The organism is Motiliproteus sediminis (genome assembly GCF_017912535.1).
In the GTDB taxonomy this organism is placed as follows: domain Bacteria; phylum Pseudomonadota; class Gammaproteobacteria; order Pseudomonadales; family Balneatricaceae; genus Motiliproteus; species Motiliproteus sediminis.
Genome location: NZ_JAERQK010000005.1, coordinates 166,370 through 208,919, shown reverse-complemented (window position 1 = coordinate 208,919; position 42,550 = coordinate 166,370). Strand labels below are relative to the sequence as shown.

Below are 42,550 nucleotides of genomic sequence, written 5' to 3'. Positions count from 1 at the left end.
TACGGCATGAGCGTATCCGGCAACCGCAGCTGGGGACTCGCAAGCTACTGCATCTGCTGACGATGGAAACGGAGTTTAGAATCGGCAGGGACAAGCTGTTTGAACTGCTCAAGACCCATCGACTACTAGTTCGGCGGCTGAGGGCCTATCACAAGACGACGCAGAGTCATCATCGTTTTTGGTGCCATCCTAACTTGCTCAAGCCCGGCGCGGCGCAGGAGCAGGCAACACAACCGGAACAGATCTGGGTCGCGGATATCACCTATTTACCGGTAAGGAATGGAGAGGCGTACCTGAGCCTGGTTACCGATGCGTATTCACGCAAGATCGTTGGGTACCATATACACAGTGACTTGCGAGCAGAGTCTGTAGTAACGGCTTATAAAAAGGCGCTCAAGGACTATCGAGGTAGAACCGGGTTAATTCACCACTCCGATCGAGGCATACAGTACTGTTCGAAACGTTACCAAGCCGTGCACGAAAAGTACGGCGTACGTTGTTCAATGACGGACGGCTATGACTGTTATCAAAATGCGTTGGCGGAAAGAGTCAACGGTATACTGAAAGGAGAGTATTTGCTGAGAAAGCCTGACAATCTGGAGCAGGCAGCGGTCATGGTTGATGAATCAGTACGTCTCTACAATACAAGACGGCCGCACATGGCCTTAAAATACAGAACGCCCGATGAAGTGCATCGGGCGTTTTTAAGCTGAAATAGTGTCAACCTATATCAGGACAAGACATGGGCAGCTTAGAACTTCCCTATCTCCGCATTCGCTACTGAACGCGCAAAGAGCGAGCTGGCAACCACAGCATCCGTTGCCCTCAGGCGCCGGCTCAACTCGCGAGCCAGGTTCATCAACATCAGCGTATAAAGCTCGGGGTCAGTTCGGTGAAGCTCGCTAAGGGCCGCGCAGGACAGCGACAACACAGTCACGGATTCCAATGCTCTGACTGAAGCTGAGCGATTCTGCTGGTCGATAATCGCCATCTCTCCGATAGAATCACCTTCCTGACGCTTGGCCAGCGGCACCAGCGTATCGTCTGACAAGCGGTTTAACACCTCGACCTGCCCCTGCTGAATGAAAAACAGCCGGTCGGCCTTATCCCCCTGATGGAACAGAAAGGCCCCCTCGGGGAATGTTTCCGCCTTGAGCAACCGTGACAACACAATCAACTGCTGATCGCTGACGCCACCGAACATGGCGTAAGACTGCAGATTTCCAATACTGGCCATAATACGCTTCCTTACCGACAATCCCGAACAGGGTGCAATGCTTTCACTATAGAGCCATTTCAATGCTGATAGTTGCCACTGTTCAGCGGTAATAGCGCCGCGTATTATGTCCTGCCCGTTATCAACCTATATTCTGCATGCCTGCTGTGCTTTCTCTCCGCGACCGCTTCATTGCCCTTGACCGACTGCTGACCCAGCTGCGTCCCTTCTGGCAACTGCGTCCATTCGCCTTGAAAGAGTTGCCCTGGCACCAGCACCAGAGCCTGCACCACTGGCTGCAAACGCTAGACCTGAGCGCCTGCGAAGCGCTGGAGCGTGACGATCAGCTGCGCGCCGAGAATCTGGCTTCCTTTATCGACGCTGCACTGCCACTCCATGCGCATAGTCAGCTACCTGAAGCCCCCACGCAGGAGATGGCCGCGTACTCTGCGTCAACGGATACCTTACCTGCTCGGCTCAGCTATCACGTCCCTGGGCGCAAGTGGGAGCAGATTCGCGCGTTTGACCAGGCGCTCCGTCCGGCGGGTGAGCAGTGGCTGGAATGGTGTGCAGGTAAAGGGCATCTGGGAAGATTGCTGGCTTTTCGCCACCAGCGTCCGGTGCTGTCGCTGGAGTGGCAACATACTCTTTGCAACCAGGGCCAGCATCTCGCCGACGCCCTAAAACTCGACTGCCGAATGCAGCCCCAGGATGTGATGGCACCAGCAACCACGGCCCGGCTGCACCCCCGACAGCACGCGGTAGCCTTGCACGCCTGTGGCAAGCTGCATCTGCGCCTGCTCCGCCTGGCTAGTGAGCAGAGACTTGCCGGAGTAACCCTATCACCCTGCTGCTACCACCTTATAGATGAAGAGCACTATCATCCCCTCAGCGATAGCGCCCGCATCAGCAGGCTGCAGCTATCACGGCAGGACCTCAAGCTGGCGCTGCAGGACACCGTCACCGCGGGAGCCCGCGAGCGTCGTCTGCGCCAGCGCGAGCTGGCATGGCGGCTCGGATTTGATCTGCTGCAACGCCAACTGCGCGGAGAAGACAGCTACCTGCCCTGCCCCTCCGCTCCCAAGAGTCAGTTGAGCGGTGGCTTCGAAGATTACTGTCGCTGGATGGCCGCGCGCAAACAGCTGAGGCTCCCCGACGCCATCGACTACGCAGAATTCGAACAACAAGGCCGACAACGAGTACTGACCGTTACCCGCATCGAGCTGGTGCGCAACCTGTTCCGCCGCCCGCTGGAACTATGGCTGGCACTGGATCGCGCGCTCTATCTGCAAGAACGCGGTTATCAGGTCACGCTGAGCGAGTTCTGCGACTACCAACTCACCCCGCGCAACCTGCTGATCCAAGCTATCAGGCGGGACGAACCGGCCCCTCCTCGCGCAGCCGGGCAATAATCGCCGCCCGCCTCTGTTCTCGCTGACGGTCTTCGCTGGCCTTATCCACCTGCGTCAACGGATCCTGCTGCAACTGCCGCTCCAGCGCTTCCTCCGCCTGCTCCTGGAAATCCTGCTCATCACCGCGCTGACGTATCCGGCCCAACGACAGCTGCAGTGCCGAACGCGCGCTCTGCAGCTCACCCTGCCCGGCCGCAGTGCGGCCCTGAATCAGCGCGTCTCGTTGCCGAGACTTGAACAACCGTAACTCGCGCCGGTAACCATCAAGCTCCCGCACCGAGACTCGTAGCGATTCGCTACGCCGCTGCTCCTCCACCGCCAACGCATCACGCATCTTACGCTGGCTGAGGATCTCCCGTTCATAGTCGGCAATGCGATCTGCCAACGGCTCGACCTCGCTATCACGACCAGCCGATAGTGCCTCAGCCAACTGGGCTTCACGCTCGAACTGACGCTGTTGAAGCAAGCCCAACTCGCGCTCCACTCTCATCCGCTCCGCTACCAGCTGGGTTAGTTGGCGCTTGGCACCAAGCAGCGCCTGCTCGTAGTCAATCACCTCCTGCTCCAGAATCCGCAACGCGTTGCCGTCCACCACACCTTCGAGGGTTTCGCGGGCCCCGCCTCGCAGCAGGGTGCCGATCTTTCTGACAAGTTGCATGCTCATGACTACCTCCTTAATCGCTCAATTCGCGAATCATTTTCTCTGCCTTGGCGTCAGAGATGCGGTTAACCAAACGCTGCCCCTCGTGCTGGTCACGCAGGGTTTTGGCCAGATTAATGGTGGCGCTGACCAGAAACAGCGCACAGAGAGCAAAATAGCCCTGCACCATCAGGTCACCGGGCATAAACAGAATGCCGCCGGCCATCGCAGCCAACGCGGCTGCAAAAGAGGCTTTGACGAAGAACAACCATCCGCTTGAATGGCTCTGGATATCATAAGGGTCCATAGACTCACTCCCGAGTTATCGCCGACGACGGTGCCGGCGCGCCAAGCAATACGTCAGCGGAATGGAGTCCTCAAAGATCACCACCAAAGTGGCGTAGAACGCACCTGAAGGTCGCACTATTCGCAACCAGCGACGCTAAATCGCAGGACAACGGAAGAGGGCAAACTCGCGCTTATGCTGAGGCAAACGTGGTGGACAAAATGACCGTTTTGCACCAACCAGATGTTAGCTCGATAGAATCAGCGCCCGCCGTCTCTGCTTCACGAAAGACATTACGAAGAAACCAAACAAGCTGGCAGCCCTAGCTGTTTGCGCGACAGATAACCGGCTTATGAAGTAGCACGATGTAGTGACTGATGTCGGAAGGGGTAAGAAATACAGGGCACTGATACCATCAGCTCATTCGATTAATGGTTGCTGTGTCAGGCAGCAGTGATTTTCATCAAAGAATCACGGTTCGCTAATGTGCTACCGTTCCCTCGACTTCGGTTTGGTGCAATGAGGCTGGATGCCCATATCGTGGCAATAACCCGGCGTAAGAGTCGCCTTAAAGACGTTTTTCAGACACAGGGAGCCTGTCGTGAAGAAACTCTCCATATACAAGCTGCTGATGATATTTGCTATGGCGGTATTCATCGGACTGCCCCTCATCGTCACACCGTTGTCCATCTCACTGAACAACCTGAGAGACAGCTATTCACGTTATGTCATTCTTGTTGAGTCCAATCTGGCGCTGAAGGATGCTCGATTTCATATCGTCCAGATCCAGCAATTCCTGACCGATGTCGGGGCAACCGCAGACAGGGCGGTATTTGCCGAAGCCGATAAAAGCCTCGAAAGAGCGGAGTCCAATCTCAATCAGTTTATTGCATTGGTGCCGGAAAAAGCGACTGAGGGTCGACGCCTAATCAAGGAAGCCCGAGCCCTTCATGAGGTCGGCGTGGTGATGGCAAATGCCTACATTGACCAGGGCCGAGAGGCGGGTAATGCGATTATGCAGCGCCCGGAAACCGGGCTTGATGACGTATCGCTGCGATTATCTCTAGAGGTAGAGTCGCTGGTGAACAGCTCCAACGAAGAATTGAGGGACTTTCATTCGGTGGTGGATAAAACTCTCTCAAACAGCCTTTCTGTCGTCAGCCTGGGGCTGGGCTGCATTATTCTCATGGTCCTTGCAGCAATCGCGATCATCTACTTCAAGGTGCTGCCCCCTATTCTTAAACTGCGGGAATCCATGCAAGCAATTGCGGCGGGAAAGGCCGACCTGACAGCCCAACTGCCCATCCAGTCAGAGGATGAGATCGGTGACATCTGCAGGCACTTTAACGAATTCGTGCGTGAACTTCGTGGCATGGTGACCGAGGTTGTAGGCACCTCCCGGCGTATCTTTGTAACCAGTGAACAGCTCGGCCACTCCACAGAGATGACCCTTAAAGCGGTGCGCGAACTGGGCCTGGACACCCAGAGTCTGACCAGTGATGCTCAGCAAGCGGTAGCGGCCAGTCACCGTATCGACATTATGGCTAATGCGCTGCAGCGGCAAATGGACGGGTTTGAGATAGGCAGCGCGGCGATTGCAGACGCCTCCGTTGAAACCGTAGTCTGGAGTAAAGGCCTGGCCACCCAGATAGACGATATTGACGATCAGCATAAGCGGCTGATCAGTATATACAATCAGCTACACGAAGCACTGCGCACCGGACAGGGCCCGGAGGTGATGGGACACATTCTTGAAAGTCTGGTGGAATATACTGCGACCCATTTCCAGTTCGAAGAGGCGCTTTTCAGCCACTCGGACTATCCAGACACTGAACAGCATAAAGATCAACACGCAAAACTGCTTGCGCAGTTAGACACACTGAGAAAGCGCCATGCCGGCGGTAATCCTGAGGTCATGGCAGATATCCTAGCCTTTCTGCGTAATTGGCTGCTGAACCATATTATGGGGTCCGATATGGACTATGTTCCCCATGTAAAAGATGCACAAGCATCGGCATCCGCATAAATTCAGGGTTTACTGTAAAGCAGCCTTCTTGCTCGTTCGGGATCGGTCCGGTCACATCAAGTGGCCGAACAATCCTTGGCTGCATTGATTATTAGATTTCTGAACTGAAGCGCGTCAGCAGAAAAGCCTTCACCGGTATCCCGTTGCTCTTGACGCTCCCTTGGGGCCAACGCCAGATGCCGGACTGCGTGCATACCGGTGTCAGTACGAACCGATTTAATAAGGCACCCTTACCAACGAATAAGACAACATGAAAAGCGCTCACCGCCTGAGCGCGTCGAACAGGCCGTACTTCCAGGGCCGCATCGCTAGTACCAGCGTACAACCGTGGCGCTGCTCAAACGGCAGACTGCGATCGTCGGCGGCCAGTGCGTCAAACTCGCGCACCAGTTGTTCCAGCCGCCGCTGGAACAGTGCATTGGTGCTTTTCGACAGCATAGCGTTGGCCACCAGCAACTTCTCTTCGGCCTTGTCAAAACGGGAGTTGAAGAACTCCTGTTCCAACTTTTCCTGAAAGAAACGCTGGATCGGGCCATTCTCATGCCATGCAAAATTTGGCGCGATCCGCAACCGGATCCGGTTGCCCGGTTGCAGCTCAATCAGCTGCAAGCGATCCAGCTGCGCCAGGTAACGAATACAGTCAGTCTCGGAGAGATGGAAATAGTCAAGGAGCTGGCGAAAGGTCCAGTGATTGAGCACACAAACCGTCACCAGCAGCAGCTTGAGGTCGGCGGCGATCTCGCGTTCCTGGTCCAGGCTTAAGCCGCTGATCGGAGCCCGCTGCTGATTGGCCATCTGCTGCACCAGGTCACTGATCTCCATTCCTAGAAGTTGGCATACCTGATCCAATCGCGCCAGCGAGAAGCTCTGCTCCGAGAACAACCGCTTGACGCTGGCTTCCGATAGCTGAAGATGATCGGCCACATCGGCGTAGGTTTTGCCGTTGGCCTTTAACGCCTGCTTTAAGGTGAGGATCAGTTGTGATGTTTGAGCCATAGCCGTTGCCTGTATTACCAGTGCTGAATAATGCCAAAAAGTACTATTATTCGATACCATATGCGCAGCATAGCGCAACCATACCTATTAACGTCGCTTGATTAAATACTACACCCTACCGTCGGCCTGAACTTTCAGCCACCCAATGCAAAGGACACCGCAATGCGCGAACTGATACGACTGGCCGGCTTCGTCCCCTTTATCCTGATGGTGTTTCTCAACGCCTTTGTCGATCTGGGTCACAAGATCGTGGTGCAGAACACCGTCTTCAAGATCTACGATGGACAGGAGCAGATTCTGCTGACCGCTCTGGTCAACGCGCTGATCCTGATTCCCTTTATCGCTCTGCTGAGTCCGGCTGGTTACCTGTCGGACCGTTTTGCCAAACCCAAAGTGATGCGAGCCGCCGCCGCACTCGCGGTGGTGCTGACCACCCTGATCACCCTGTGTTACTACCAGGGCTGGTTCCAGACCGCCTTCGCCATGACCCTGCTGCTGGCGGTCCAGAGTGCCATCTACTCGCCGGCCAAGTTCGGTTATCTGCGTGAATGGGCTGGTAAAACCCTGCTCGCCAGCGCCAACGGCTTGGTACAAGCGGTCAGTATCGTCGCGATTCTTTCCGGAATCTTCGCTTTCTCCATCCTCTTTGAGGGTGCGTTGGGCGGTGTTACCTACCGCAACGAAGCGGATATCCTGCGCGCCATCGCCCCACTGGGATGGGCGTTGGTCGGTTGCTCGCTGCTGGAGCTGTTGCTCGCATTTCGGATTGCACCGGTAGAGGAACCCCAGGCTGCGGAGCCCTTCACCCGCACCGACTACCTGCGCGGCACCTACCTCAAGCGTAACCTGGCGGCACTGGTCGGTAATCGCGCGATCTGGCTGTCAATCATCGGCCTGTCGATCTTCTGGGGTATCTCCCAAGTCATGCTGGCCAGCTTTCCGGCGTACGCCAAGGAGCAGTTGGCTATCACTAACACGGTGGTCATTCAGGGGCTGCTGGCCTGTTCCGGTATCGGCATTATGCTCGGCTCGCTGGCCGCGGGGCGCGCATCCCGTAACCATATAGAAACCGGTCTGGTGCCTCTGGGTGCTCTCGGTGTGGTGCTGAGCCTGTGGTTGCTGCCGATGGCCGGCAGCGCGTCGCTGATCGCGTTCTGTTTTATCGGCGTTGGTTTCTTTGGGGGCCTGTTTATCGTGCCGCTCAACAGTCTGATCCAGTACCATGCCCCAGAAGCACAGTTGGGACGAATTTTGGCCGGTAACAACTGGATCCAGAACATCGTCATGCTGGGCTTTCTGGGCTGCACCTTGCTGTTCGCCCACTGGGGATTGAGCAGCTTTGGGTTGATGCAGTTGCTGATCCTGGTGGCTATCGCCGGGGCCTTTTATACCGTCTATCAGCTCCCCCACTCGCTGGTACGGCTGGTGGTCGCCAAGCTGTTCGCCGGTCGCTATCGGGTCGAAGTACTGGGGTTCAAGAACCTGCCCCCCAGCGGTGCGGTCTTGTTGCTCGGCAATCACATCAGCTGGCTCGATTGGGCGCTGATCCAGATCGCCTGCCCGCGCCCGGTTCGTTTTGTCATGCATCGTGGCATCTATAACCGTTGGTACTGGCGCTGGTTGCTGGACCTGTTTGGTGTCATTCCGATCGCAGGCGGACAAAGCAAACAGGCGCTGGAAACCGTCAACCAGTTGCTGAAGAACGGCGAGGTGGTGTGCCTGTTCCCTGAAGGTGCTATCAGTCGCAACGGTCAACTGGGCGAATTCAAGAAAGGCTTTGAACGCACCGTCACCGATGTGGACGGCGTGATCATACCTTTCTACCTGCGTGGCCTCTGGGGCAGCCGCTTCTCCCGCGCCAGCGAAGGGTTGCAGGCGCTGCGTGCCACCGCCCTGCGCCGCGACGTCATTGTCGCTTTTGGTCAACCGCTGGCGATTGAAAGCAGTGCCAGCGCGGTAAAACAGCAGGTAACCGAACTCTCGATCAGTGCGTGGGAAGAACATACCCGCCACCTGCCTACTCTGGCGGAAGCCTGGATTCGCAGCGCCAAGGCCCGCCCCATGCAGCTGGCACTGGCCGATATTCAAGGCGATACCGAACTCAGCAATCGCCGTGCACTGACCGCCAGCCTGCTGTTCGCCCGCCGCATCAAACGCCTTAATCGTGGCCAGAATGTCGGCCTGCTGCTGCCCACCAGCAGCGCAGGGGTGTTAGCTAATCTGGGCGCGCTGCTAGCCGGCAAAACCCTGGTCAACCTCAATTACACCGCCAGTCTGGCAGCGCTCAAGGCCGCCTGCAGCAAGGCCGAGCTGGGCACTGTTTTTACCGCCCGCCGATTCATCACCAAGCTGGAGCAGCGCGGCATCGACCTGACACCCCTTGGCGACCAGGTTAGCTTTGTCTACCTCGAAGATGTCGCCGCCGAAATCAGCCCGCTTGAAAAAGCGCTAACGCTGGCCACCACTCTGCTGCCCGCCAGCTGGCTGGTACGCCTAACCGGGGGCCGCCAGGACAGTCACAGCGCCGCCGCAATCCTGTTCTCCAGCGGCAGTGAAGGCGAACCCAAGGGCGTGGTACTTAGCCATCGCAACATCATGGCCAACATCCAGCAAGTCTCCGATGTACTCGACACCCTGCCAGAAGACCGCATGATGGCCACTCTCCCCCTGTTCCACGCCTTCGGTCTTACCGTCAACGGGCTGATGCCGATGATCGAAGGGATTCCGGCGATCTGTCATCCCGACCCTACCGACGCGCTAAACATCGCCAAGGGGATTGCGCGCTACAAGGGATCGATCTTTTGCGGAACCTCGACCTTTCTGCGCCTGTTTAACCGCAACAGCAAGATTCACCCGTTGATGCTGGACAGTTTGCGCATCGTGGTCGCCGGGGCCGAACGACTGAACCCTGATGTGCGCGACGGATTCGAAAAACGCTTCAACAAATCGATTCTGGAAGGCTACGGCACCACCGAAACCACTCCCGTCGCCAGCGTCAACGTACCGGACCGGATCGATACCGGCGACTGGCATATCCAGCGTGGCAGCAAACCCGGCACCGTCGGGCTGCCCCTTCCCGGCAGCAGCTTCCGCATCGTTGATCCGGACACCCTGGCGACCCTGCCGACAGGTGAAGACGGGCTGATTCTGATCGGCGGCACTCAAGTGATGCAGGGCTACCTCAAGGACCCCGAGCGCACCGCCGAGGTGATTCTGGAACTGGACGGTCAACGCTGGTACAGCTCCGGCGACAAGGGACATCTGGACGATGACGGTTTCCTGACCATCGTGGATCGCTACTCCCGCTTTGCCAAACTGGGCGGCGAAATGGTCAGCCTGGGCGCAGTTGAAAGCGCCATAACCAAGCAGCTGCCGGAGGAGGTCGAGGTACTGGCCACCGCCATTCCCGATTCACGCAAGGGCGAAAAAGTAGTGCTGCTCTACAGCGGCGACATTGATGATGATCAGCTGGCGGCGGCCATCGAACAGAGTACGCTCAACCCGCTGATGCGTCCGGCTGAGCGAATCAAAGTCGAGGGGATCCCCAAACTGGGCAGCGGCAAAAGCGACTTCAAAGCGGCACGCGAACTGGCGTTGGCGAACAGCGGTGGTTGAGGTCTGGCGATAACCGCTGGCGGCGTGAATTGTGACCACGCGCCACCGGCTATACTGTGACGAACAGTATATTGCGATGCAGCATTTGTGTTTGTGTAACGGTCTGAGATGGCCGGTATCGGACGAAGTGGCACCCGATTGATCGTGCCGCGACGACGGACTAAGGAGTAACAATGGACGATCTTCAGGCCCCCCTGCGCGACAACGTGCGCCTTCTGGGACAACTGCTCGGCAACACCATCAGCCGTGACCGTGGTCCCGAGTTTCTCGACAAAGTGGAATTGATCCGCAAGCTGTCGAAAGATGCCCGCAGCGGCAAGGCGCGCACCGAAGACCTGATTCGTGCGCTGAAGGCGCTTAAGGAAGAGGAGCTGGTCCCCATGGCTCGCGCCTTCAGCCAGTTTCTCAACCTCGCCAATCTGGCCGAGGAACATCACCGCGTGCGTCGCCGCAGCAGTCTGGTGGTCACCAAACCGGACCCCCATGCACTGGCGCAGGTACTGGATCACACTCTGGCCCAGGGCATAGATGCCGAGACTCTGGTTACCAAGGCCGCCGAGCTGGAGGTGGAACTGGTGCTCACCGCCCACCCCACCGAGGTTAACCGCCGCACCTTTATCCAGAAGTATGAGTCGATGGCCGATAACCTGGCCCGCCTGGACCGGGAACATCCTTTGAGTCATCGCTACCGTGATATCGAGGGCCGGTTGCAGCAGCTGATCAGTGAGGCCTGGTATACCAATGAGATCCGCAGCGAACGTCCCACCCCGGTAGACGAGGCCAAATGGGGCTTCGCGGTGATAGAGAACTCGCTCTGGCACGCCCTGCCGGTCTTTCTGCGTAATTTTGACCGCGAACTGGAGCGCGTCGCCGGTCAGCGCCTGCCCTGGCACGCGGCGCCGATCCGCTTTGCCTCCTGGATGGGCGGCGACCGTGATGGCAACCCAAACGTCACGGCCAAAGTGACCGAAGAGGTACTGCTGCTATCACGCTGGATGGCCGCCGACCTGCTGCTCAAAGATATCGAGCGGCTGCGCCACGAGCTCTCCATGAGTCGTGCCAGTGAAGAACTGCAGCTCTATGTCAAAGGCGCGGAAGAACCCTACCGCGAACTGCTGCGCGAAGTGCGACGCAAACTGCTGAACACCCGCCAATGGGCCGAGCACTGCATTCGCGTCGGCTGGCAACCGCTGGAGGACGGTTACCTCGGCAACGACGACCTGTTGCAGCCGCTACTGCTCTGCGACCGTAGCCTGCGTGAGATGGGCATGAAAGAGATCGCTGACGGCTGCTTGCGGAATACGCTGCGCCGAATCGCCGCTTTCGGCCTCACCCTGGCGCGACTGGATATCCGCCAGAATGCCGAGCGCCACGCAGAGGTGTTCGCCGAACTCTGCACCCACTACGGTCTGGGAGATTACAGCGCCTGGAGTGAAGCGGAGAAGCAGACTTTCCTGCTTAAAGAGCTGCAGAATAAACGGCCGCTATTGCCCCGCGACTGGAACCCTAGCGCCGAAGTGCGGGAAGTACTCGACACCTGTGCCGTAGTGGCGCGCCAGAACCCTGAGGCGCTGGGCAGCTATGTGATCTCCATGGCCAGCCAGCCCTCCGATGTGTTGGCGGTGGTGTTGCTACTGAAAGAGCAGGGTATCCCCTTCCCGATGCGGGTGGTGCCACTGTTCGAGACCCTGGCCGATCTGGATAACGCGGCTGAATGCATCGCCACCCTGCTCGACCTCGACTGGTATCGCGACTACTGCGGCGCCCATCAGGAGGTGATGATCGGCTACTCAGACTCCTCCAAGGACGCCGGCGCCTTAGCGGCCACCTGGGGGCAGTACCGGGCACAGGAAGCTCTCACCCAAGTCTGCCAGCAGCGCGGTATCAAGCTGACCCTGTTTCACGGGCGCGGCGGCACCGTAGGTCGCGGCGGCGGCCCCAGCCACAGCGCCATTCTGGGCCAGCCACCGGGGTCAGTCGATGGCACCCTGCGCGTCACCGAACAGGGCGAAATGATCCGGTTCAAGTTCGGCATGCCGGAGATCGCCGTGCGCAATATGGAGCTCTACGCCAGCTCGGTGCTGGAGGCGAGCCTCGCCCCCGCTCCCGCGCCCAAACCGGAGTGGCGCGCGCTGATCAGCCGTATGGCTGACGACGCCCACCAGATCTACCGCGCGCTGGTGCGCGAAAGCGACCAGTTTGTACCCTACTTCCGTCAGGCCACACCGGAACAGGAACTGGCCAAACTGCCGCTCGGCAGCCGCCCGGCCAAACGCAAGGCCGACGGCGGGGTCGAAAGCCTGCGTGCCATTCCCTGGATATTCGCCTGGACCCAGATCCGGCTGATGCTGCCGGCCTGGCTCGGTAGTGCCGCGATTGAGCGGGTGCTCGACAGCGACGACACCGAAACCCTGCTGGCGATGCGCAACCAGTGGCCGTTTTTCCGCACCTACACCGATATGCTGGAGATGGTACTGGCCAAATCCGAACCCGAGATTGCCGCCTACTACGAACAGCGTCTGGTCGATCCCACCCTGCACGCGCTGGGCAGCGAACTGCGCCAACGGCTGAAAAGCGCTCAGGAGATGATCAAACGCCTCACCGGCGCACCGCAGCTGCTGCACAACAATCCGGTGGTTCGCCAGTCCATCGACGTGCGAAACCCCTACATCGACCCGCTTCACTACCTGCAGGCAGAACTGCTGTTCCGCGACCGCAACTGCCCCAACGAAGTGGTAGAGCAGGCGCTGATGGCCACCATGACCGGCATCGCCGCCGGGATGAGAAACACTGGCTGATGCCATCCGCATCGGCCACAGGAGCCAAGATGAAACCATGGATCACGCTCACGTTAGCAGCGTTACTCAGCGGCTGTGTCGGCATTCCGCAAGGGGTACAACCGGTTCGCGACTTTGAGCTGGCGCGTTATCTGGGTCAGTGGTACGAAATTGCCCGGCTGGACCATTCCTTTGAGCGGGGGCTGAGCAGGGTCAGCGCCGAATACCAACGCCGCGATGATGGTGGAATAACCGTCATCAATCGCGGCTACCGGGAGGCGGACAACCAATGGACGTCAGCGGAAGGAAAAGCGTACTTTGTTAACGAGCCGGATCAAGCCTACCTGAAGGTTTCCTTTTTTGGTCCTTTTTACGGCTCTTACGTGGTGTTTGATATCGACCGCAACGACTATCAGTACGCTTTCGTGTCCGGCCCGACCCTCAACTACCTCTGGTTATTAGCCCGAACACCAACCGTGGATGAAAAGGTCATAGAGCGTTTCATTGAGGCCGCCAACGCGCGAGGCTTCGATACCGACCAGCTGATTTTTGTCTCTCACACGGCGCCGCAGGCAGAATAAACCCGGTTTTGCCCGATGGAAAACTAGTTCCAACCCGCCACCCCAGCCATATCCGGTAGCTCGTGAGCAATCCCTTTATGGCAATCGATACAGGTTTTCTCACCACTGGCCAGTGCCGTTTCATGCTGCTCAAAACCGCGCTTGCCCTGCTCGCTGAAGTCCATGGAATCAAAATCGTGGCAGTTGCGGCATTCCCGTGAATCGTTGGCTTTCATCCGCGCCCATTCCCGCGCCGCCATCTCGCCACGGTGCGCCTGGAACTTTTCACGGGTATCGATCTTGCCGGTAATTTTACCCCACACCTCTTTACTGGCCTGAATCTTACGAATGATCTTGTAAGTCCACTCTTTGGGCACGTGGCAGTCCGGGCAAGTAGCACGGACCCCGGACCGGTTCGCGTAGTGAATTGTTTCTTTAAGTTCCGCGTAGACGTTGTCACGCATTTCGTGACAGCTGATACAGAACTGCTCGGTGTTAGTCATCTCTAAGGCAGTGTTAAAGCCGCCCCAGAAGATGATGCCGCCCAAAAAGCCGCCCAGCAGGATGGTCCCCATCGCCAGCGGCGTTGGCCGAACCAACAGCTGCCAATAGCGAGCGATGATTCCTTTGCGTTGTTTTGACATGAGCAAGTCCCTATTCTGCGTTCCTGTGACTACCCTCGCGGGCCCCTACGGCTTGCCCAGTTCAGAGCTTGAGCGGTACTCGTTATCAATCAGCGGCTTAACCTCAGCTTGCGGCACATGGCATTGGAGGCAGAAGTAGCGCCGCGGCGATATATCCGCCAGCGCATGGCCATCGCGGGTCTCAAAGTGGGTCAGGCTGACCTTGGTGGCACCGGATGCTTTGTAACTTTCCCAGCTGTGGCAGGAAAGGCATTTGTTGCTGCGCAGGTCCACCTGATAGTGACGCACCTCATGCGGTATCACCGGCGGCTGCTGCACGTAGTTGCGCTCTACCAGAGTTTCGCTCTCATTGTACTTGGCCATATGAGGCGCTTTGTTGGTGGCATCAAGGTTCTTGAGCCCACGCAGGGATTCCAGTCCGCCGATATCACCCACAGCCAGCGGCGTAATGATGCCGCCCGCGGTGGCGATCGCCAGCGTCATTGCCAAAGTGGTGGTCTTCATGGTTGCTTCTCCATCGATGTGGCAGGGCGAGTGCCATAAGCGAAAACATCTACCGAACAGATATCGATACAACGGCCACAGTTGGTGCACTGTGACGAGGTGATCAGGTCACCGCCCGCACCTTTAAGTGCCGGCTTGATCACCTGAGGCTCGGGGCAAACCGCGTAACAGTCGAGGCAGTCGTAGCAGCGTTCCCGGCCACTGGCGCGAACCCGCAGCAGGCTCTGATGCCCCAGCAGGCTGTAACAGGCTCCTTGTGGGCAAAGATGACCGCACCAGCCGCGCGGCAGTACAAACAGGTCGAACAGAAACAGCGCCAGCACCAACAGCCAACCACTGCCCATGGAAAAAATAAGCCCGCGATGAAATTGCGATACCGGGTTGACCAGTTCCCACACCACCATCCCCAACAACAGCGGCATCACCACGCACAGCGCCAGGATCCAGAAACGGGTGTGACGCGAGATCGCCACTCGCCGGCGAATACCCAGCTTGCGGCTGCACCAGGCGGCAAGATCGGTTACCGGATTAATTGGGCAGACCCAGCTGCAGAACACCCGCCCGCCAAGCAGCAGATAAAACAGCGCCACTACGGCGATCCCGATCAGCAGGTTAGTCTCGGGCTGGTGGCCGCTGGCAAGCACCTGCAAGGCGATGAAAGGATCGCTGAGCGGTATGGTCTCCAGCAGCAGGCTGCTACTGAGGTTGCCCTTGATCAGCCAGACGCCGGCCAGCGGCCCGGCCAGAAACAGCACCAGCACGCCAAGCTGAGACAGACGACGGAGTAGCAACCAACGCTGACTGCGCCAGAAGCCTTTGATCCGGCGCGCATCGCTGCCAACCGACAACATCACTGCTCTCCCCCGGGCCGGCGCACCGGCAGCTTGAGCTGCTCGGGGATCAGCGACTCGCCGTTGTTGGCCGCCTTCTCTTCCCAACCCAGGCGGTAATGGTGCCCCAACTCCCCTTTCGCCAACGGCCGGGGCAACACCTTTATTGCGGCGACATCCAGCACGCAGGCCTGTTCGCACTTACCGCAGCCGGTACAGGCATCGGAATGCACGGTGGGGATAAACAATGCATGGTGACCGGTGCGGGTATTGCGCTCCAGCTCCAGCGTGATCGCCTCGTCGAGCAGTGGGCACACGCGGTAACAAACGTCACAGCGCAGCCCCAGTACGTTGAGACAGGTCTCGCGGTCAATCAGTACCGCCAGCCCCATCCGCGCATCGTCGATGTTGTCCAGCCCATGATCCAGCGCACCGGTGGGACAGGCAGCCACACAGGGAATGTCATCACACATCTCGCACGGCACGTCACGGGCGGTAAAGAATGGCGTACCGTTGGCCACCGGGTCGGTCAAGGTGGCCAGTTTCAGGGTGTCGAACGGGCAATCACGGACGCACAAGCCGCACCGCACGCAGCTGCCAAGAAACGACTCTTCAGGCAGAGCTCCCGGAGGACGCAGCGCCTCCGGCGCATGGGAGCGCGCCTGCCCGGCCAGGATGCCAAGGCCAACCCCCAGCGCCCCGGCGCCGCATACCCCCCGCGCACTGTCAGCAAGAAACTGGCGGCGACTGGTGGGTTTGTTGCTGGCGCTGGGGTTCATGAAGCGATGCTCCCGTTCACGTCGTCAGGCTCAGGCCTTCATGATCTTGACGGCGCACTTTTTGAAGTCCGTCTCTTTGGAGAGCGGATCGGTGGCATCAAGGGTGAGCTTGTTAACCAGACGGCCCGCGTCAAAGAAGGGGATAAACACCAGCCCCCGGGGGGGACGGTTGCGGCCACGGGTTTCCACCCGCAGCTCGATCTCTCCTCGACGGGAGACCACTTTGACATCCTGACCACGGCGCACACCGCGGTCCCTGGCATCATCCGGATGCATGTAGACCACTGCATCGGGCACCGATCGGTAGAGCTCCGGAACCCGACGCGTCATGGTGCCGGTGTGCCAGTGCTCCAGCACCCGTCCAGTGGATAGCCACAGGTCATATTCGCTGTCGGGCGATTCCGCCGGTGGCTCATAGGGCAGCGCGAACATCACCGCCTTGCCGTCCGGCTTGCCGTAAAACTCGAAGTCGGCGCCAGCTTTCACGTAAGGGTCGTAACCTTCTCGGAAGCGCCACAAGGTTTCTTTGCCGTCCACCACGGGCCAGCGCAAGCCGCGGGCCTGATGATAGGTGTCAAAGGGGGCCAGATCATGACCGTGGTCGCGCCCGAACGAAGCGTACTCTTCGAACAACCCTTTCTGGACGTAAAAACCGAACTCGTGGGCTTCGTTGTTATCAAAGCCTTCGGCCAGTTGATCAAGCGGATACTGGTCCACCTGACCATTCTGGTACAGCACCTCAAACAGGGTTTTGCCTCTGTACTGGGGCGCTTTGGCCAGCAGTTCGTCCGACCACACCTCCTCCACCTTGAAGCGTTTGGAGAACTCCATCAGCTGCCACAAGTCGGACTTGGCCTCACCCGGGGCCTGCACCTGCTGCCGCCAGAACTGGGTGCGACGTTCAGCGTTGCCGTAGGCGCCCTCTTTTTCCACCCACATGGCGGTGGGCAGCACCAGGTCGGCAGCCTGGGCGGTCACGGTCGGGTAGGGATCCGAAACAACGATGAAGTTGTCAGGATTGCGATAGCCGGGCAAACCCTCTTCGTTCATGTTGGGCGCGGCTTGCATGTTGTTGTTACACATCACCCAGTAGGCGTTGAGCTTGCCGTCCTTGAGCATGCGATTCTGCAACACCGCGTGATATCCCACCTTGCCGGGAATGGTGCCTTCCGGCAGTTTCCAGATTTTCTCGGCGGTATCCCGGTGCTCCTTCTTGGCAACCACCAGGTCGGCGGGCAGGCGGTGCGCAAAGGTACCCACCTCACGCGCGGTACCGCAGGCGGAGGGCTGGCCGGTCAGCGAGAAGGGGCCGGAACCTGGGGTCGAGATCTTGCCCGTCAGCAGGTGCACGTTGTACATCAGGTTATTGGCCCAGACACCGCGGGTGTGCTGGTTGAAGCCCATGGTCCAGTAGGACACGACCTTCTTGTCCGGGTCGGCATAGAGTTTGGCCAGTGCTTCCAGCTTATGTGCCGGCACCCCGGACAGTTCGGCGGTTTTCTCCAGCGTGTAGTCGCCGACGAACTTGGCAAAATCATCAAAGCTCATCGGTTCGGAGCCCCCCTTGCCGGGGTTTTTGGCTTTCTGCTCCAGCGGGTGAGTCGGGCGCAACCCGTAACCGATGTCGGTGACCCCTTTACGGATATTGACGTGTTTGGCCAGAAACTCCTGATTCACGTTGCCGGACTGGATGATGTAATTGGCGATGTAGTTCAGGATCGCCAGATCCGTCTGTGGGGTGAACACAATATCGTTATCGGCCAGCTCGAAACTGCGGTGACGGAAGGTAGACAGCACATGCACTTGCACACCGGGTGAGCTCAGCCGCCGGTCGGTGAGCCGAGACCACAATACCGGGTGCATCTCGGCCATGTTGGAGCCCCAGAGCACAAAGGCATCGGCGTTTTCGAGGTCGTCATAACAGCCCATCGGTTCGTCAATGCCGAAGGTTCGCATGAAACCGCCAACGGCCGAGGCCATACAGTGGCGCGCGTTGGGATCGATATGGTTGGAGCGGAATCCCGCTTTGTAGAGTTTGGCGGCGGCGTAACCTTCCCACACCGTCCACTGGCCGGAGCCGAACATGCCCACCGGCGGCATCTCATCGCTATTACGGCTGGGGGCGATGGCGGCCTTGAACTTCTCCGCCATGATGTCGAACGCCTGATCCCAACTGACCGGTGTAAACTCGCCCTCTTTGTCGTACTCGCCGTTACTCATGCGCAGCAACGGCGTGGTCAGACGGTCTTCGCCGTACATGATCTTGGACAGGAAGTAGCCCTTGATACAGTTCAGGCCTTTGTTGACCGGCGCGTCCGGATCACCCTGAGTGGCGACGACCCGACCCTTCTGGGTACCTACCAATACCGAGCAACCGGTCCCGCAAAACCGGCACGGCGCCTTGTCCCAGCGGATTTCTGCATCATCGGATCTGGTGATCATATTGGTGGCTGAGGCCGGTAGCGTCACACCAGCAGCCGCTGCGGTGGCGGCCACCGCATTGCTCTTAACAAAGGCTCGACGAGAAAGCTTCATGGTCTTCTCCTGCTAGTGGGATTCCTGTTCGGCATGGTGATAGACCATCGAGGTCGACAGCACGCCGGGGATCTTGTTAATCGAGGAAAGGGTATCGAGGGCCAGCTTTTCACCGTTCAGTTCCTCGATCGTCACCACCATCTGGCCGGTGTCGTTGACGGCATGCACCTCAACGCCCCGAAGCTGATGTAACTGCTCACGAATGGCTGCCAATCGCGCTGGCAGAGCCCTGACCACCACGCCGGTGATATCAAAGCTGTCGGGTTTACTCTGTAGGTTCATCGCTATCAGGCCTCATGGTCCGGCTGAAACAGGGAGACAGCCTGCGTCGGGCAAACGGCAATACACGCACCGCAGCCAACGCAGGCTGATAAGTCGATATCGGGTTCGGCCACCTGGCCGAGCTGGGGTAAAAAGCGGATAGCCTGGGGTTCGCACTGCTCACCGCAGCTACGACATACCACTTGCCGTCGGGCGACACATTGGTCGCTGATACGGGCTTTCAGCCCCCAGGGTGGGGCGTCCGTCGACCGGAAAAGCGGCTCTTCACAGGCGTCGGCGCAATCGCCGCAAAAGGTGCATTCACCGGCTGCAAAGTCGAGTTCGGGAAAGCCTGCTCCGTCACGGCGGATAATCTGTCCAGGACAGGCGCGCAGGCAGGCATCACAGCGGGTACAGCCATCGACAAATAGCGGCTCGTTAACGCTCCAGGGCGGGCGCAGCGGGATCTTCCTTGCCGCTATATCGCCGCGAAAGAGCTGCCGCCGCGCGGGATTGAAGGCAACGCTCATGGGTTTCCTGACCTTATGTAATGACGCACTTCTGCGAGTGCTTCCCTAACCCTAGTGCCCAGTGGTTATTATTTCCAACAGGAGATAACTCAATTTCTCTGGTTGATTTAAAACACCCGTTGTTGTGCTTACAGTAACCCTGCGCCCGCGCTGCCAGGGCGGCCTTGATCAAAGTCAATTACGACCAATAGAGATTGGAGTGAGATTAGGTTGGTGCCACAGGACTGTGGCACCGGAGAGAGGTCAGCCGCAGCGTTTAAGCTGCGCCCGGTAGCTCGATGACGCTGTCAGCCAGGTCGCATGCACTGACCCCGTCGAGGCGGCGCAGCAACGCGATCTCATCGGCCCAGATTGACTCGTCGATGGTTTCCAGCACCATGGGGATCTGGTCAAAACGGGCATCATTCATGATGAAACGGAACACTTCCAGGCCGATATGGCCACGCCCGAGGCTATGGTGGCGGTCCACCCGCGAACCCAACTCAGACTTGGAATCGTTCAGATGCATTCCGCGTAGATACTGAAACCCCACTACCCGCTCGAACTCACCAAAGGTGGCCTCACAGGCAGCTTCCGTGCGCAAGTCGTAGCCAGCCGCAAAGGTGTGGCAGGTATCGAGACAGACACCGATACGGGATTTGTCCTCCACCCCGTCAATAATCTCAGCCAAGTGTTCAAACCGGTGCCCTAGATTGGAACCCTGACCGGCGGTGTTCTCGATCACCGCGGTTACGCCCTCGGTTTGATCCAGCACTCGGTTGATCGACTCGGCCACGATCGCCAGAGACGCACTTGCGTCGATTTGGCGCAGGTGACTGCCGGGGTGAAAGTTAAGCAGCCTCAAGCCCAGCTGTTCGCAACGCTGCATCTCGTCAAGAAACGCGGCGCGGGACTTGGCTAGCGCTTCTGGATCAGGGTGACCCAGATTAATCAGGTAGGAATCATGTGGCAGCACCTGAGCACGATCGATACCGGCCTCGTCGCAGCGCGCTATAAACTGCTCAATGGATTTAGCTGGCAACGGCTTGGCCTCCCAGCGACGCTGGTTCTTGGTGAACAGGGCAAACGCGTTGGCATTGATCGCCGCCGCATTCAGTGGCGCGTTTTCGACCCCGCCGCTGGCGCTAACGTGGGCTCCGATAAATTTCATGCTCTCTCCTGACCAATTCCGAAACGCCGCAACTGACTAATCGCAACTACCGCCCCAAATTATGCCGAGAGCCTTGCCGCCACTCAACCACCTTGCGTCGGGAACCCATACCGGCGCTGCTAACCTAAGCTGATGGTAACCAGCGTCAACAATAGGATCCCCATCATGCGCTCGCTAATGTCATTACTGTTTTGCTGGCTGGCTGCCCTGCCCGCTGTTGCCGCACCCGTCGCCCAGGGCAACAGCGCAGGAATGATGTATCAGATTGAAGAGATCGCCAGCGGCTTTGAGATTCCCTGGGGGATGGCCTTTGTCGATGCCGATACTCTGTTGGTCACCGAACGGCGCGGTCAGCTCTGGCTGGTAAAAATAGAAAGCGGGCACCGACAGCAAGTGAGCGGTGTCGCCACTGTTTGGGCCAACGGCCAGGGGGGCCTGCTGGATGTAGCTGTCGAGCCCGACTATACCAGCGACCGCTGGATCTACTTTACCTACAGCAAGCCTGTGCAGGGCCGAGGAGCGACGACGTTGGCGCGAGCACAACTGAACGGCGACCAGCTGCGCAACTGGGAAGATCTGTTGGTGACCCGCTCCACCACCGGCACCAGTCGCCACTTTGGCAGCCGAATCGCTTTCGATGACGCGGGTTATGTGTACTTCGGTGTCGGAGACCGCGGCGAGCGCCCCAACGGACAGGACCTGACCACTCACGCTGGCAGCATTCTGCGCCTGCACCGTGACGGACAGGTCCCCGAGGACAATCCCTTTCGCGGTCGTAGCGATGTTCTGGCGGAGATCTGGAGCTACGGTCACCGCAATCCCCAAGGGCTGGCCTACGACCATAGGCGTCAGCAACTATGGGAAATAGAGCACGGTCCGCGCGGTGGCGATGAAATCAACCTGATCCGCCGTGGTGGCAACTACGGCTGGCCGGTCATCTCCTACGGCCAGGAGTACTGGGGGCCATTCGATGTGGGCGAAGGCACCCACCGCGACGGGATGGAGCAACCGGTGAAATACTACACTCCATCCATCGCTCCAGGCTCGCTGCTGGTCTACCACGGCAATGCCTTCCCGGCCTGGCGCGGCGACCTGTTCAGCGGCGCGCTTAAACTTACCCACCTCAATCGTGTCACCCTGAACGACAAGGGTGAGGCAGTTGCCGAAGAGCGCTTGCTGGAGAGCCTCAATGAGCGGATTCGAGCGCTGGCTGAAAGTCCGGAGGGTTGGCTATACCTCTCCACTGACAGCGGCCGCATCCTGCGAGTACGGCCGCAATAACCTGGCGCCCCCTAGTCATCCGGGCGCAACAAACGCCAAAGAGTGGCCTGATCGGGAAACCCTGACGGTTCGAAACCGAGATCGGTCTGAAAGGCGATCAGGGCGGCGCGCACTGCGTCGGTATAGCGGCCATCGCTGGGCCCCTGGTAAAGACCCAACGCCGTCAGCTTTTGCTGCATCCGGGTCACCGTCGTCCGATAGAGCCGTGTGCGACGCTCACCTTGTTCGATCTCTACACGCGCGCTCTCTTCGGTGATCGCATCGGGTTGCAGTTGACGCAACACCCCCTGCAAAACGGCGTGTAGCTTGTCCTCAGGGTGCTGGCGGCAGTGGTTATCAACCACCGACAGCAGCAACTCCAGTGATTCAAACGAAGTGATATCGAACACCCGCGGTACAAACTGGTTGTACGCCGACAGATAGCCCTCGATCCACCCCCCGATCATGAAGTAAACATCGGAGCGTTTCTGCCGCTCGCCAGTGTAAACAAAGCAGTTCAGGAGCCCGGCCCCTTTCATCGCGAAGCGCTGATTAGCGTCAGCCCCCCAGGTCGGCGAAGAGATCAGCAGCAGCATCAGGGGAGCCAGCAGCCGTCGAACGAAGCGCGCCCGACGGCCATGTGATGCACGGCCCATACTAGGCCGCACCCCACGTTCTCATCCCGCCCGGCAGGGCAAACAGTCCCCGCCGCCAAAGGACGATTGCCAGTGCAATCAGGAGTAACGCCAGCGTGGCAGGCTCCGGAACATCAGTAGGATTGGCAGCCAACACAATCTGATTGGCAGCCGAGCGCGCCCCCAGTAGCACCGGCGCATCAGGCAGGGGATCCAGAAAACTAACCAAAAAGCTTTCGCCCAGTTGCAGGTCGAACCCTCCCAGCGAGAACAGGTTGCTGAATAGCGCCGGAGAGGTAAATAGATCAGCGCCCAGTTCGAGAACATTGCCGATCCCGAAGCTGCCTTCGCCCAGCAAGCCGAAATCGTAGAACACCTGCAGCAGATCAATTCCCAATTCCAGATCAAAGTCGAGGAAAGTTTCATTCAACAGGGTGACGTCATTGAGAAAGAACGTCGGGGTGACCTCGGTGATATCCGCCAGGAAGGTGATGTCAGGCAGCAGATCCCAGGCCGATGTGAGCCTCGTAACCAGTTGCCCCGCGACCATAACGGCTTGGTCAAACGCGAGTTCAACGAAGAGAGTGGGCGTCAGTTCAAAATCCTGTTTAAGATCGATCGTCGGTCCCATTTCCACGTTAATGATGTCAAATCCGGCACTACCCAGCGCGCCCAACCCCAGCTCTGAGCCAAACAATCCCGGCACACCGGCAGCGGTTGCCACAATGTTGTCGAGATCCAGAGTCAGATCGACCAGGTCATCCTGCCCCGTGGCACGCAAGGTCTGCGTGACCGGGTCTAATCCGCCAGTGGCATTGGGTTGCGGCAGGTGCAAGGTGGTGCTTGCGATACCACCGAAATCCAAGGTCAAGGGTAAGCCGTCGGCGTTGGGTATACCCAGATCCGAGGGCGTCTGCCCGAGGAACAGAACACCACCCTCACCATCTTGGTTAAAGGAAAGAACGGGAGCCCGTTGATCAATATTAAATGAGGTGCCGCCCGTGGTGCAGCCTGCGGGTATCACACAGGCCTCCGCGCCAACGCTCCCGGAAAGCTCCATAATCGCATCGACATTCAAGGCCATCGTCGAAAACGACGTATTGAGCACACTACTTCCCGCCAAGATGCTGTCAGGGTTAAAACTGATGGGCTGTGATTTATCCAGCAAGCTGGTATCCGGCAGGTCGAGCGTTGCCTGGTAAGCCACGGTCGCATCCACCGAGCCACTGTCGATCTCCAACCCAAGCTCTAACCCTACGCGGCCATCTGATGTGGCGTTCAAGGCAACGCCTGTACGCGTGTCCACGTTGAGGAATTCCGGCGGCGCCGTACCCAGCGCCAGCACCGGTAAACGGGCAGATTGGCCATTGCGACAAACTGAAGACGAGAAACTTTTTCGGCACAAAGAAAAAGCCGCGTCATAAGCGGCGCGTCGGGTCAGATCACCAGCACGAGCAATATTGCAGCCTACGGCAAAACGGCCGCAGGACCGCACCGACGGCCGGCTCCCCAGGGCAGGCACAGGAACCCGAGCACTCTGCCCATTGATACACGCGCTGGAAGAGAACCCCAGTCCGGTGCAGGACGCGAACGCGACGTTGTAGGCCAACCGCGCAGGGTTGATAACGTTGGTTTCTTCATCTCCGGCGATCAAATCGACTGTAGCACGCTGGTCCTGCCACTGGGCACCCAGAAAGCGCGTCTGACTAAGCTGGATCGATTCTCCCGACCCCCATATGCTTTGGCCGCTGGTTTCAAATTCCAGATCGTAGGTAATAGGGACTGCTTGAAGCGGCGACGACACCATCATCAGCGCGATCAGTAAACCCCGCAAGCAGAGCCCCCTGAGTTTAACTAGCCACACCGTTACGCTGGGCCTTTCCATTGCTCTACCTCCCCGGAGTGAGATCACCCGACTTGTGGAGCGCTCATGGGATTGGGCGCTAATCCAGGTACGGGAGCAGGTACTGCATAATGCAGGCCGTTATTCGCAACATGCAGGAGGTACCGCCAATAGCTGACGAAAAACCAAGAGTTTAAGTCAATTAATTTTTCAATCAGGGTCCATCGTTCAAAAAAAGGAACTCACAACAATGGCAAATGTGTAAATAATTCTGACAGTTATAAAACAAATAAAAAGAGATTATGCCGCGAGAACGAATAATCCAGAAAGCCGATTCAAACAGCTGTTAGCAAGACACCCTCTCACAGAAGCACTTCGAAAAGGCTCCTTTTTATGACAAGCACAGGAAGCCGGGTCTACCACCAATATCGCAACACCTGTCTCCTCTGCCGCCGGCTTAGCAGACCGGTATAGGCGCTTGGGTGCCAGCACCGGTCGCCAAACGTGCTGTGCAGTACCTTACCGGTTGGTAACAACGATGAAGATACCGTGACCATGGGTTTCATCGGTATAATTCTCGACGCTGGCATGGTCATCACTGCCACTCATACCCGTATGATCGCTCTCGCTCCGCTTGTCCGCGCCAGAAGCCGATCACCTATTTTCTGACAGAGGATGCTATGCGTACCGTCTCCCTGGGTCCCTTTACTGTGTCAGCCATCGGACTTGGCTGTATGAACATGTCCGCCGGTTATGGACCTGCTGATCAAGCCACCTCGGAAAAGCTGCTGCACGCGGCGCTGGATCGCGGCTATCGTTTTCTCGATACCGCCGCGATCTATGGCTTCGGTGACAACGAAAAACTGATCGGGCGCACGCTGGCAGCCCGCCGCGACCAGTACGTGCTGGCCACCAAGTGCGGCATGACCCGTGACCAACAGGGACTGCCCCGCCCGAGCGGCCGACCGGAACGGCTTCAACGGGAGTGCGAACAGAGCCTGCGCAATCTGCAAACCGAGGTCATCGACCTCTATTATCTGCACCGGGTCGATCCTGATGTGCCGGTTGAAGAGAGCGTCGGCGCTTTGGGCGAACTGGTGCGCCAAGGCAAGGTTCGCACCATCGGCCTGTCTGAAGTCTGCTGCGACACCCTGCGCCGGGCCCATCAGGAGTTCCCCATCACCGCAGTACAGTCTGAATACTCGCTCTGGTCACGCACTGCCGAGCGCGGCATGCTGACCACCTGTGAAGAGCTTGGCGTCACCTTCGTGCCCTTTTCACCGCTGGCACGGGGCTTTCTGACCGGGAAAGCCAGCGACGTTACCACGCTCAGTGAAGGTGATATTCGTCAGACCATCGCCCGCCCGCGCTTCGAACCCGAAGCCTTTGCCCGCAACAGTGAGCTTCTTGTTCCCTACCGGGCCATCGCCGAGCGCATCGAATGCTCCCCGGCACAATTGGCACTGGCCTGGCTGCTGGCGAAAACGGGGGGCAAAGTGGTGCCGATTCCCGGCACCAAGCATATCGACTTTATGGAGGAAAACGCCGGTGCGGTGGAGGTGGTGCTGGATGACGCCACAGTCATCGAGCTTGATGCACTGATCAACGACGACACCGTCAGCGGCGCACGCTACGCCGACGCGGTAATGGACAGCATCGATTCCGAGCGCGACTGACCGTGACACTCCTGCTTCCAGCCTGCATCGCAGCGGCCGTGGCGATTTTGCCTCGCTGGCGACGAGACCCCGCCAAAGTAGTGATCTGGGAGCTACTGTTACTGGCGCTCGCCGCTAAACCGTTCAGTGCATTCCTGCCACCACTCCATGCCCCTCTGCCCAACCTGTGCTGCGCCCTCACACTGGCTCTGATCACTCTCGATGCAGCCACCGGCCGTTCGGCAGCAATGAAGGCCGGGCTGCCGATACTGCTGAGCGGTCTGATACTGTCAGGGCTGACCATCGGCGGGGGTGGTTTCACCCAGTGGCTGCTGCCGATAACTCTGGGATTGGCAATCATAGTATTCAGCTGGCGCGAATGGCAGCGACGCCCCGGGGCGGGCTGGATACTGCTTGGACTGGTCGGTTGGCTGGTGGTAGAGGTCGGCTATATGCCGACCTCTGGAGAGTGGCCCGCTTTGGCGTTAGGACTGCTTTCGTTGTCGTGCTTTGTGCTCGCGGTCAACAAGCAGCTGCGTTTAACCTCCGCCTCAGGCGGATAACGCCAACGCTTCAGCAATCGTATTGCGCAGCTCGGTCGAACACCAAGGCTTCTCCAGCTTACGCCAGGACGCATCCGAAACCGGATGCTGGGCCTGCTCCTCTTCCAGATAACCGGACAAGGTAATCAGAACCGCCTGTGGCTGCAGGGCCGCCGCTTGGCGCAAAAACTCCCGCCCGTCCATCTGCGGCATACAGAGATCCGACAAAATCACATCCACCGGCCGGTGCTGTAGCAGGTTCAATGCATCCAGAGGCCGGGTAAAGGTGTGGATTTCGCACCCCTGCTGAGTCAATTCACGCTGCAACGCTTTGAGTACATTGGCATCGTCGTCCAGCAGCACCAGGGTTTTGGTGACAGACTGTGTGTTCATCGGCCCTCTCTCCATGCCTGACTAATGCACGCAGCTTACGTCAGCACGGCCATGAGAACGATGAGCTATGTCAATATGAACATTCGTTAATGCAACGAATGTCGCAATTGACACTAATTACTGACATGAATCAGCTTCACCACTGCGCTTCAAAAAGTGATTGATCACGTAGCTCAATACCAACTCATCACGCTGATTCAAAACCTCAGCATCGCCAAAACGCGCTTTCCTGCGCTCACCCAACACGACAGCATGGTTCACGACAGAGCGGCCGCCACGACTAGAGTTGATGTAATACACTCGCAATTCAGCAGCCGATTACATCAGAAAAAACTTAATTAAATTAGTGAATTGACCATCACCAAGCCCCGCGACTAAGCTGCGAAGAGCTGGCCCGACAAGGATGTTTGATAATAACGCGGGCCGGCCGGGAGCTTTCATGGACGACCTCAAGCCACTACTCGACTGCATTGCAACGATCTATGCCGGTCCAGGCAGCGATGCCAACTGGCGCAATAGCGTGGCCGAAGTAGCCCAACTTTGCGGCGCAAAAACAGGAGCTTACTTTTCGGTCAACGCCGAAACCCTAACCACGGAAGTGAGCGCCCATCATGGGTATCAGGCAGACGACTACGATCTCTACACCAACGGTTACGGCGCAAAACACGACATCCGCTTTCAATACATGCACAACCTGATCCCCGGACAGGTTTTTCGCGAGTTCGAATTCGTCACCGATGAAGAGGGCTACCGCAACAGCAAATGGATCCAGTTCCAACAGGAACGATACGGGGTGTATTGGTGTATGAGTGCCCAGGTCAGCACCCACCGACTGTGGCGCGACTTTATCGCCGTCAACCGGCTTGAATCCCTGGGGCCGCATACAGACGAAGAGAAAGAGACCCTCGGGCTGATCCTCCCGCACCTCTCACGCGCGGCCGAACTCCACCGCACCGTGACTCAGCTGGAAAGTCGCTATGGCGCGGTACTCAGTGTGCTGGACAAGCTGCTGGTGGGTTTGGTTCTGCTTGATCGCCAAGGACGTGTCGTGGTGAGTAACGAAGCGGCGCGGCGGATTATGGAGGCAACCGGCGCATTCACTGTCTCCCCTCAGGGGCGGCTGGAGCTACCTTCCGCCAGCAAAAGCGCAGAACTGGCACAATTGATCGCCGCCACCGGAGAAACCGCCGAGGGCGAAAACAGACAGGCCGGAAAACAGCTGGTGATTCCGAAACGCAGCCAGCTAGGTTACCTGCTATTGGAAGCAATGCCGCTGCGGGACGACGGTTTCAGCGACCGTGACAATGTCCGCGGCACCGCCCTGTTCGTAATTGATCCCGAGCAGAGCGAAATCATCTCAACCCGCGCGTTGGTCACTATCTTCGAGTTAACCTCCGCCGAAGCTGACATCACCGAGCAACTGGTCGGCGGCGCATCGGTTGACCAGATCGCCGAGCAGCGCCGCTCCAGCCCTCAAACCGTGCGCACCCAACTGAAACAGGTTTTCGCTAAAACGGGCGCCCGTTCGCAAGCAGACCTGGTGCGTTTGGCGCTGAAGGCCAAGCCTCCCATCAAATAAGCTGCGTCTTATGTATACCCCATTTGGGGGTGACGGGCTTATAGCCGTCTTCCTCTTGAACGCCCTCAATATCATCTCACTCTGATATAAATAAAACAAATAAATTCCTGAAATGAATAGCAAAAAGCAGAAATGGCATCGCAAATGCTTTGAGACTGGTGTCAGCAGAAGTAGAGCTGTCCGGATTCAGATGATGGAGTGGAAAATAAACTGAGGGAAACACTATGAAACCAATACGAGCACTTGGACTTGCCGCCCTGCTGTCAGGATGGTCGCCGTTCTCAATAGCGGTAGCAATAGATGCAACCTACGATGCCATCGGCGCACTGGTGTCAGGCCCCTTTACCGGAATTAGCGTGAGCAGTACCGATTTAAATGGCTTGAATACCACTGGGATCTATGGGATGGACCTTGTTTTCGATAGCGGCTCAAGCTATCTGAGCACCGGTAGTATTGGCCCGGAGCTGGCAATATTCGATGTGTTACTGAGCGTCGAAGTAGACGCCTTTCCTGGTGGCACTGGATTTATGCCGGCCTCATCTGGCTTTTTATTTGGTGATTCAATGCAGCCCGTTGGCGGTGTTGAGCCGGGCTCATTCGGTTCTAACACAGCCAATTTCATTACCTTCGGAGCTTCATTCAACGCACCGGAAAATACCGATATCTACGGTCTTCACCTAGATCTAGATTTCTCTAGCTTCAACCCGAGCCGAACTATTGTGAGGTCTCTTTTAAGCTTCGCCCTGCGTAACTCTAACGATATAGGTCCACTCGAATTCATTGCCGCGCCACAGGAGCCGCCCAGTGATCCCGCGCAAGTCCCCGAACCAGGTACGCTTGCACTATTTGGTCTCGGTCTGCTCGGTCTTAGTCGAATCCCTCGTCGTACTAACTAGACATCGCAAGCAGCATGAGAAGCCCGCAAGGGCTTCTCATGCTCTTTCACCGAGCCTCAATCAGCAAGCGGATTCGCTTCGGCGCTTCAGAAAGTGATTGATCACGTAGCTCAATACCAACTCATCGCGCTGGTTCATCACCTCGTAGCGCAGGCGCAGGATGCCACGGTCCGGCTTGGACCTTGAGGGTTTGGTCTCCAGCACTTCTAGCCGGGTGTGAATGGTGTCGCCGGGGCGCACCGGCGCCAGCCAGCGCAGCTCATCGATGCCGGGCGAGCCCATACTGGAATCGCGCAGGATGCCACTCTGGATAAATAATCGAAAGCTCAGCGCCAGGGTCTGAAAGCCGCTGGCAATCAAGCCGCCGAATAGCGACTGCTCCGCAGCCGGCAGGTCCAGGTGAAAAGGCTGCGGATCGTACTTAAGCGCAAAATCGATCACTTCGCTCTCGGTCAGGGTCACGGCGGGGGTTTCAAGTACCTCCCCGATGGTGAAGTCATCCAGATAACGCTGCGGAATCATAAAGGCTCCTCGCAAAGCAAAAAAACGGAGCCACCAGTGACTCCGTCAAAAGGGCTTCAGCAATTACTTTGGTTCCATCCGGATCGCGCCATCCAGCCGGATGGTTTCTCCGTTGAGGTATGGGTTATCGATGATGTGAGCACAAAGGGAGGCGTATTCGGTCGGTTCGCCGAAACGCTTGGGATTCTGCACCATGGCGATCAGCGGATCACGCACTTCGTCCGGCATGGCTTTCATCATCGGGGTATCGAAGATGCCGGGTGCAATGGTCATGATGCGGATGCCGTTACGGGCCAGATCGCGCGCGATCGGCAGCGTCATGCCCGCGACACCGGCCTTGGAGGCCGCGTAGGCCGCCTGCCCCATCTGGCCGTCAAACGCCGCCACCGAGGCGGTGTTGATGATCACCCCGCGCTCGCCGTTTTCCGGCTCATTGGCCGCCATCTTCTCCGCCGCCAGACGCAGTACGTTGAAGGTGCCGATCAGGTTGATGTTGATCACCTGGGCAAAACGCTCCAGCGGCAGGGCTCCATCGCGCCCCACCACCTTGCCAGGCGTAGCCACACCGGCGCAGTTAATGCACACATGGATGGCACCGAACTTGGCCATGACCGCAGCAATACCGGCCTCGACCGACTCAGCGCTGGTTACATCCACCTTGACGAACAGGCTGTCGGCACCGAGCTGGTCCTCCAACGCACTACCCGCCTCTTCATTGAGATCGAAGGCGGCGATCCGCGCCCCCTGAGCGGCCAGCTGTTGACAGGTGACCAGTCCCAAGCCTGATGCACCGCCGGTAACCACTACCACTTTATCTTGTAACTGCATAACAACCTCTGTTGATTCAAACGACAGGGCTGCCCGGAGCAACCCTGCGGGTCCGGCGTTAACGGCCGACGCCGGCACCTTTCATGGTTTCGGTAATTTCCGGCAGAATGCTTTCGTCGTCGATGGTCGAGGGCATCGCGTACTCCTCCTGGTCGGCAATCTTGCGCAGGATAGCGCGCAGAATCTTGCCTGAGCGGGTCTTGGGCAAGCGCTGCACCACCACCGCCTTGCGGAAGCACGCCAGCGGCCCTACTTCAGCGCGTACCAATGCAACCAGCTCTTGCTCCAGTTCGCCCTCATCGATCTCAACCCCCTGCTTCAGGACCACCAACCCGACCGGCACATGGCCCTTCATCTCGTCGGCCACAGCAATCACCGCGCACTCGGCCACCGCTGGATTCTTGGCGATCACCTCTTCCATCTCGCCGGTGCTGAGGCGATGACCGGATACGTTGATCACGTCATCGGTGCGCCCGGTAATGTAGACATAACCGTCCTTGTCCTTAAAGCCGCCGTCTCCGGTATGGTAATAACCGGGAAAAGCGCTGAGGTAGGATTCCTGGAAGCGCTGCGGATTGTTCCAGATGGTCTGCGCCACTCCCGGCGGCATCGGCAAGCGGGCAACGATATTGCCGTGCTGGTCGGCCCCCAATGCGTTACCCGCCGGATCGAGTACCTGAATGTCAAAGCCAGGCACCGGCACACAGGTGGAGCCCATCCGCGTTGCCACCGGCTCCACCCCCATCAGCGGGGCCGTCATCGGCCAACCGGTTTCGGTCTGCCACCAGTGGTCGATCACCGGTACGCCCAGCAGCTCATCCAGCCAGCTATAGGTCGAGGAGTCGAGTTTTTCGCCCGCCACAAACAACCAGCGCAGGCTGGAAAGGTCGTACTTCTTGGCCAACGCGCCCTCCGGGTCCTCTTTGCGGATAGCACGGAAAGCAGTCGGGGCGGCAAACATGGAGTTCACCTTGTACTCGTCGATTACCCGCCAGAAGGCACCGGCATCGGGTGAACGGATCGGCTTGCCTTCATAGAAGATAGCGCTGCAACCGCCCATCAGCGGGCCATAAACGATAAAGGAGTGACCCACCACCCAGCCGATATCTGACGCGCCCCACCAGACGTCACCGGCGTTCATGCCATAGACGTTGCGCAGCGCGTACATCAGCGCTACGGCGTGGCTGCCGTTGTCGCGCACGATCCCCTTAGGCTTGCCGGTGGTGCCGGAGGTGTAGAGGATGTAGAGCGGATGGGTCGATTCCACCGCAACGCAATCGGCGTACCTGCCCCCCTCCTGAAACTGCTGCCAGTCCAGATCGCGGCCCGGTTGCATCGCCGCCTTGGCCATCGGCCGCTGCAGCACCACACAATGATCAGGCTTGTGTGTCGCCAGTTCAAACGCCTGGTCCACCAGCGGCTTGTACTCGATCACTTTGTCGAATTCGATACCACAAGAGGCGGTGATCACCATTTTTGGCTCGGCGTCATCGATTCGGATCGCCAGTTCGTTGGGCGCAAAGCCACCAAACACCACAGAATGAATCGCCCCCAGGCGCGCGCAGGCAAGCATCGCCACCGCCGCTTCCGGCACCATCGGCATGTAGATCACCACCCGGTCGCCCTTTTCGATTCCTTGCGCCTTGAGGGCCCCGGCGTAGCGTTTCACATCGGCCAGCAACTGGTTGTAACTGATGGCGCGTTTGCTGCCGGTGGCGGGAGAGTCGTAGTAGAGCGCCACCTGCTCCCCGCGCCCCTGCTCAACGTTGTAGTCGAGCGCCAGATAACAGCTGTTGAGTTCACCGTCGGCGAACCAGCGGTGGGTGCCGTAATCGGCTTCGGTCAGGATCTGCCGTGGCTGCTTGTACCAGGCGATCGCGTCGGCCTGGGTCGCCCAGAACTGCTCTTTATTCTGTAAAGACTGTTGGTACTGGTCCTGATACCCCATGCGAACACTCTCCTTATTATTGTTATCACTGCCATCAATTGGCCAATGCGTAATTACGCTAACGTAAACGGCACTCTAGGCCGCAAAAAAATGCCCCGCAAGGGGCATTTCAATTCGTTACATTTCAGCCCACGGCGCACGTATTCGCGCCTCAGTTTTTACGCTCGAACAGGCGAAATACGCTGGAGAAATCCAGTCGACCGTTGCCCTGCGACTGATGTAGATTGAACAAGCCGCGGGCAGCAGACCCCATCGGCACCGGCGAGCCGCTGCTCTGACTCGCTTCCATTGCCAATCCGAGGTCTTTGCACATCAGGTCGGTCATAAAGCCGCCCTCGTAATTACGGCTGGCGGCGGAACCTTCCTGCACCCCGGGTACCGGATTGTAGACCTCCAGCGACCAATTGCGGCCGGAGCTCTTGAGCATGATCTCCGACAGCACCGCCGGATCCAGGCCGTTGTTGATACCCAGGTTCAATGCCTCGGCGGTACCCGCCATATGGATCGCCAGCAGCATGTTGTTGCAGGCCTTGGCCACCTGCCCGGCACCGCTGTCGCCAGCGTGAAAAATGTTCTGCCCCATGCACTCCAGCACCGGCTTGGCCTTGGCGAAGGCCGCATCGGAACCACCCACCATAAACGCCAACGTACCCGCCGCGGCCCCGGCTACCCCGCCGGAAACCGGTGCATCGACAAACTCGATGCACCGGTCTTTTGCCGCCTGGGCCAGCTTACGAGCGGTATCGGCATCGATGGTGCTGCTGTCGATTACCAGACAGTTGCTACCCACCCGGTCCAGCAAAGCATCGCCGCTGACCAGCACCGATTCCACGTGCTTGCCGGCTGGCAGCATGGTGATCAGATACTCTACCCCTTCGGCCGCTTCGATGGCCGAACTCGCCGCCACGGCACCCGCCTCAACGGCGTGCTCCAACGCCGCCGGCGACAGGTCGAATACGTGCACCTCGTGACCGTTCTTCACCAGATTGGCGGCCATCGGCCCGCCCATATTGCCCAAACCTACGAATGCGATTTTTGCCATGTTGTTCACCTTATTGTTGTTCTGTTGACGAATCCCTGCGGTTGCAGTTACCCCAGTACCGGTCGCCCCGACGGCCAGGGCGATACAAACAGCGCGTCGATCCAGTCATGATCTACCTCCGCCAGCGACTTGAAGCGCCAGCCCGGTTTGCCATCCTTGTCGATCAACAGCGCACGCACCCCTTCGGCCATCTCGCCAGCACGAGTACAGTTCACCGACAGGTCGAGTTCACTTTCAAACACCTGCAGCAACGACAGATGTTTGCCGCGGCGCAGCTGTTTGAAAATAATGGCCATTGCCGCCGGACTGCCGTGTCTGACCGCCGCCTGCGCTTTCTGCAACCACCGGTCGTCGCTCTCCAGCGCCAGAATCGCGTCCACGATATCAGCCAGTTCATAGTGGTCCATCAACGCCGCAATCTGGTCGAAGTGGGTCAGCACGTTGGATTCGGGCAGCACAGCCATGGATTGCTGCTCCAGCGCCCGCAATACGGTGTTTACCCCGTGGTGCAGTTCGCTCAGCCCTTCGCCCCAATCATGCCCCCGCAGTAGTTCGATCAGCGCCTCTTTGTGGCTGCTGTGGATGAAACGGTCGCCCAGCCCCACGTAACGGCAGTCAGCGGCATTGAGCTGGCTGGCGGTCAGTCCCAGGAATAAGCCGACCCGGCCGGGCATATGGTTGAGAAACCAGGTGCCGCCGACATCAGGATAGAGGCCGATGCTGACTTCAGGCATCGCAATGCGGGAGGTTTCAGTGACCACCCGATAGTTGGCGCCGGCCATCAGCCCCAGACCGCCCCCCATGACGATACCGCTGCCCCAGACGATAAAGGGTTTGGCGAAGGTATGAATGGCGTAGTCGAGCCGGTACTCCTCGGTAAAGAAGGTCTCGCAGAAACCGGCTTCGCCCTCGCCCACCATACCGAGATACAGATTGCGTATATCACCACCGGCGCAAAAAGCCTTGGAGCCGGCACCATCCAGAATCACCGCAGCGACGCTGTCGTCCTGCTCCCACTCAGCCAACTTTGGCGTCAGCTGGCGGATCATCTCCAGGGTCAGGGCATTCAGGCTTTTCTCGGAATTCAGCGTGGCCTGAATGATGCGCTTGCCGTTACGCGCCAGAAATTCGTTAAACAGTACGGCCGTCATGGGTGTCTCCTTGCACTCGGTTTCTTAGCTGCCGGTGGATACCGATATCTCAGCGATTCTTCCATTCGGGCTTACGTTTCTCGAGAAACGCATTGACGCCCTCCTTCTGGTCTTCGGTATGGAACAGATCCACAAACAGCTCGCGTTCGGCGGGCAGTGTCTGCGCGTTGTTACGCTGATGGTTTAACTGAATCAGGGTTTTGCAGGCTGCCACCGACGACGGGCTTTGCTCGGCCACCTGCGCTGCCAGCGCCAATGCCCGGTCCAGAGCGCCGCCCTGAGGCACGACCTCTTCCACCAGACCGATCTCCAGCGCTTTATCTGCTTTAACCCGTTCACCGCAAAGGATCAGCCGCTTGGCCCAGGCCATGCTGGTCAGGTTGAGCAGATTCTGGGTACCGCCGGCGCAGGGCAGCAGCCCCACTTTGGCTTCCGGCAGTGCCATCTGCGCCTGCTCTTCCGCAACCCGCAGATCACAGGCCAACGCCACTTCCAGACCGCCGCCCATGGCGAAGCCGTTGATGGCTGCGATCGAAACGCCGCGGAACTGGCTCAACGCCTCAAACGCTTCACCGAAGTAGCGTGACATGTTGCGCGCCACACCAAAATCGCCGTCAGCAAACAGGTTCAAGTCAGCACCGGCGGAGAAGAATTTCTCGCCCTGGCCGGTGATCACCAGTGCGTAAACGTCACGATCCTCATTGAGATCAGCAACCGTTGACTTAAGCTCCTTCAAACTCGCCTCAGTCCAGGTATTGGCCGGCGGATTGTTCATGGTCAGCAGCGCAACATGGCCGCGCTTTTCCAGTAAAATTTTGTCACTCATCAGCGGTCTCCTTATACGATACGGGCGGCATCGGTCATCAACAGACGGCGGGCGATAATGACCCGCATGATTTCGTTGGTGCCTTCGAGAATGCGGTGTACCCGGGTATCGCGTACAAAACGCTCCATCGGATACTCTTTGATATAGCCGTTGCCGCCATACAACTGCAGCGCCCCGTCACACACCTTGAAGCCGATATCGGTGGCGTAGCGTTTGGCCATGGCGCAGTAGGTGGTCTTGTCGGCATCATCGTGGTCGAGCTTGAACGCCGCCAAACGCACCAGTTGACGCGCCGCCACCAGCTCGGTGGCCAGATCCGCCAACTCAAACTGCAGCCCCTGGAACTGCCCCAGCTCGCGCCCGAACTGCTTGCGCTCGTGCAGATAATCCATGGCGTTGTTAAGTGCCTGCTGAGCGGTACCCAGAGAGCAGGTAGCGATATTGATCCGCCCGCCATCGAGACCTTTCATGGCGAACTTAAAGCCCTCACCCTCTTCGCCAAGCCGGCAAGACGCCGGAATCCGCACATCTTCGAAGGTGATCATGCGGGTCGGCTGGCTGTTCCAGCCCATCTTGTCCTCTTTACGGCCGTAGCTGATACCCGGCAGCTTGGCGTCTACCGCAAAGGCAGAGATACCCGCGGCACCTTCACCACCGGTACGCGCCATGACCACCAGCACATCGGTGGAGCCGGCACCGGAGATAAAGCACTTGCTGCCGTTAAGGATGTAGTCGTCGCCGTCGCGGCGGGCGCTGGTTTTCAGTGAAGCGGCATCAGAACCGGCGTTGGGCTCGGTCAGACAGTAGGAGCCGAGCAGCTCGCCGGTGACCAGACTCGGGCACCACTTTTCGATAGTTTCAGCGTTACCAAAGGAGCCGATCATCCAGGACACCATGTTGTGAATGGTGAGGAACGCGGTGGTCGAGGTACAGCCCATCGCCAACTGCTCGAAGATAATATGGGCATCCATACGGGTCAGCCCCATACCACCCGCTTCTTCCGGGGTGTAGATGGCGCAGAATCCCAGCTCACCGGCCTTTTGCAACACCTCGACGGGAAAGATCGCTTGCTGATCCCACTCCGCCGCGTTGGGCGCCAGCTCCTGTTCGGCAAATGCCCGCGCCGCTTCGGCGAAGGCGATCTGGTCTTCAGTCAGATTGAAATCCATAACGCGTTCTCTTCTGTTGTCTTGTTCTTATGGTTATCAGCCTGCACCACCCCACGGCCTGACCCGTTATTGTGGCAGCACACCCCTTTAGATGCTGTCATTGAAGCACAGCACCGCCATCGCCCGGATTGATAAAATTGCCCGAATGATGGACTATCTTGTCATCTGGCTACGATCAAAGGCCCTCTTTTTGTGAGCACCCCATCCAGTTGGCCCCTGCCACCGCACAGCACCCGTTACGTGGTGCCCCGCGCCCTGGTGCGCCAGTTGCAGCAGCACCCCATCAGCCAGGAGCTTTACCCCCTTGGCACAGGACACTATCTGCAAGCGCGCGGCCATCACATGGATCGCGACAGTCATGACGACTACCTGCTGATCTACTGCGTCGATGGCAGCGGCTGGCTCCGCGTCGGGGCACAGACTTTCGAGGTCGAAGCAGGCCACCTGCTGATCCTTCCCAAAGGGCTGGCGCACGCATACGCGGCCAGCGACACCCAGCCATGGACCATCTACTGGGTCCATTTCGATGGTCGCCTGGCAGAGCAGTTCTGCCTCAATCTGGCGGTCCGCTACGAGCGCCCGCTGATGCAGGTGGGTCGTAACGCCAAGCTGACGGCCGACTTCGACAGCCTGCTGCAGGTCAGGCGCAGCGGTTACCAACTACGCCCGCTGCTGCATACCGCCAACCAACTGCGACAGATCCTCAGCTACGCTGCGTTGCTGCGAACCGCCCCGTCAAACCAGCCGGGGTTCGACCTCGATCTGATCCACAGTCATATGCAAGCCAACCTGCACCGCCAGCTGGATCTCGACAACCTGGCCGCGCTGGCCAACCTGTCCAAATACCACTTCGCCAAGCGTTATAAGGCACTGACCGGCACCAGCCCGATCAATCACTTTATCAACCTCAAGATCGAACACTCCTGCCAACTGCTGGATCTGGGTGTGCAGACCATCAGCGAGATCGGCTACGCCGTCGGCTATGATGACGCCTATTATTTCTCTCGCATCTTCAAGAAGGTGATGGGCATATCCCCCACCGCCTACCGCAAGCTGCGGCTGGGGGCTTGGCCTGATTATTAGTCCCCAAGCCAGCGACCCGATCTGGATTATGTTGCGGTGATCGCCGGCTTACAGCAGCTCCACCGCGACCGCGGTCGCCTCACCACCACCAATGCAGAGCGACGCCACCCCGCGCTTCAACCCCTGATGCTTGAGGGCGTAAAGCAGGGTCACCAGAATCCTCGACCCGGAGGAACCGATCGGGTGCCCTAGTGCACAGGCGCCCCCATGAATGTTGACCTTGTCTGCATCCAGCCCCAGCTCCTGCTGGGCCAACATGGTGACTACCGCAAAGGCCTCGTTGATCTCATAAAGATCGACATCGTCTTTACTCCAGCCACAGCGCTCCAGCAGTTTGGTGATGGCGCCGATAGGCGCTATGGTAAATTCGGCCGGCTTTTGCGCGTGAGTGGAGTGACCGACGATACGCGCCAGCGGTTGCACCCCCCGTCGGCTCGCTTCTGCTGCACTCATCAACAACAGCGCTGATCCGCCGTCAGAGATGGAGCTGGAGTTGGCGGCCGTAACGGTGCCATCGCTCTTAAACGCCGGACGCAGATCTCGAATCTTGTCGATCCGTGCATTGCCCGGCTGCTCGTCGGTATCCACCAGCAACTCGCCCTTGCGCCCCTTGATGCTGACCGGCGCGATTTCGGCTTTGAAATCACCCTTCTCAATGGCTGCCAATGCTTTGGTCAGCGAAGCGATGGCAAAATCGTCCATCGCTTCGCGGGTCACCCCGTACTGGTCCGCCGTCGCCTGGGCAAAGCTGCCCATCAGACCGCCCTCATAAGCGTCTTCCAGACCGTCAAAGAACATGGAGTCAATCACCTGCCCATGCCCCATCCGCATCCCGGTGCGGGCCTTGGGCAGCAGGTAAGGCGACAGGCTCATGCTCTCCATCCCCCCGGCCACCATAACAGCGGCGCTTCCTGCCTTGATCTGGTCGTGCGCCAGCATCACCGCCTTCATGCCAGAACCACACATCTTGTTGATGGTGGTGCAGCCGGCGGCCAGCGGCAGTCCAGCGCCCAACGCTGCCTGACGCGCCGGCGCCTGCCCCTGACCAGCGGGCAGCACGCAGCCCATGACCACCTCATCGACATCATCGGCGGCAAGCCCGGCACGCTCAACCACTGCGGCGATAGCGGCCGCCCCCAGATCCGGCGCACGCACACTACTCAAGACCCCTTGTAACCCCCCCATAGGGGTACGGGCAGCGGCAACAATCACAATATCCTGGTCAGCCATCTCAACTCTCTCTTAATCTTCTGTATCGATGCGGTCGCTTGATAACCTGCCACATCGACAAGTGCCGTTTACGTTAACGTCAACCATACCGCAAAAAAAATCCCTCCGCCAGCCTCTTGCTGCTACGAAAATATTAGCCGGAAATAACCGGCTCAGCCGCCACTACAATCCCGCGGGGTGATACCGTGCTCTTCAGCGTAGCGCGCCGCCGACGCTTCAATCATCGGACGCACCAGCTCCTTGTCGGCCTCAATCCAGTCGGTCAACTGAACCCACTTGCTGCCATCCCAACGGGAGAACATCACTGCGCCGCCACCTTCATGGTCAGCACAACTCACCTCCAGCGACTGCGCCAGCCCTTTGAATCCCAGCCGGGCCAGGTCTTCTTCGGTCAGTCGCAGGTTTTCGAAACCCCAGCGAATCTCCTCTCCACTGAGAGTGCGCTCCCCGAAGCGGGCCTGCGCAGTTCGAATCCCCTCAACCGATATCATCGCCGTAATCAGCCCGCGGTTGTAATACACACTGCCGAACCGGCTGTCGTCCTCAAGGTCGCCGCGCCCCGCCTCGTAGATGTATCGACGCAGATCCGCATGCACGGGAAAGCCATCTCCCCCGGGGTGAAAGCCAGCAGCAACAAAGCCGATGGCCGCTTCACCTGCCGGCTCCACATCCTCTTCTGCGCCCGCAAACCAGACCCCAACGATACGGTCTCGGGGAAAACCGGACTGGAATGCAGTTTTCAATGCAGTCGGATTCATTACGCCCCAGCCACGCAGAATCACCCAATCGGGCTGCAGCCGTCGGATCTTGAGCCACTGTGACTGCTGCTCCGTACCCGGGTGAGGCACTTCGATATGCACCACCTTAAAACCGTAAAGGTGCGCCTGCTTGTCAAGAATGGGGATGGTTTCCCGGCCATAACCCGAACCATGGTGCAGGTTAACGATCACCTTACCCCGCAGTTTGTCCATCCCCCCTTCCTGCAGGCCGATAAAGCGAATCTTGGCGCTGTTCTGACTCCAGTAGGTGGTCACCAATGGAAAAACATAAGGAAATACCCGACCATCAGCCGAGTCGGTACGCCCGTAGCCGATGGACAACAGCGGTATCCGATCCTCCCGCGCACGCTCCAGCACCGCGTAGGTGGCACCGGTACTGACGAACTGGAACAACGATGCGCCTTTTTCACCCTTGTGCTTGAGCTGCTCGTAACAGGCCACCGCCTTGGGGGTACGGTACTCCGTCTCGCACTCCTCCCACACCAGCCGGACGCCATTAACACCGCCATCCCGCTCATTAATCAGGTTGTAGTAATCGATCATGCCGCCAAAAATCGCGCTGCCGCCGCCCCCGTATGGGCCGGTCCGGTAGCTGGGGATGGGGATAAACTGCTCATCTGCCAGCACTAACGATGGCGCCAAAGTCATCGCACCGAGCAAAAACCAGCGCAGTAGTCGACTGGTTGTAAACATGGCAACGCTCTCCATCTGGGGGTGTAGCCAAAGCCTAGTGAAACAACGCCCCAATACACAAGCCTGATGGGGATATTTTGCCCCACCACGACCAGCCAAGGCGCGTCAGCTTTACGTTAGCGTCAACCAGAGGTACAGTTAGCCCTGAATTCATCCCGAAGCGACCCCATGAGCACCACCTTTTCCATCAGCCAGCTATCCAAAGAGTTCGGCATCACCACCCGCAGCATCCGCTTTTACGAAGACCAGGGCCTGCTGGAACCCACCCGACGCGGCCAGAACCGGATCTACTCCCGCCGCGACCGAGTGCGCTTGATGCTGATCCTGCGCGGCAAACGCCTTGGCTTTTCGCTGGCCGAGATCCGCGAACTGTTCGACCTGTACGACCACAATCCCACCAACAGTGCCGCCCAGTTACGCCAGATGCTCGCCATTATCAGCGACAAGAAAGCAGCGCTGGAACAACAGATGAAAGATATTGCCGTGGTCAAACAGGAATTGGAAACGGCCGAACAGCGCTGTCTGGACGCACTGCAGCAGCAATAGATCGCGACTTCGACCTGGGCAACAGGATAGGCACGCGAGCCTACGAACAACACCGCGCCAGCTCTTCATCCCGGGATAGCAAATATCCGCGTGCAACTCAGAATCTTTTCACTACAGAAACGATGCTAAAAGAGCCAATTTGACTGCTGTTGTCAGCATGTTAGTATTTGAATCTCGTTGTCATTCGCAACGCTATTAACTCACCAACTATTAACCCCATACCTTATCTACTTCCTATCAGGTGGTAGTGTATAGGTGTGCCTGACGGAGGACCTTTTGGCCACATCAGCCCAGTATCAGAGAAAAATCAGAACCAAAGTAAAGCAGTGGAACAACGAAATAGCAGAATTTGAGGCCAAGGCTGAGCGCCACCAAGCTAGCGCCGACTCGTTTTATTATGAGCAGATAAAAGAGCTGCGCTATCTCATTGCTCACGCCAAGCACGGCCTGCTAGAAGCACAATAGAAAGCCCGGAACTACAGCAAGCTAAGACCGTAGTGGTCAGCCAAGGGGCCCACAGCCCCCCCCCCTGAGACCGCACGGCGCGCGCCGGCAGACAACAACCCAACAGGGACTGCTGGCGCGTAAATCGACACGCCATGGCAACCGGACACCGAATAATAAATAGTTTAAATTTTTAATAGATAACGGTTACGTATTATTTGGCTATTACAGACGGTCATCTACTACGATCAGATATCTTTATCCCGCCGCCACACTGATATTGATGCTGAGGCAGCAACTGGCACCAGATTTAAATCTAGATAACGCCATATATATTTGTAGCAATCACCAGACGCGACTTATTCCAGCCACCACAGCACCGTCTCGGCTAAAGCTCTCATCCAGCCCGCCGACATAGCGGGTAACAGTATTATGCGGACGCGCACGAATGAGCGATAAAGGCAAAGAACGCGACGACGACCAGGATGATGGCACAGTCGAAAAGAAGAAAATAAAAATCAGCCTGATTGGCATCCTGATCGGCGTACTGGGGTTGTTCTCCCTGCTGCAGACCGGAGCCATTGTTTACCTGCTGAGCGCCAGCAGCGCCAGCGATCCGCGCACTGCAGAGCATGCGGAGCAGTTGCAGCGGTTACAAGCCGACGTCGAACGCATATCCAAAGTCACCCAGTCCGCCAAAGCCTACAACCAGCACGCACAAGTAC

General features: G+C 58.3%; 39 protein-coding genes (1 of these 39 only partly in view). 15 read left to right on the top strand and 24 right to left on the bottom strand.

Features of this window, described 5'->3' with window-relative positions; translation table 11 throughout:
• Window positions 1–713 (top strand): IS3 family transposase (locus tag JJQ76_RS11480; protein WP_210396959.1); only part of this gene is annotated, 713 nt, incomplete at its 5' end.
• A gap of 38 nt (window positions 714–751) precedes the next feature.
• Here the strand turns inward: JJQ76_RS11480 and JJQ76_RS11475 are convergent.
• Window positions 752–1,237, bottom strand: coding sequence for a cyclic nucleotide-binding domain-containing protein (locus JJQ76_RS11475; RefSeq protein ID WP_210396958.1), 486 nt, complete (start codon window positions 1,235–1,237; stop codon window positions 752–754).
• Window positions 1,238–1,383: 146 nt separating this feature from the next.
• Here JJQ76_RS11475 and JJQ76_RS11470 point away from each other — a divergent pair, with 146 nt between their 5' ends.
• Window positions 1,384–2,628, top strand: coding sequence for a methyltransferase (locus JJQ76_RS11470; protein WP_210396957.1), 1,245 nt, complete (start codon window positions 1,384–1,386; stop codon window positions 2,626–2,628).
• Here the strand turns inward: JJQ76_RS11470 and JJQ76_RS11465 are convergent.
• The gene (locus JJQ76_RS11465; protein ID WP_210396956.1) at window positions 2,585–3,292 is read right to left on the bottom strand and encodes a PspA/IM30 family protein; all 708 of its coding nucleotides are present in this window, start codon (window positions 3,290–3,292) and stop codon (window positions 2,585–2,587) included. The genes JJQ76_RS11470 and JJQ76_RS11465 overlap by 44 nt on opposite strands.
• A 10-nt stretch (window positions 3,293–3,302) precedes the next feature.
• Window positions 3,303–3,575 (bottom strand): YiaA/YiaB family inner membrane protein, encoded by a 273-nt coding sequence (locus JJQ76_RS11460; RefSeq protein ID WP_210396955.1) that lies wholly within the window; start codon window positions 3,573–3,575, stop codon window positions 3,303–3,305.
• Window positions 3,576–4,155: 580 nt separating this feature from the next.
• On the opposite strand from JJQ76_RS11460, the gene JJQ76_RS18260 reads away from it, so the two are divergent.
• The gene (locus tag JJQ76_RS18260; protein ID WP_210396954.1) at window positions 4,156–5,580 is read left to right on the top strand and encodes a bacteriohemerythrin; all 1,425 of its coding nucleotides are present in this window, start codon (window positions 4,156–4,158) and stop codon (window positions 5,578–5,580) included.
• Window positions 5,581–5,841: 261 nt separating this feature from the next.
• Here the strand turns inward: JJQ76_RS18260 and JJQ76_RS11450 are convergent, their stop codons facing one another.
• Window positions 5,842–6,576: a helix-turn-helix domain-containing protein gene (locus JJQ76_RS11450; RefSeq protein ID WP_210396953.1), complete on the bottom strand. Its 735-nt coding sequence runs from the start codon at window positions 6,574–6,576 to the stop codon at window positions 5,842–5,844.
• A 162-nt stretch (window positions 6,577–6,738) separates the two neighbouring features.
• Between JJQ76_RS11450 and JJQ76_RS11445 the strand changes: the two genes are divergently transcribed.
• From JJQ76_RS11445 to JJQ76_RS11435, 3 genes are all read left to right on the top strand, one after another.
• Entirely contained in the window at window positions 6,739–10,191 is a 3,453-nt protein-coding gene (locus tag JJQ76_RS11445) for an acyl-[ACP]--phospholipid O-acyltransferase (RefSeq protein WP_210396952.1), read from the top strand.
• A gap of 173 nt (window positions 10,192–10,364) precedes the next feature.
• The gene (gene ppc, locus JJQ76_RS11440; protein WP_210396951.1) at window positions 10,365–12,989 is read left to right on the top strand and encodes a phosphoenolpyruvate carboxylase; all 2,625 of its coding nucleotides are present in this window, start codon (window positions 10,365–10,367) and stop codon (window positions 12,987–12,989) included.
• Window positions 12,990–13,018: 29 nt separating this feature from the next.
• Window positions 13,019–13,549 (top strand): lipocalin family protein, encoded by a 531-nt coding sequence (locus tag JJQ76_RS11435; RefSeq protein WP_210396950.1) that lies wholly within the window; start codon window positions 13,019–13,021, stop codon window positions 13,547–13,549.
• A gap of 23 nt (window positions 13,550–13,572) precedes the next feature.
• Here the strand turns inward: JJQ76_RS11435 and JJQ76_RS11430 are convergent, their stop codons facing one another.
• The 8 genes from JJQ76_RS11430 to nfo all read right to left on the bottom strand — a co-directional run bounded on the left by JJQ76_RS11430 (window position 13,573) and on the right by nfo (window position 20,761).
• Window positions 13,573–14,172 carry a cytochrome c3 family protein gene (locus JJQ76_RS11430; RefSeq protein ID WP_210396949.1) on the bottom strand — a complete coding sequence of 200 codons (600 nt, stop codon included), beginning with the start codon at window positions 14,170–14,172 and terminating at the stop codon, window positions 13,573–13,575.
• Between the two features lie 45 nt (window positions 14,173–14,217).
• Window positions 14,218–14,676: a nitrate reductase cytochrome c-type subunit gene (locus JJQ76_RS11425; RefSeq protein WP_246480620.1), complete on the bottom strand. Its 459-nt coding sequence runs from the start codon at window positions 14,674–14,676 to the stop codon at window positions 14,218–14,220.
• A complete protein-coding gene (gene napH, locus JJQ76_RS11420; protein WP_210396948.1) occupies window positions 14,673–15,527 on the bottom strand; it encodes a quinol dehydrogenase ferredoxin subunit NapH in 855 nt (284 codons plus the stop codon). Before napH ends, JJQ76_RS11425 begins: the two co-directional genes overlap by 4 nt.
• Window positions 15,527–16,285 (bottom strand): ferredoxin-type protein NapG, encoded by a 759-nt coding sequence (napG, locus tag JJQ76_RS11415; protein WP_210396947.1) that lies wholly within the window; start codon window positions 16,283–16,285, stop codon window positions 15,527–15,529. The genes napH and napG overlap by 1 nt, the downstream gene beginning before the upstream one ends.
• Window positions 16,286–16,315: 30 nt before the next feature.
• Window positions 16,316–18,820, bottom strand: a complete 2,505-nt coding sequence (gene napA / locus JJQ76_RS11410; protein WP_210396946.1) for a nitrate reductase catalytic subunit NapA — start codon at window positions 18,818–18,820, stop codon at window positions 16,316–16,318.
• Between the two features lie 12 nt (window positions 18,821–18,832).
• Window positions 18,833–19,102: a chaperone NapD gene (locus tag JJQ76_RS11405; RefSeq protein ID WP_210396945.1), complete on the bottom strand. Its 270-nt coding sequence runs from the start codon at window positions 19,100–19,102 to the stop codon at window positions 18,833–18,835.
• 5 nt (window positions 19,103–19,107) lie between these two features.
• Window positions 19,108–19,611: a ferredoxin-type protein NapF gene (gene napF / locus JJQ76_RS11400; RefSeq protein ID WP_210396944.1), complete on the bottom strand. Its 504-nt coding sequence runs from the start codon at window positions 19,609–19,611 to the stop codon at window positions 19,108–19,110.
• A gap of 256 nt (window positions 19,612–19,867) precedes the next feature.
• Window positions 19,868–20,761, bottom strand: coding sequence for a deoxyribonuclease IV (gene nfo / locus JJQ76_RS11395; RefSeq protein WP_210396943.1), 894 nt, complete (start codon window positions 20,759–20,761; stop codon window positions 19,868–19,870).
• Between the two features lie 165 nt (window positions 20,762–20,926).
• On the opposite strand from nfo, the gene JJQ76_RS11390 reads away from it, so the two are divergent.
• Window positions 20,927–22,042 carry a PQQ-dependent sugar dehydrogenase gene (locus tag JJQ76_RS11390; protein WP_210396942.1) on the top strand — a complete coding sequence of 372 codons (1,116 nt, stop codon included), beginning with the start codon at window positions 20,927–20,929 and terminating at the stop codon, window positions 22,040–22,042.
• An 11-nt stretch (window positions 22,043–22,053) separates the two neighbouring features.
• Here JJQ76_RS11390 and JJQ76_RS11385 read toward each other — a convergent pair whose 3' ends face one another.
• Entirely contained in the window at window positions 22,054–22,677 is a 624-nt protein-coding gene (locus JJQ76_RS11385) for a peptidoglycan-binding domain-containing protein (RefSeq protein WP_210396941.1), read from the bottom strand.
• A gap of 1 nt (window position 22,678) precedes the next feature.
• Entirely contained in the window at window positions 22,679–24,541 is a 1,863-nt protein-coding gene (locus tag JJQ76_RS11380; protein WP_210396940.1) for a PEP-CTERM sorting domain-containing protein, read from the bottom strand.
• 638 nt (window positions 24,542–25,179) lie between these two features.
• Here JJQ76_RS11380 and JJQ76_RS11375 point away from each other — a divergent pair.
• Window positions 25,180–26,175 carry an aldo/keto reductase gene (locus JJQ76_RS11375; RefSeq protein WP_210396939.1) on the top strand — a complete coding sequence of 332 codons (996 nt, stop codon included), beginning with the start codon at window positions 25,180–25,182 and terminating at the stop codon, window positions 26,173–26,175.
• Between the two features lie 38 nt (window positions 26,176–26,213).
• On the top strand, window positions 26,214–26,717 hold the full coding sequence (locus tag JJQ76_RS11370) for a hypothetical protein (RefSeq protein WP_210396938.1): 504 nt from the start codon (window positions 26,214–26,216) through the stop codon (window positions 26,715–26,717).
• On the opposite strand, the gene JJQ76_RS11365 is transcribed toward JJQ76_RS11370, so the two are convergent.
• Entirely contained in the window at window positions 26,706–27,089 is a 384-nt protein-coding gene (locus JJQ76_RS11365) for a response regulator (protein ID WP_210396937.1), read from the bottom strand. The two genes, JJQ76_RS11370 and JJQ76_RS11365, sit on opposite strands and share 12 nt — an antisense overlap.
• A 439-nt stretch (window positions 27,090–27,528) precedes the next feature.
• Between JJQ76_RS11365 and JJQ76_RS11360 the strand changes: the two genes are divergently transcribed.
• Complete coding sequence (locus JJQ76_RS11360; RefSeq protein ID WP_210396936.1) at window positions 27,529–28,668, top strand: helix-turn-helix transcriptional regulator; 1,140 nt, start codon at window positions 27,529–27,531, stop codon at window positions 28,666–28,668.
• Window positions 28,669–28,892: 224 nt separating this feature from the next.
• Window positions 28,893–29,564, top strand: coding sequence for a PEP-CTERM sorting domain-containing protein (locus JJQ76_RS11355; RefSeq protein WP_210396935.1), 672 nt, complete (start codon window positions 28,893–28,895; stop codon window positions 29,562–29,564).
• A 60-nt stretch (window positions 29,565–29,624) separates the two neighbouring features.
• On the opposite strand, the gene JJQ76_RS11350 is transcribed toward JJQ76_RS11355, so the two are convergent.
• From JJQ76_RS11350 to JJQ76_RS11320, 7 genes are all read right to left on the bottom strand, one after another.
• Window positions 29,625–30,086: a MaoC family dehydratase gene (locus JJQ76_RS11350; RefSeq protein WP_210396934.1), complete on the bottom strand. Its 462-nt coding sequence runs from the start codon at window positions 30,084–30,086 to the stop codon at window positions 29,625–29,627.
• A gap of 63 nt (window positions 30,087–30,149) precedes the next feature.
• The gene (locus JJQ76_RS11345) at window positions 30,150–30,914 is read right to left on the bottom strand and encodes a 3-hydroxyacyl-CoA dehydrogenase (RefSeq protein WP_210396933.1); all 765 of its coding nucleotides are present in this window, start codon (window positions 30,912–30,914) and stop codon (window positions 30,150–30,152) included.
• Window positions 30,915–30,972: 58 nt separating this feature from the next.
• Window positions 30,973–32,901, bottom strand: coding sequence for a propionyl-CoA synthetase (locus JJQ76_RS11340; RefSeq protein WP_343232529.1), 1,929 nt, complete (start codon window positions 32,899–32,901; stop codon window positions 30,973–30,975).
• Between the two features lie 112 nt (window positions 32,902–33,013).
• The gene (gene mmsB / locus JJQ76_RS11335; RefSeq protein ID WP_210396931.1) at window positions 33,014–33,904 is read right to left on the bottom strand and encodes a 3-hydroxyisobutyrate dehydrogenase; all 891 of its coding nucleotides are present in this window, start codon (window positions 33,902–33,904) and stop codon (window positions 33,014–33,016) included.
• A 47-nt stretch (window positions 33,905–33,951) separates the two neighbouring features.
• Complete coding sequence (locus tag JJQ76_RS11330) at window positions 33,952–35,055, bottom strand: enoyl-CoA hydratase/isomerase family protein (protein WP_210396930.1); 1,104 nt, start codon at window positions 35,053–35,055, stop codon at window positions 33,952–33,954.
• Window positions 35,056–35,104: 49 nt separating this feature from the next.
• Window positions 35,105–35,881, bottom strand: coding sequence for an enoyl-CoA hydratase (locus tag JJQ76_RS11325; RefSeq protein ID WP_210396929.1), 777 nt, complete (start codon window positions 35,879–35,881; stop codon window positions 35,105–35,107).
• A gap of 11 nt (window positions 35,882–35,892) precedes the next feature.
• Window positions 35,893–37,050 carry an acyl-CoA dehydrogenase family protein gene (locus tag JJQ76_RS11320; protein WP_210396928.1) on the bottom strand — a complete coding sequence of 386 codons (1,158 nt, stop codon included), beginning with the start codon at window positions 37,048–37,050 and terminating at the stop codon, window positions 35,893–35,895.
• 192 nt (window positions 37,051–37,242) lie between these two features.
• On the opposite strand from JJQ76_RS11320, the gene JJQ76_RS11315 reads away from it, so the two are divergent.
• The gene (locus tag JJQ76_RS11315; protein ID WP_210396927.1) at window positions 37,243–38,133 is read left to right on the top strand and encodes an AraC family transcriptional regulator; all 891 of its coding nucleotides are present in this window, start codon (window positions 37,243–37,245) and stop codon (window positions 38,131–38,133) included.
• Window positions 38,134–38,181: 48 nt separating this feature from the next.
• Here JJQ76_RS11315 and JJQ76_RS11310 read toward each other — a convergent pair whose 3' ends face one another.
• Together JJQ76_RS11310 and JJQ76_RS11305 are read right to left on the bottom strand one after the other, a co-directional pair.
• Entirely contained in the window at window positions 38,182–39,363 is a 1,182-nt protein-coding gene (locus JJQ76_RS11310) for an acetyl-CoA C-acyltransferase (protein ID WP_210396926.1), read from the bottom strand.
• A 152-nt stretch (window positions 39,364–39,515) separates the two neighbouring features.
• Window positions 39,516–40,835, bottom strand: coding sequence for an ABC transporter substrate-binding protein (locus JJQ76_RS11305; protein ID WP_210396925.1), 1,320 nt, complete (start codon window positions 40,833–40,835; stop codon window positions 39,516–39,518).
• A gap of 168 nt (window positions 40,836–41,003) precedes the next feature.
• Here JJQ76_RS11305 and JJQ76_RS11300 point away from each other — a divergent pair, with 168 nt between their 5' ends.
• From JJQ76_RS11300 to JJQ76_RS11290, 3 genes are all read left to right on the top strand, one after another.
• On the top strand, window positions 41,004–41,381 hold the full coding sequence (locus JJQ76_RS11300; RefSeq protein ID WP_210396924.1) for a MerR family transcriptional regulator: 378 nt from the start codon (window positions 41,004–41,006) through the stop codon (window positions 41,379–41,381).
• Between the two features lie 276 nt (window positions 41,382–41,657).
• Window positions 41,658–41,846 carry a sll1863 family stress response protein gene (locus JJQ76_RS11295; protein ID WP_210396923.1) on the top strand — a complete coding sequence of 63 codons (189 nt, stop codon included), beginning with the start codon at window positions 41,658–41,660 and terminating at the stop codon, window positions 41,844–41,846.
• Window positions 41,847–42,273: 427 nt separating this feature from the next.
• Window positions 42,274–42,550 carry the 5' portion of a hypothetical protein gene (locus JJQ76_RS11290; protein WP_210396922.1) on the top strand. It continues 269 nt past the right edge of the window, so 277 of the gene's 546 nt are visible here — the first part of the coding sequence; it begins with the start codon at window positions 42,274–42,276; its stop codon lies beyond the right edge, outside the window.

Bases quoted from the DNA above. Each gene is read 5' to 3' on its own strand.
- JJQ76_RS11320 (WP_210396928.1), bottom strand. From the start codon at position 37,050: ATGGATTTCAATCTGACTGAAGACCAGATCGCCTTCGCCGAAGCGGCG.
- JJQ76_RS11305 (WP_210396925.1), bottom strand. From the start codon at position 40,835: ATGTTTACAACCAGTCGACTACTGCGCTGGTTTTTGCTCGGTGCGATG.
- napG (WP_210396947.1), bottom strand. From the start codon at position 16,285: ATGAACCCCAGCGCCAGCAACAAACCCACCAGTCGCCGCCAGTTTCTT.
- JJQ76_RS11390 (WP_210396942.1), top strand. From the start codon at position 20,927: ATGCGCTCGCTAATGTCATTACTGTTTTGCTGGCTGGCTGCCCTGCCC.
- JJQ76_RS11350 (WP_210396934.1), bottom strand. From the start codon at position 30,086: ATGATTCCGCAGCGTTATCTGGATGACTTCACCATCGGGGAGGTACTT.
- JJQ76_RS11375 (WP_210396939.1), top strand. From the start codon at position 25,180: ATGCGTACCGTCTCCCTGGGTCCCTTTACTGTGTCAGCCATCGGACTT.
- napF (WP_210396944.1), bottom strand. From the start codon at position 19,611: ATGAGCGTTGCCTTCAATCCCGCGCGGCGGCAGCTCTTTCGCGGCGAT.
- JJQ76_RS11460 (WP_210396955.1), bottom strand. From the start codon at position 3,575: ATGGACCCTTATGATATCCAGAGCCATTCAAGCGGATGGTTGTTCTTC.
- JJQ76_RS11300 (WP_210396924.1), top strand. From the start codon at position 41,004: ATGAGCACCACCTTTTCCATCAGCCAGCTATCCAAAGAGTTCGGCATC.
- JJQ76_RS11365 (WP_210396937.1), bottom strand. From the start codon at position 27,089: ATGAACACACAGTCTGTCACCAAAACCCTGGTGCTGCTGGACGACGAT.
- JJQ76_RS11360 (WP_210396936.1), top strand. From the start codon at position 27,529: ATGGACGACCTCAAGCCACTACTCGACTGCATTGCAACGATCTATGCC.
- JJQ76_RS11450 (WP_210396953.1), bottom strand. From the start codon at position 6,576: ATGGCTCAAACATCACAACTGATCCTCACCTTAAAGCAGGCGTTAAAG.
- JJQ76_RS11465 (WP_210396956.1), bottom strand. From the start codon at position 3,292: ATGAGCATGCAACTTGTCAGAAAGATCGGCACCCTGCTGCGAGGCGGG.
- JJQ76_RS11310 (WP_210396926.1), bottom strand. From the start codon at position 39,363: ATGGCTGACCAGGATATTGTGATTGTTGCCGCTGCCCGTACCCCTATG.
- JJQ76_RS11380 (WP_210396940.1), bottom strand. From the start codon at position 24,541: ATGGAAAGGCCCAGCGTAACGGTGTGGCTAGTTAAACTCAGGGGGCTC.
- JJQ76_RS11445 (WP_210396952.1), top strand. From the start codon at position 6,739: ATGCGCGAACTGATACGACTGGCCGGCTTCGTCCCCTTTATCCTGATG.
- JJQ76_RS11425 (WP_246480620.1), bottom strand. From the start codon at position 14,676: ATGAAGACCACCACTTTGGCAATGACGCTGGCGATCGCCACCGCGGGC.
- JJQ76_RS11325 (WP_210396929.1), bottom strand. From the start codon at position 35,881: ATGAGTGACAAAATTTTACTGGAAAAGCGCGGCCATGTTGCGCTGCTG.
- JJQ76_RS11385 (WP_210396941.1), bottom strand. From the start codon at position 22,677: ATGGGCCGTGCATCACATGGCCGTCGGGCGCGCTTCGTTCGACGGCTG.
- JJQ76_RS11345 (WP_210396933.1), bottom strand. From the start codon at position 30,914: ATGCAGTTACAAGATAAAGTGGTAGTGGTTACCGGCGGTGCATCAGGC.
- JJQ76_RS11330 (WP_210396930.1), bottom strand. From the start codon at position 35,055: ATGACGGCCGTACTGTTTAACGAATTTCTGGCGCGTAACGGCAAGCGC.
- ppc (WP_210396951.1), top strand. From the start codon at position 10,365: ATGGACGATCTTCAGGCCCCCCTGCGCGACAACGTGCGCCTTCTGGGA.
- JJQ76_RS11355 (WP_210396935.1), top strand. From the start codon at position 28,893: ATGAAACCAATACGAGCACTTGGACTTGCCGCCCTGCTGTCAGGATGG.
- JJQ76_RS11475 (WP_210396958.1), bottom strand. From the start codon at position 1,237: ATGGCCAGTATTGGAAATCTGCAGTCTTACGCCATGTTCGGTGGCGTC.
- napA (WP_210396946.1), bottom strand. From the start codon at position 18,820: ATGAAGCTTTCTCGTCGAGCCTTTGTTAAGAGCAATGCGGTGGCCGCC.
- JJQ76_RS11405 (WP_210396945.1), bottom strand. From the start codon at position 19,102: ATGAACCTACAGAGTAAACCCGACAGCTTTGATATCACCGGCGTGGTG.
- napH (WP_210396948.1), bottom strand. From the start codon at position 15,527: ATGTTGTCGGTTGGCAGCGATGCGCGCCGGATCAAAGGCTTCTGGCGC.
- nfo (WP_210396943.1), bottom strand. From the start codon at position 20,761: ATGAAATTTATCGGAGCCCACGTTAGCGCCAGCGGCGGGGTCGAAAAC.
- JJQ76_RS11430 (WP_210396949.1), bottom strand. From the start codon at position 14,172: ATGTCAAAACAACGCAAAGGAATCATCGCTCGCTATTGGCAGCTGTTG.
- JJQ76_RS11435 (WP_210396950.1), top strand. From the start codon at position 13,019: ATGAAACCATGGATCACGCTCACGTTAGCAGCGTTACTCAGCGGCTGT.
- mmsB (WP_210396931.1), bottom strand. From the start codon at position 33,904: ATGGCAAAAATCGCATTCGTAGGTTTGGGCAATATGGGCGGGCCGATG.